The organism is Spirosoma pomorum (genome assembly GCF_054776615.1).
The window spans coordinates 173014-215565 of the sequence record NZ_BAAHBP010000023.1 but is presented as its reverse complement, the minus strand read 5'-3'; the positions used below and the strand labels follow the sequence as shown (position 1 = coordinate 215565).

Genomic DNA, 42552 nt, shown 5'->3' with positions numbered 1-42552 from the left:
TGCTGTATGTCTTGGTCGACACAAATATGCTCTGACTCTCAGCCTTTATGGATTTCAAAACACGCTCTTAGAATTGGATATTGAAGAGCCAACGTACGTGAAACATGATCATCAAAACCTCTTCTACCATAATGGTCATCCCTTGGGGCAGTAACTGGCCTCTGGGATATAAAGGTCAATACCGCTGCGAGCGCCATGGTAACTAGGTGACTGTTGTGTGTGGGATCAACCGTTGGATGTGTGACGGGTGCTACAATCCCAACATAAGCATCACCAAGATGTACTCTTACAGTAGGACCAATTCGGAATAGAGGAGTTTCTATAAGGGAATCAATCTCAAAGCTTAACATTATATAATTAGTAGCTCTGGGTAACTCGAAAATGTCTCCTATGTCTAAATTTTGAGGACGAAAAGCCTCTATAGCTTCTGCAAATAGAGTATGATCGGCCGACACAGCTCGGCCTGGGTTGAATCTTCTCTCCATGTTTCTTCTTTTGATCAATTATTGAACTACAAGATAAGAAAAGGTAGACTATTTATTTGACCTACTTCTCTGACCGGGTGAAGAACTATAATCAGGTTTATGGCTCGTCGCTAATTATAGGTCAAAGAAGTGGTCCCACAAATGCTCACGAACATAGATTGGAGATTTCGGAGGTACAGATCACTCGATTCCGTAGCAGTTGGACCGCGCCACGGCGGCCAGTGAGATCTGCTGCCAGACACTAAGCCAATTGTCTGTCAGAAAGGGAATTAAGATGATCATCATGGCGCGGCCAATTTCGTCCATAATGACATCTTCAGCCGATAATAGGCTATCCTTTCCTTCTTTCAAATGTTTATTAAGCTGACAGTGAAATGCGTCAGACTAGTCATATTGATTGACGGATGGTTATCGGACCGTACCTGATCCGACTAGTGCCTCGCTGGCCCCGTGGATACAACCGGAGCTGTAGCGTATTGTAGGCTACCAATAAATTTGGGAGGCCAGTAAGCGAAAAAAAGTAGAATTAATGCAACAGTTTGTATAATGTTTGGTGTCTGTGGCACCAGGAAGCCAAGTGTGGCTTTCGGCTGCATTTACCAAGCTGGGCACTTCTATTCGAATACGTTTACATGGATAAATTTATACGACTCCTCTGGGTTAACATGCTACTGGGTTGGGGTAGCAGCTGTAGCCACTTTACCGATAATCAACCTACCCCCGACCAGGGTCCTTCGACTATCAGCGTTCAGGCGCTGCTCCGGCAGTATCCGCAGTCCCAGGATGTGCTGTTCACTACCCTGGTGGACAACCAGTTATGGAAAGCAACCTTCAATCAGCAACGGCAGCACTATCAGGCCCTGGTTAATGCTGATCGACTGTTGACCGCTGATCAACTCGTGGAGGGCACGCTGGCCGACTCGCTGACCCGGTTACTAGCACCAACGGTCATGGCCGGCGGGACATTCAGCAATCCCTATGTTAGGCGATACACAGACTGGTTCACCAATAAGATCAGTAATGACCCGCCGGAAAATGTGTATGCCGACTATACCTGGCAGCAGCAACGCTATACAGTCGTTTGGACGCTGGCCCGACCCACTATTAGACAGCATTTTTACAACCTGGAGTTACGTCCTTATCAACTGGCTACTTATCAGTCGACAAGGCTAACTGATTTGCCTGCAGTGATCCAGCAACGATTGTCGGACCAGGGGCTCGTGTTCTCCAACGCAATTGTTCAACTGGACGCTTATGGGAATCGTCAGTATCAACTGGCGGTCCAGCAGCCTTCGGCTCCGTCCGACGAACAGTATTGGCAGCTAACCTACAATGACGAGGGACAACTACTGGTGGCGACCAACCAGGCGTCTGCTAACACCCTGTTTTATCAGCAACTAGATCAGCTGCCAACAGCGATTCAGGATTACCTCCGCCGGCCCGAACTAGCTGGCTTTGACCTGAGCCGGGGAGGTGGCTTTTACGGCTACACATGTCGCTATACCTATGGAACGCTAACAACCTACCGGGTCTGCCTGGTTAACGGGCTACAGGCCTGGCAGCTATTTTTTTCGGATACAGGTCAACTCATCAGCCGCTCGTTTCTGGTAGTAGGCAACTTCTGAGACAACCTCACTCGTTCATCCCTGACTCGTCTTCGTGCATGGCACTATTTGGCCGCTCCTCTTACCGGACACTCACCGAACTGGTGCGGGGCTGTCAGCAACAGCACCCGCGGGCGCAGCGGATCTTTTTTGAACGCTACCAGACCCGCATGCTGGGGGTCTGCGTACGTTACGCCCGCACGGTCGCCGAGGCCGAAGATATTTTTCAGGAAGCGTTCATCAAGGTGTTTGCCCATATTAATGAGTTGAAGAAAGCCGAATCGGCCGACAGTTGGGTAAAAGCCGTGGTGGTTCGAACAGCGGTCAACTACTATAACCGGGTTACCCAGCCCCAGAAACAAGTCACCAGCTATGATACCATGATTCATCAACCCGCTAGTGATGATCATTTGACCCTGCTGGCTGGTTATGATCAGGAAGCGATCCTCGGCCTGCTGGCCCGTTTGCCCGACGACTACCGGTTGGTGGTTAATCTGTACGTCATCGAAGGCTATACGCACGCCGAAATTGCGGCTTTACTGACAATTCCCGAAGCAACGGCTCGCTCCCGCTTCAGCCGGGCCCGGCACTTATTGCTTACTTTTATTGACCGACATGGCATCCAACGACATGAATTCCTGGGATGAAAACCCCGATGAATTGCTGCGTCGACGCTGGCAGCAAACGTTTGCTGACTTTGAGGTTCATCCTCAGGCCTCGGCGAAACAGCGCGTGCTCTACTCGCTTGAACGTACCCGCCGGCGCCGGCGGGTACGCTGGGTGGCGACGGCGGGCATATTACTCCTGCTGATCGCGGGCGTGGTCTACCAAATAGGCTGGAATGAGCCTACCCAACCAACTTACGTTCACAACCCGGCGGCTCGATCGGCTAACATCTCCCAGCCGCGCTTAGCGGACCGACCCCATTCGCGAATGGCCCCTGGTACGTCAGCAGCGGTACAAAACTCCTCGGCTAGTGCCCCAGCGCCGGACAGGCTAATCACCCGGCAGGCTCGCCCAGCGGATACCAATATCCGGCCATCAACGCTCACCCCGGAACGGCTTTCAAGCCAGCCCCATTCACCCGGCCCCGACTCACCCACGGCCCAATACCGATCCCACGCCCACCCGACGGAGGAAGCAGGCCCAAATTCTGCTCGTTCATCCCGTCGTCAGCCGGATTCATTCGTTGGTACAAACTTTTCCTACCCCTCGTCAAGCCCCGTCGATCCGAAGACCGATGGCGCTGCATCGAGCCCGGTGGGACGGTCGATCAGCAAAGACGAAAAGTCAATTGCCCTCCCTTCGGAACAGACGGAGTCGTCATCACCAGATAACCGTTTATTCAGTATCTGGAGCAAACTCAGCCCACGGGAGCTCGGTTATTTACCCACTTCGTTGAGCTTGGTATCATACCCGTTACCGGTGGTGAGTAGCCTACCCGTTCCGCTCCCCCCCCCTCAAACGGGGGGCGGTCGCAGGTCCTGGCGGCCCCAATGGTTTGTCGAAGCGATGCCGCTGAGTAGCTTTCAGTGGATGAGCGCCCCGCGGGCATCTGCCGCCCATCTCTCCCAGGTCAGCGCCCCGGCGGCCTTCTCCCCCACCACCTGGGGGTACCAGCTGAACGGTGGCATCCGTTTCCGACGTTGGCAGGCTTACCTGGCCACGGGTCAACTCCGGCGCTGGGCGTATTACACCGTTCGTGAGAACCAGTACCGAGTTGTCCCCACTGCGAGTAATCCCAATCAGCTGGTCAGACAGACGTACGCAGTGGCCGAAAATGTAGCGCTCCCGCTGGTTGGCATTGGTGTCAGCCAGTATCAGTCCTTCAGCCGGGATCGTTACGTAGCGGATGTAGGTGGTCAGATTTCCTACTTGCCCACGAGTGACCAGCCCCTGGCCGGTCTGCGGGCCGGCCTAGGTCGGCAAATAAGGCTACGGCACCAACTGGCGGCCCAGGTGGGCATAACTGTTGAATACGGCCTGAATCGTCTCCTCGACGAGCAGCAGCAACTCGTCATTCGTCCGCTGGTGGTGGGTTTTAGTATTCGAATTCAACCTCCGCTGGTCAGGTAGTTCCTTTGATTGATCGGTTCCGACGGGTAGTGCAGGCGCGTAACTAGCTAGCTGACTCCCGGCGAAACGGGCGACAATAAAAACAATCGTATTCATGCAACAGATTGGCTCACAATGGTGTCTACGGGCTAAGCCACGACTTGCCTGTCTCAACACCCGTTCATGGTCAGTCGGTGGGTGAGTGATTTACCAATTTCCGTTCAACGTTTAACCGCTTTTACGTATGTTTTCTTTCCGATCAATTAGTCCGCTACTCCTGTTGGCCCTCTTTGGCTGCCAGACTGAATCGCTCTCCCCCTTATCCCAGGAGGAATCCGCTGTGGTTCCACAGGCCAAGACCCTTACAAGCCCGGCAACGAACCTGCGGTTGACGCAGATGGTCGTCACGGGCGATAATGGTGGCCTGGGACCGTTTTGGGTAACCACCCGCTTTACCTACAAAAAGGATCGGCTGCTGCAGCGGGCCATTTATTCACCCAACTCGCCCAATCCCTCTCAGTTAACCCTTGATTACAACTACGACCAGCAGGATCGAGTCAGCTCTTACCTGGTGCAGTATGAGAAGCCCTATGACGACGGGAATACGGGTGAGCGTCATTCGTTTACTTACAAGGAGAACGGCTTCGAATACAAATCCGTGCGGATCAAAGCCGATGGTCAGCCCCTTGCCAGTCAGTCGAACAACCTGCTTGATATCTACCTGACTAACCAGGCCGGACAGGTTACGGAGTGGATCCAGGAAGGCATCATCCGCTATGGCCGCCCCACGCGAGCGCGGTACGTCTATACCTACGAGAATGGCAACATCGTCAAGGCTTCGTATCTGAACGGCGATGATAAAGAGGAATTTTCCATCAGCTACCAGTACGACGACAAAGTGAATCCCTTTTACGGCTGGATGTACGCTATCGATCCCGTGCTGCGCTACAGCCGTAACAACATCGTGCAATCCCAGGTCAGTCAGGCTCCTGTCCGAAAAAACGAGTACACCTACAACGAACAGGGCTTCCCCTTAACCAAAAAAGAGGATAGCAAAGGAGCGTTAATGACCTACACGTACGAGTCATTTTAATAAGTACATTCATTCGACCAATGAAACCGGTTCTCACTCTTAGCCCGGTTTCGTTGGTCAGTCATAGGACGTGTTGCAAAACAGCTGCCTCTTGCATACTAGGTTTTTTTCTTTTTAGCAATTCTGTGGTGATAGTAGCTTAACAGCGTTGATCGGCGAAGAAAAACTGATTTATAAATAAGCCTATTGTTGTGTCGTAAACCGCAACTGACCGCCCCGACGAACCAATAACATGAGTCCGTGATTCATCGGACTCCCTTAATCTTAGCCTGCTCCAACAGACTCACCAAATCTCGAAACGTTTGGTGAGTCCGGCCTCTCCGACCCGAAAACAAAGGCAGTGATCTCGCTAATCACAGCATCCTCCACCCACTATATCGGTCGCTATCACAGCCATTGGGATTGGGTTGTTTTTTATTACCCACGTACGACCACCCCGGCAGCCGCCCAGCATATCTCGTCGCCTTTAAGTTTCATTTTTAGGTCTCCACCAACGTATACGGGACTAACGATTTCACCATTTCTTAATTGGGTGCTGACTGTGTTTCGGTTAACACCTAAGATGCGGGCACTTCGGTCATCGCAAAAGCCTTTAACTGTACCCGTCATTTAATGGGAATGGTATGATACTTGTACCTCCACAGAAAATAGCTGCGTCACGCTGGAGAGAGAAGAATCATAGTTCTAACCTTCATCCTTCGTAAGCACAGTAGCCATTGATTGTCTTGATTAAGTTGGCGCGAGATCAACAAGCGACACTTTCTCAAGATTCAGGGCAGCTTAAGCACTGGAAAAAGTCATCTTTTCCTGGAGTTAAGAAGCTGGCTTAAAAACTAAAAATGGACGTTGAACGCTTGGGCAAAATGCGCTATTGATGTACGATCAAACCAAGTCATCGAAGCCATTAAGCTACTTATATGGCTCAAATCGTATACAAAACCATTTCATAAAAGACACACGTGCACACTTTTTATTTCGTTAAATAAAAGATTCAATAATTTTCTTTCGATTATCTTGCTTTTCATAAAACTTGTACTTAAGAATGAGTATCTATTGTCAATCAAAAAAACATGTCAATTCTTTATTCTATTTATCCTGTAGACTCCTCTTTTTCCTACTATGTACGCCGTCCTGTTACACGTTAGGACAAACCATTTATTACGTAGCGACGAACGGTAACGATGTCAACGATGGTCGATCCGTGGGATCTCCAATTCAGTCTATTGCCAAAGTCAATAGCTTATCGCTACAACCTGGCGATCAAATCTTGTTCCAGCGGGGCAACACGTTCCGGGGTAGCGTACAGCTGAATCGACCTGGAATTACAGTCGATGCCTATGGCAACGGCAACAAACCCATTCTGGCGGGCTCGGTCGTGGTTACGAACTGGACGAACCTTGGCAATAACGTTTGGCAGGCGTCCTGTCCTACCTGTAGCGATCAGCTAATGGGCTTGTACCGCGACAATACTCCGCTTCCTCTGGGCCGGTACCCCAATCTCGACGCAGCTAACAAAGGCTATCTGACGGTTCAATCGCACTCAGGTAGATCCCAACTTACCAGTCAGCAGTCGCTGCCGACAAACTGGACGGGTGGGGAAGCCGTTTTCCGGCCGGTACAGTGGATACTCAACCGGGCGAAAATAACGGGGCAGAGCGGCAACACCCTGAACCTGGATGGCTCCGGCACGTACGATGTCACCAACAACTGGGGCTATTTTATCCAGAACCACCCGGCAACCCTCGATCAACGGGGCGAGTGGTATTACGATCCGTCTAGTAAAACGATTCGATTGTTTGATAACCAGTCAAACCCGAATGAGCAGTTGATTGCGGCTACAGCATACGCTCAGGGGATCGCTATCAATAATGCACCCAACACAACCATTCGCAACCTACAGATCACCCAGTCGGCATCAACTGGTCTGCTGGTCACCAATAGCTCGAACCTGGTTATCAGCGGGAATGACATTACCCAGTCGGGCGAGGACGCGCTTGTCATTCAGGGCAACGGCAGTCAAGTGTTGATAGAGAATAATCTGATTGACAACGCCAATAACAATGGCGTGACAATCGGTGGATACCAGAACGTTACGTTCCGCAGAAATATCGTCCGTAATATTGGTCTTTTTCCAGGCCGGGGCAAGAGTGGCGACGGCAATTATGTTGGCTTTCAGTCGGCCACAACGGCGAATACGATGATTGAGAACAATGTGATCAGCAATATTGGCTACAACGCGCTCAACTTCTCCAGTAACACTACCGTTCAGCGCAACCAGATCAGCAATTTTTGCCTGACAAAAAGCGATGGTAGCGGGCTTTATATCTGGAATGGCAACCAGCAGGGCATGGGAAACATTCGGCTGGTGGCGAATTTTGTCATCAACGGCATCGGTGCGTCCGAGGGTTCACCCAGTGGTTCGTCCTCCGCAGCCAACGGTATTTACCTGGATGATTGCACGACAAATATTGAGGTGTCCAACAACACGGTCTATAACAACGCAGGCCTGGGTATCTACCTGCACGGCTCGTCTAATATCCGGCTGACGGACAACACGTCGTTCAATAATAGCGAGGGGCAACTAGCCATCATGAGCGCCAATAACTGTCAGCCCCGCAACAACAGTATTCAGAACAATGTATTCGTCACAAAGCAGGCAAACCAGTTTACCGTTAAGTACGAATCGAATCAAAATGACTTAGGCAGCTATGGCGACTTCAGCGGAAACGTATATGCCAGACCGTTTGAAGATAGCCGTACCGTCTGGGCTGTCATAAACAGAACGTCGGCTTCTCATTTTTCGCTGAGCCAGTGGAAAAGTCAGTACGGAAAGGACGCTAATTCCACGGGCAGCCCGGTTGCGTATTCATCGGGCAATCCAGACGACTACATCAAGTTTGCGGCTAATCCGACGGGGAACGCAGTTCAGGTAGCACTGGATGGGACATACCGGGATGCTCGGAATACGGTGTACACAGGTCAAGTGACAGTACCCGCTTATTCATCAGTGGTTCTGTTAAAAGATGTTGGTCAACCATCAGCTACCCTGCGCGACCCGGAAAATCCAGCGAACGTCGTAGCCGGTCTGGACTATGGCTATTATGAAGGCAACTGGACTAACCTACCCAATTTCTCCAGCCTTTCTGCGACTAAAACCGGTACCAGTAACGCTCCTACGCTGGAGGTGCGTAACCGCGACGACTACTTCGCTCTACGCTATACGGGCTACATCAGCGTGCCAACCGATGGTGTTTATACGTTTTACACTTCTTCCGACGATGGTAGTAAGCTGCTGATCGGGTCAACCGAAGTGGTCAATAATGATGGTGGTCATGCTGAGCAGGAACGCTCTGGCACCATCGGTTTGAAAGCGGGGGTACATGCGATTTCCGTTCTGTACTTCGAAAACAGCGGGGGGCAAACCCTGACTGTGAGTTATAGTGGCCCTACTGTTGGCAGGCAGGTTATCCCCGATGCGTCTTACCGCCGGGTGGCCACGGTTGCTACGCCAACTCCACCTTCACCAACGCCTTCGCCTTCACTGCGCAATCCCGAAAATCCCGCCAATGCGGTGGCAGGTCTGAATTACAGCTACTATGAAGGTAGCTGGGGCGCTTTGCCCGACTTTTCCGGGCTGTCTTCCGTTAAGACAGGTACGACGAATCTACCTAGCCTGGGGATACGTAATCGGGACGACAATTTCGGGATTGCGTACACGGGTTATATTACCGTACCAACGGACGGCATCTACACCTTCTATACTTCTTCGGATGACGGCAGCAAACTGCTGATCGGGTCAACTGAAGTAGTCAACAACGACGGGAGTCACCCAGAGCAGGAACGTTCAGGTAGCATAGGACTGAAAGCGGGCGTTCACGCCATGACCATTCTATACTTTCAGGGTGGTGGCGGCCGAACGCTCAGCGTAAGCTACAGTGGCGCTGACATTCCCAAGCAGACCATTCCGGAGTCAGTTTACCGACGGGTAGTAACTGACGGTACTAGTATGGGCACGGGTACGGGGCTACGGGGGGAGTATTTCAACAACAGGGATCTGAGTTCACCTGCTTTGGTAAGTCGTACCGATGCGACTGTAAGTTTTGACTGGGGAGAAGGCTCACCAGTCCCCGGCACAATTAACGTCGATAATTTTTCGGTTCGCTGGTCGGGTCAGGTGGAAGCACCCGTAACGGGCAACTATACATTCACTACCGTTTCCGATGATGGGGTTCGGCTCTGGGTCAACGGTAATCAGGTTATCAGCAACTGGACCGGCCATGCCTCAACCAGGGACAACAGTCCATCGATTACCCTGACGGCGGGTAAGAAATATGACATTAAACTGGAATATTACGAAGGACCGGGCGGTGCCGTCGCCCAATTGCAGTGGACATATCCAGGGCAGGGGCAGCAGGTCATTCCACAAAACCGGTTGTACCCGGCCAATGGTAGCGGTCGGTTAGCCGCTGCGGAGGTCAGTGAATTTCAGACCGTACAAGTGTATCCGGTTCCCGCCCGCGATGAGTTCTGGGTGCGATACTACGCTCAAACGGCGGGTGAAGTGAGCTTACAGCTAGTCAACCCGGCGGGGGTTCCTGTGCTTCAGCAGGTACATGCTACCGTTCTTGGTGAAAACCTGATCCGCGTACCAGTGAGTGAGTTGAGCCGGGGCATCTACATCGTTACGTTGGTGCAGGGTCAAAACCGGATTACCCGGAAGGTGTTGCTGACGGAATAGAGGTCCGTACGACTGAATTGATTAAGCAGGCAGGATTTCAGGCGTAGTTCCTCGCGAATTACTCTGAAAAACCTGCCTGCTTGATTAGTTTCAACGTGCGCCGTTCACCCGTTGCGTACCGGATATAAAGCAAGTACCGCGCATCAGGTAATGACTGACCAAACTGAACCGTCTGCCCCTGCGGAACCGTGTTCATTTGAAAGCGCTCACGGCCCAGCATATCAAACGCTTTCACTTCTATGACATCACTGTCTGCCCGGAAGGTAAATACTCTGGATGCCGGGTTGGGATACACTACGGACATCTGTCCTGCCGAACCAGCCGGCGGCTCGACTGTGGCCTGGGCTCCGGTCCCCGATTCGTCGGCTAAAAGCGCCCTGGCGGTAAACAGGATAACCGCCTGATCGTCCTCGCCATCTCCCAGGCCCGAATCAGGGATACTGTCAGGGTCGCCGTAGGTAGCTGCTGTGATCTGAGCCCGTACGGTATACTGCCCTATCTTTTCAGCCTTAAACCGAAAAACAATGGTTGTATCGGCAAGGAGCTGGTATACGGTCCCCGTTAGGACACTGTCACTAAACATGTTGAGCCCACTAACCAGCGAAAGACCATCTGGTAAGTGGCATTGCCACTCGACCAGACTGGGGAGCCGGCCGGGCTCGGTGGATCGGTTACGAATCGTCAGGGAAACCGACGTAACGGCTCCCAGTACGATACCTGTCTGAGCTGCCCGCCAGGAAAGTTCCAGATCAGCCGGTGGGAGCGTATCGCGCAGAATCACAGCGGCTCCGTACGGTTTAAGCAAAATCTGACGGCCGTAATACCGATTGTGTACATCGCGGTAGGCCTCACTCAACGTAACCGTACTGTCACGGATCGTAGGATTATACACGAGTCGAATGTAGTCGTCCGGATTAACAGGTTCAATGGTAGCTTCCCGCAGTTGAATATCGCTGAGCCAGACGGGTTGTTGGTCCTCACTAACCTGAAACGCCAATAACGCATCGAGCTCATCGTCGGTCACGGTGAGCGCAAATTCAATGCGTTTCTGATCCGGTTCAGCTATAAACTCATACCGGCGGGTCAGATCCCGGTAGGGCGCCTGCCGTTGCCGCATAAACACAGCGACTTTTTTAGGGGCGGGCGCGGCTACCGCAAAGCTCACCAAATAGCTTTTCGCTTTCTTGACCGGCCGAATCCCTTTATACGTCAACAGATAAGCATCAGCCTTTCCGGTGATAGTAGAAAAGCCGATCGTCAGGCGACCCGGTGTCGACGTATTATCACCGGCCCAGCTTACTTGTCCATTATTATACAGACTCCAGTTTTCCCAGCCTCCGGATTTTGTTGTTGATGCCGCATCGAGATAGTTGGTATTAAGCAAGCTTTTCACCCGGTAGTCCCTGAAGGTTAGCGGGCTTTTTTTGGACGTAAAATCGTGTTTAAACTGCGTTTGCCATTGTAGCAGGCTAATGTCGCTGCCAACGGTACGGTTGTACACCGCCCGGATGGAGAATTCATCGTGAAACGGCCGGGCGTAATAATTTTCGCTTAGCTGCCCAAAGCGAGCCAGGTCATCGGTTCCTGATTCAAAGCAGGCGACCAACTGCGTGGCGGTTTTGGCCACCAGTACATTCTGACTGATTACGTTGCCTCTCGGGATACAGGATACTCCGTAGTTATACAGACTAAGCTGCCCCGCACTGTTGTTGAGACAGGTGTTGCGCATAAGGCTTACGTTACTGACGGCGTGGAGGTAAATCCCAAAGCCCTCGCAATCAGAAACTGTATTGTCAGTTACTTCTGTGCCTTCGACGCAATCATCCAGAAAGATGCCGTGGGCCCCGCCGGGAATGGTAGACACTAAAGCGCCGGGAGTACCTATTCCATACCGGATGATATTCGCCTGGATATGCACATCGTTCATCGGCAGTCGCTTGCCGTTCCAAAGGTAAATTCCGCCCCCATCGCATTTAGTCATGCAGAAATTACTGATCATGTTCTGCCGAATGGTGGTGCTGTTCTGCACCGAAATTGCCGAATAGCCCACGCTGTCGATGACGTTGTTTTCAATCAGCAAACGTTGTACGTCAGCCGACTGAAAACCAGTGTACTGACCGTCGCCCCGTCTGCCCCGCCCCGGCAGGATTGCTGTCTGACGAATGGTATTCGCCCTGAAAATTACGTCCTGATAACCGGCGATGTTGACGCCGTTGTTATTGGTGCGCGCAATCGTATTCCGGTCGATCAGGATGTCACTCCCCTTACCCTCGATCAGTAACGCATCTTCGCCAGCATCTACAATGGCGTTGTTAGTTAACGTGAGGTTCGATACGTTCAGAGCGTGCAGATTAACGGTCCGGGCCTGGGCAATGCACAGGTCCTGCACGGTGACGTAAGCCGCATCCGCGATCCGGACGGCTTCGTCAACAGCCGTAGCGGTATACGATTGATCATTTGGATTTTCCTGATCGCTGTACAACTGCAGCACCTGCTTTACCGGATCGTAATACCACTCGCCGGGCAGGTCCAGCGTAGCCGGGTGATTTTGAATAAAGAAGCCCCAGCTATCCGTCAGAGAATACGTTGACGGATTATTAAGCATGATCGTATTAGCATACTGACTCGTAATCAGTGCCCGGTCGATGATCCAATATTGCGTGCGCACCACCAACTCCCCGCCCGTCCAGTTGGTTGTCAGGTCTTGTTTGCTGGTTATCTGATTGTTGCCGACGTGCGACAGAATCGTTAGCTGTCCACGATCCGGTGCTTCGGAATTTGGATACCGTCCCAGGGGTTGCGCACGATTGTTCTTGTACAGTCCGGGCACGTAGTCTCCACAATCCGGACAGGCTGCCTGCCATCGGTTTGTGCCGGTTTTAACCCAGTTACGAACTGGTACGGAGCCTGACAATACTGGTTTGGGACCGCTGCCGTAAGCCCCGTGCCGAACTGGTTTCTCGGCCGTACCGGACCGGTTGATCAGCAGACGTCCCCGAAAGGTATCTCCTCGGCGAAACAGCACAGCGTCACCGGGACGGACTAGCAACGTATTGACTTTTGCCAGACTCTGTAGCGGGCTGGCTTCCGACAGCCCATCATTGGTATCACTTCCTGTGCTGGCTACGTAATAGATCGTCTGCCCCTGGCAAACAATCTCAAAGGCCAATAACATAACCAGTAGGCCATACCCAACGACGTAGTTTTTGCCAGCACCCAAAGCGACTAACATGGCTATTCTTTACGTAAGGGTAAGGTAACAACATCCCACCAGTAGCGCCGAAACGTAGTGATGCAGTTCTGCCATTCGTGGTAAGTGTGCGGCTTCAGGATGTACGACGCCACACCGTACGAATACACTTTATCGATATCATCCTGCGTGGGCGAGGAGCTGAATATGATGACCGGCGGTTTGCGGTAAAACTGAGCCGACTGCATAAATTCCAGCAACGCCAACCCATCTTCCCGGCGGGGCAGGTACAAATCGGACAGTACCATCCGGGGCAACTTATCAAGGTCCTGGGCGTGGGTTGTCATGTACGTTCTCGCCTGCAACTCACAATTAACCCAGATGGGTTGTGTCTCCGGAAAACATTGCGCAAAGACCGCCCGGATGATAAGCCACTGATCTGCATTGTCTTCGACAATCAGAATTGGTATCTGACGGGCTTTCCGGCGTCGGGGCGTTGATTGTTTAAGCATTTACAGTATACGTTGAGCTGTAATTAATAGGTCGTGGTTTAGCTTGTTCACTGCCTGTTCTTAAGGCGTGTGTACGCTGGTAAACAGGATGATTGATGAGCGCAGGAACAGCCACCGACCAACGATTTTACCGATTAAGTCGGCGGAGCCAAAGGCCAATTGATTACTTATCAACCAGCCGGATTACGGGCCAATTAGAGCCAGCACCTCGGGAAGTGGTAGCTACTGGATCAATAGATAGTGCTTACTTACCGGTACTTGATGAATAGGTCAAGGCAATGTCTTACGCACACGATGGTTAAGCTCTCGTTCCAAATCACTTTCTTCGAAGGAGCTATTCTGACCTTTCCGAGCAGTTTCCTGAGCGACCGGATTGGGTAGCGTAGTCAAATCCGCCGGTCGACGCGCATCGGCAACGAGTGGGATAATCTGCGTCGCCTTTCTTTTTTTGTTGTCGCTGGCTTTCGGAGCTCGTTGATCCCCAGACGGCTTCAAACGCTTTTTGGCCACCTGCGATTTATTCCGTCGATCAGCGCCGTTCGATTCCGACTGCGTAGTCAGTTGCGACTGCGCAACCGAATAGATCGCGCCAGGGCGGGCAACTTGTTCAGTTGGAGTACCAATAGTGGCCTTGGGAGATTGCGAACCAGCGCCCCAGGGTAAAGTCGCGTAAATCAGGTAAGCCAGACCAGCGGCTACCAACAGCAGCAAACCAGCCATTAGTTTTTTCGCCCTCCACTGATTCGCATGATTGGATCGGGCCCGGATTGTTGCCGCCCGTAACGGACGCCTGGACAGCAGCAATGCCGAACTCTGGCCGGTTAAAGCAATTGTCAGCGACTCGTCAGCGGTGCGAATCGTTAACTGCCCTTCGTGCTTCCCCCGCTTGTTTGCCACGTATCGAATGTGTACGTACGAGTACAAGGAAGCTGGTGTAACCACCAGATTAGCGACGAATCTCGGATGACTATCGACAGCCAACGTAAAATACTCTGGTGCACTAACAGAAAGACTGATTGGTGTATCTGCACGAGTGTGTGCAATGGTTATAACCTGAAAAGCGGGCTTGCCTGCCGATGTATAGGCAAATACCACCGCTGGATGACTAATCGTCAGGGAGGGCGTCTGGTCCGGACTAAAGGTAGTTTGGATAGATTGACGATCAGACATTGGCGTACAAGTGTTTTTTTTAATTACGATTGGGCAAAAACTGGTTACTACTATTATCCTCGGTTACTTATAAGCTTGTAACAGACAACCTTCTATCACTCTTAAACAAGATCATATGCTACATGGACGAAATAGTAAGTATGCGGCTATGCACTTGCCTGAACCCGTAGGCATCGCTCGATAAAACCGGAATGCATCGAGCATCGTATATATATTCTTTATTACATATAATCTATATGGCTAGTATTCAATTAACGGGATATCCAACCCCAGTGCCTGTCGATTCGATCTTATGGTTAGAAGGAGAAGCGAACTACACGCGCGTGCACTTTGTGAATAGTCCTGCAGTTATTGTGACTCAGCCTTTGCAGTGGTTTGAGCAGTTTCCAGAACTCGTCCGGGTACACCGCTCTGCCATTGTCAACCCCGCCTACATCCGGGAATTCGTACAGAAGCGCGGTCGGTCGGGGCTGATTCGGTTAGTCGATGATCGGGAAATACCCATTGCCCGTACTCGTCTTGACCTGATCGCTGCCCGGTTAATGCCGGTGCTGTTACCCAGAAATTACCCAACTGATTAGTGCAGTACCCGTTTAAATCGAACCGCCAGGAATCAACTTTTACCAGCCCGCATACAATCATCTGGTGTAACAAAGGTACACACTTGCTCTACAGAGAAACTAGTTAATTTCTAATCAGGAAGTAAGCGGAAATATTATAATAAATACTAGAATTGTTTTAATTTTTGTTACTAATAATAGAATTGTATATCTTATATAGTTGTATACAATCTATTAAGAATCGTTAAAATCTATTTAGCAGAAATAACAGAGCTGGTGGTGCGCCCGCTCTAGTTTGGCCTCCGGCGAAACTCTATCTAATTTTATTGGGTAGAAGTCGTGAAAATCAGGCTATAGAGTCCCTAATTACTCTCGCCAGGGCCCTGCATTCAGGTACGAATCTGTTGCAAAATTTCGGTCAAGAACAACGACTCTTTTTGTAAGAAAGCTCGCCCTTCTTTCTCTCTTTCGGACCTGTCATAACCTCGTTGACTTGCTTCCGCCAGTACTCAGCGTATCTAAAAAAACTCATCAAGAATGAATGCACCTGTTTTATTATTTGCTTACAAACGGCCGGTCGAACTTATGGCTACGGTCCGCGCTCTGCAGGCAAATCATCTGGCCCCAGAAAGTGATCTGTACATTTTTGTCGACGCCCCAAAAAGGCCGCAGGACCAACATAAAGTTGATCAGGTGCATCAGATTTTGAATGAGGTTTCTGGCTTCAGACATATTTACCGCGATTATGCCACCACGAATATTGGCTGTGCCGATTCCATCATTCGGGGCATCTCTCAGGTGATGGCCAGCCACCCGTCAGCCATTATTGTCGAAGATGACCTTGTCACGGCGCCTAATTTCCTGGATTTCATGAACCAGTGCCTGCGTCATTACGCGTCGAATCCACGTATCTATTCGATTGCGGGGTATACGCTGCCCTTCGCCCAACCGGTCAATTACCCGACGCATACGTACATGATTCCACGCCACAGCCCCTGGGGCTGGGCTACCTGGGCTGACCGCTGGCAGTCGATCGATTGGACCCTGGCCGACTACGCGGATTTCGAAAAGGACAAATGGGAGCAAAAAGAATTCATGCGGGGCGGCTCCGACCTACTGGGCATGTTGCGCGCTCAAATGGAAGGACGGTCCGACGCCTGGGATATTCGGTTTTGTTACAACCGCTTCAAGGCGGATGGCCTGACGGTCTACCCTACCGTGTCGAAAGTGGAAAATATTGGCTTCGGTCATGATGCCACTCATACCGACATCTTCAATCGGTATAAAACCAGGTTGGATGAAGGCAGTCAGCGTACATTCGATCTAGACAGCGCTGCGCGCCCAACGCCTTATTATCACCAGCATACTCTACAACATTACAGCGTTCCGGTTCGCATCTACAACCGGTTGAAAACCCTGACGGGGATGCGCTGACGCGTCAATCAATCCGGTACTCGATTAACTCACGACGCTCCAGTCGTAGAGGTAGTTTATTTTTTCTCAACGTTATGAAGCAATCAATTGTATTCAGATTTATTATCTGCGCCCTGCTACTGATAGGGGTTGCCTACTGTAAACCATCGGATCCCGAACCGGATCATATTGTGCAACGGGAAGATACGCTGACTATCAGCCAGGTACGAACACTAAGCACGACGCCCATTCCCAGTCGAATTTACGTAACCGACGCCGGTAGCGCGGGATTGTTCACCTTGAACGAAGCTGACCTGAGCAGCGAGGACAATATGGGCATTACGCTGGTAACGGCCAGAGGCCACCGGTACAAACGAAGTTTTTCCGGTCCGGCCAGTGTAGCCTGGTTCGGGATCAAACCGTCTGACGCCGACATTGGGCCCATGCTCGAAAAGGCCATTCTGGCTACTGATGATCTATCCATTCCCGACGGAACGTACACACAGCTAACCCCCGTTCATTTAAAGAGTAATCTCAGCCTTCGGGGCAATCCGGGCAGCGTGTTCATTACGTTGCCCAAATCTTATATTTCCTTGGTCAATCCGGAAAACCCTTCGGTTGACCTCAACAACATTCTGATCGACGGTCTGTCCTGGAACGTAACCTCGCAGGAGTCGGGCAACTACGGCGCCATCTACATAGACGGGCCGAACGTACGCGATCTGACGGTTCAGAACTGCACAAGCACGGATGCCGTCGCGAAAGACAGCACCAACTGGATGACCCTGAAAATTCAGAAGGGCAAAACGGCGACCAACATCGTGGTACGTAATAATACCGTCCAGGCTAAACGCATGGGCTGCGAGATTTTCAACCACGACAATTACGGGATTTACGCCGGCAAGAATATCAACGTCAGCGGCAATACCTTTCACGACTGTCACTTTGGACTTTCGCTATCGGGTCCGCTGGACCAGCTCACAATCGACAACAACTACGTAAAAAACTGTAGTTTGTTCGGGATAGAAATTGCCGGGGCGGCTCATAACGTAACCATTACCAACAATAAATTTGAGGGCGTATTCGACAAATTTCTCGAAGGTTCGAACGATGGAAACGGCAATGGCACAATCGTCGGGGGTATGATCGTGACGGGCAACGAAACCGTTGGCTTATGTCAGGGTGGTATTCAGATTTATAACGGCGGAGCGATGCAATTCAGTAAGAACAAATTTAGGATGACCGGCATGCTGGAGCTCACGCACTCAACGGTGGGTGGCCTGTTCACCAATAACTACATAGAGAGTTCTTTCAACAAAGCCATTATATGCGACAACGTATCGAACAATACGTTTAGCAACAATACCATTTCAAACAAACCCAGCTCGATCAACCAGGCGACTTTTATGTCCTACGGCACCAAGGCGACGAACAACGTACTGACGAACAACGTAATCATTCAGGGAACCGGGGGAAAACCCTACGATGGCATACAAGGCGGCAGTTACCGAGCGTCCACGAATTACGACGAAGCGGGTAATTTGATTCCTTAGAACGAGTGTATGGAGTAGCGTGAGATTCATTCAGAAGTCAATAACTGAAACGGCCGGTGGGGTTTTCCTTGCCGGCTATTTTGTTTGTCAACTCCCGGCTACATAGCTACTACTTTGTGGCGTAACGCGGCTGTATTTTCCAGACGGAGCAGTTCATATGCCTAACAAAATAGGTCCAACAGGTTGTAAATGTCTAAGTCGGCGCTACTTCGAATAGTTTTATTTAACCTCGCTTATTTACCATATACATATAACCCTTTACCAATACTAGTTAACAAATAACTCATTTACCTATCTAAATCACCAGTAATAAGCAAGTTAAGCGATAATAACTTAATCCATAGGTATCTTTTCCCAATACGCTATTCTGAAACGAAGGCTGTAAATTTATAGTAGTTAAGGTCGAGAAGACGGCAATTCTCACGGGCCTTTGTTACTAATCTGATTCCGAGAATTCTTCGCAAAAAACGGTCCGCAAATTCGGACGATCTGATAAGCATCGATAAGCTGATCAAACTGCGTTACGTTGCCCCGAAGAGCACGGGTAAAAGACGCAGATGAAGGGTTTCCTACGCTCAGTCCAACTGGAATATTAACGTTCAAGTGTACCAATCCCCGAAATTGATCGGGCCACACCTACTCAACATCATCAAACAGAAGCATGACCAATCGTTCTACCCATGCGTACGCACCTTATCAGGTCGTTGACGCGAACCAGTCCACCCGTCACTTTTTGCTTCCTTACACACGCCACTGGCCGTGGTATATACTATCGATCTGCCTGGCCCTGGCGGGCGCTTACGCCTACCTGCTTTACAAGCAACCCGTGTACCGGGTTCAGGCTAGTTTATTACTACAGGACGAAAAACACGGAAATGTACAGGCCAACCCACTCCAGGAACTTGAGGTCTATTCGCCCAAGAAAGTGGTCGAGAATGAACTTGAGGTGCTGAAATCCTCCGCGCTGATGGAGGAAGTGGTTAACAGCCTGCACCTGGATACCCGGTACTACCGAAATACGCGGTTTGGGAAACGGGAGATCTATACTGACTCCCCGGTCTGGGTGCTGGTAGAAGCAGGGAAGCCTTTGCTGTACAAGGACTTGATGACCCTGTCGTTCCCTACACCTCAGTCGGTTCGAATCGATAACGGACCAGCTTTACCGCTCAACCAGCGCGTGACGACTCCCTACGGACAATTGCGCATCCTGACAAGACGGCCCGTGAGCCCAAAGACACCGCCGGTACTGATTCAGGCGATGTCGCCGGTTGCGGCCGCGGGCAGGTACGCCAGTAGCCTGAAGGTAGAACCAACAAGCAAAACCTCGACTGTGGTGCGCCTGACGCTTGAAGACGCCGTACCAGAAAAAGGGGAAGCGATTCTAAATACATTGATTAAGGCCTACAACCAGGCGACGATAACGGATAAAAATCGGGTAGCCGCCAATACGCTCCAGTTCGTCGAAAAGCGGCTGCGGATCGTAGCGGGTGAGCTAGCTGGCGCTGAACGGACCGTCGAGCAGTACAAATCGAATCAGGGTATTACCGATCTGAGTGCGCAGGCGCAGTCGTACCTGCAAACATCGCAGCAGAACGATACCCAGCTTAGCCAGGTAACCATTCAATTGGCCGTCCTGGATGACCTGCAGGCCTTTATCACCACCCAGGCCGACAAGCGGGGTAGTACGCCAGCCACCGTTGGCTTGAACGATCCGACTCTACTGGGTGAAATCAACAAGTTGTCGGAGCTAGAACTAAAGCGGGACGGCCTCATGCAAACAGCTTCGGAGGAAAGCCCGCTGGTGCAGGCCACGGACAATCAGATAAAAACAACAAAGAACAACATCCAGCACAACATTCGTACGATGAAGGCGATGCTAACCAGCTCGCGTGATCAGTATGCCGCCAACAATGAGTTGCTCGAACGTAACGTGCGTACGCTGCCCAAACAAGAACGAGCACTGATGGATATCACCCGCCAGCAGAGCATTAAAAACAACCTGTATACGTACCTGCTCCAAAAGCGCGAAGAGATGGCCGTTACGTTTGCGGCTTCCGTAGCCGATAGCCGCACACTCGACGCAGCCAAGAGCAGCGATGATCCCGTGAAGCCCGTCGGCGTGGTGATGTATGCGCTCTTCGGCCTGGTTGGCCTATTAGTACCGACCGGTGCTATCGCGGGCTGGAACGTACTGAACACGCGGGTAAGCCGCCGACTCGATGTCGAAAACCTGACGCAGGTTCCCATTCTGGGCGAAGTCATGAACAAGCGGCACCGCGACGTACTGGTTGTGGCTCCTCATCAACAGTCGGTTATTGGTGAGCAGATCCGGACGATTCGGACCAACCTGCAAACCTGGAACGACGATACAGAACTCCGGCAGGTACTGCTCTTTACGTCCAGTATGAGCGGTGAAGGAAAATCGTTCGTTTCGCTGAACCTGGGTGCCAGTCTGGCTATGATGGGTCAACCGACAGTGATTGTGGAAATGGACATGCGCAGACCACGACTGCACCAGTTGTTCAAACTCGAAAACACCGTAGGACTCAGTTCCTACCTGAACGGTGAAGCCACCCTGGAGGAAATCATCAAACCGGTTCCGGGGCATCCAAACTACTACATCATTCCCAGCGGTCCGCTTCCCCCCGATCCATCGGAGTTGCTGGGGCAGCCCGCCGTGAAGCAGTTGATCACCTCGTTGCGTAATCAGTTCCAGTACGTTCTGCTCGATGCGCCCCCGGTTGGGATTGTTACGGATGCCAAACTGATTGCTCGTTACGTCGATACTACCCTGTTCGTGATCCGGCACGGCGTCACGCGTAAGCACAGTCTGAAACAACTCGAATTGCTGTATCAGGAACAGCGTTTCCAGAACCTGCGCATCGTGCTGAATGCCGTAGACGGTCGGGAAGCCTATCACTATAGCAATCACATCAAGAACGGTTACTCCTACCGATAAATAATTGATTTCTACCCCTTTTCACCCGGCCGTTAAGCCGGTTCAAGCAACGCTCGTGCGTGCAAACAACAACGGATATGCAGGCATCTACTGACGAAAAAACGCTGTATTTCCATCTGAACTACAGTGATACCGGTAAGACTAAAACCCAGACGAACAGACTGCGACTAACGGAATTTAAAAAACGGTCTTTTGACATTCTGATTGCCGGCATTATAACGGTGACGATTCTCATTTGGCTTATTCCTCTACTTTCTCTATTGATCAAATTGAATTCTTCAGGACCGGCCATATTCGTTCAGCTGCGGACCGGTCGCAACGGCCATATATTCCCGTGTTTGAAATTCAGGACTATGGTTTATAACCGTCAGGCAACGTTTCAGCAAGCCACCCGCCATGACCTTCGCATCACCCGGCTCGGGCGGTTTCTGCGCCGAACGAATCTGGATGAAATGCCGCAGTTCCTGAACGTACTGATCGGGCACATGAGTGTCGTTGGTCCGCGGCCGCACCCGCTCGCACTAGATGATTTGCACTGGGACTCGCTGCCCGGTTACCGGCACCGTTACGTTGTGCGGCCTGGCATTACGGGGTTAGCCCAGTCCCGGGGCGCGCGTGGAGAAACCGACGAGCCTTATAAAATGCGGATACGCGTGCGCTACGATCAACTCTACATCCAGCGGCAATCGACCCGGCTTGACGCCAAGATCTGCTGGTGGACGGTTCGGGCGGCCCTGCGCGGCAACAAGAACGCCTGGTAATCTGACACATCTTCTAAAACCAACTGACCACTATGGCCAAAATACTACAAGTTGATCTATACGATGCCGGTCTACGTACGGCCGTTAAGGAAACAATATGGGAGTGTGTGGCTTCGTCCAAGCAAAACAAATGCATCAGTGCAACCGGCGCTCATGGGCTGGTAACGGCCGTTAAAGAGCCGGAGTTTAAATCCGTACTTGACTCCTTCTACTGGAATTTGCCCGATGGTATGCCCGGCGTCTGGATTGGGAAGCTGAAAGGCGCCAAACGGATGACCCGCTGCTACGGTCCCGACTTCTTCCGGGATATATTCCAGAAGAGCAAAGACCTGAACATCAACCATTTTTTGTGCGGTGGCCAGGAAGGTGTCGCCAATGAACTGAAAGAAGCCGTTGCCCGCCAATTCGGCAATCACCGAGTGGTAGGTACTTTTTGCCCCCCCTTCCGGGAAATGACGGACGAGGAGCTGAAAGCTTTGGCCGAAACCATTAACCAGACCAATACCAATGTCGTCTGGATTGGGCTCAGCACGCCTAAACAGGAGCGGTTTGCCCGTCGGCTGGCGCAGTGGACCAACGTGCATTTCATCGTTACGGTGGGGGCCGCCTTTGACTTCCACACCGGCCGGGTGGTACAGGCTCCCGGCTGGATGCAGCAGCTGTCGCTGGAGTGGGCTTTCCGGTTAATGACCGAGCCAAAGCGCCTGTACAGACGCTACCTGGAGATAGTCCCAATGTTCATTTTTCTCAATCTGAAAGAAATTTTCTTACCTGTTAAATAACACATATTATGAAAAAAGCGCTCGTCTGTGGTGCTGGTGGCTTCATTGGTGGTCACCTAGTCAATCGGCTTAAATCGGAAGGATACTGGGTCCGGGGAGTCGACATCAAAGTCAATGAATATGACAACAATAACGCCGATGAGTTCATCACCGGTGATCTACGCGACCCCGAGGTGGCGAATGAGGTAATTACGGACGACCTGGACGAAATCTACCAGCTGGCGGCCGATATGGGGGGCGCGGGCTTCGTGTTTACCGGCACGAATGACGCAGCTATCATGCACAACTCGGTGCTCTGCAACCTGAACGTGCTGGAAGCCGCCAAGAACAAGGGTGTCCGACGAATCTTCTATTCGTCGTCGGCCTGCATGTACCCCGAATATAACCAGATGGACCCCAACAACCCTAAATGTTCGGAAGAATCGGCGTATCCGGCCGCTCCTGATAGCGAATACGGCTGGGAAAAACTTTTCTCGGAGCGGCTGTTTCTGGCCTACCAGAAGAATCACGGTATCGAAGCCCGGATTGCCCGGTTCCACAATATTTTCGGACCGCAGGGTACCTGGGACGGAGGACGTGAGAAAGCACCGGCGGCCGTTTGCCGGAAAGTAGCCATGGCCGAAGACGGAGACGCTATCGAGATCTGGGGCGACGGCAAGCAAACGCGGTCGTTCCTGATTGTTGACGAGTGCATCGACGGTATCCGGCGGCTGATGAACTCCGATTGCTCGGAGCCGGTCAACCTTGGTTCGGAAGAAATGATTTCGCTGAACGACTTCGCTAAAATGGTGATCAACATTTCTGGCAAAAATCTGACGATCAACAATATCTCTGGCCCGCTGGGAGTGCGCGGACGTAATTCCGACAACCAGTTGATCCAGGAAAAACTGGGCTGGGCACCGTCGATTCCCTTACGTAACGGCGTTGAAAAAACCTACGTCTGGATTACGGAGCAGGTCCAGAAAAGCGTGCTCGAACCGGTAGCGGCCTGATGGAACGTGTTACGGCTTCGCTCGACCAGCTCGACCGCGAGCTGACAGCCCACGATCAGGGATTCAAGCAGGTGTTTTTGCGAAACGGTGATACGCCCACCGCAATCACGCAGGTGGCGTACGGTACCTTTTCTCAGACAGACTACTGTGAACTGCATGCGCACGCTACTATGGAAGAATGTTTTTTCTTCATGAAAGGCACGGGCACTTACGTAGTCGCGGAACAGCACATCCGACTGGAACCGGGCGTTTTCGTCCGGATTCCGGCGGGGGTGCTCCACCGCCTGGAAGCCACCGGCCCTGAGCCACTGGAATACGTTTATTTCGGCGTGGCGACCGACTAATCGTCATCAGTACGTACCAATCCATGAGTCAAGCATGCTAACCAATCCGACGACAAGCACAAAAACAACCGACATCGGTGTAGCTGAGCTGTCAGGTCTACCCGTTGAGGGTGACCTGGCCCCGGCTTCCCATGCGGTTGCGCCCCGGCAGCCGGGTCTGTCGAAGCCGGTGCTTAAGCGGTTGGCGATCAACGTGGCTTCGTTATTCAGCGTTCAGGTAGCTAACATGCTGCTGCCACTGCTTACCGTACCCTATGTGGTGCGGATTATCGGCCCGGAGCGTCTGGGACTACTCAATTTCTCGCAGGCGTATGTCGCATATTTTACGTTGCTGATCAACTACGGGTTTGACATGGCCGCCGTCCGGACCATTGCCGCCAACCGAACGGATAAAGCCCTGGTTGATCGGCTGTTTAGTCAGGTAATCGTCGGCAAGGCCCTACTCTGGAGCCTATCTACGATTCTCTTTGCGGGAATTACGTGGAGCGTCCCCGATTTTCGGGCTCACTGGCTGCTGCACACCTGTACGTACCTCAGTTGCCTCGGCACAGTTTTGTTTCCGGTGTGGCTCTACCAGGCGATGGAAGACCTGGGCCGGGTGGCCCTGTTCAACCTGGTGGTGAAAGTCCTGTTCTCGCTATCCATCTTTCTGTTGATTCGGCAGGCCGACGATTATTTCTACCAGAATCTGTCGGTCAGTGTGGCGCAGGTGGTAGTAAGCGTCGTTGCTTTCCGGGTGGCGATAAAGCGGTTCGGGCTTACGTTTACCTGGCCGACCTCTAACGAGTTGATCCAGCGATTCCGCGCCGACAGTACGCTGTTCTTCTCGTCGGCCATGATTACGCTCTACGCAGGCTCGACCCTGTTTCTGGTGGGCCTGCTCAGTAATGCTTACGACGTTGGGATTTTCTCGGCGGGTACGCGACTCGAAGGAATTGCACGGTCATTCGTTACGCTGGGGCTGAATCAGGCATTTTTCCCGGTTGTCGCCAGTGCGTTCGGGCAGGGGCAGGATGAAGGATTACGGATGGTTCGGACCACTTTTTTTCCGCTGGTTGCGCTGATGCTGCTGATCTCGGTAGGCTTATGGCTTATCGCTCCGTTGTTCATCACCCTGTTTTACGGCGACAAATTCGGCGACGCCATCCTCGTGCTGCGCATCGTTTCGACGCTGCCTATTCTGATCGGGGTGAGCAATCTGCTGGGCTTTCACACGCTGCTCAACCTGCGCATGGACAAAGCCTTTTTCCGCATCACGGCCTTCGGGTCGGTGGTTGGTCTGCTGCTGAACACCTTGTTCATTCAGCGGCAGGGCTACCTGGGTGCGGCCTGGGCCTGGGTCGTCTCCGAAGCATTTATTGTGCTGGTTATGTACGGTTACCTACGCTACCGGGGGATACAGATCGTGCAGTGGAACTATCTACAGACCGCTATTCAGTTCAGTAAAGCCCGTATATCCGCTCTGCTGCCTTAAAAAACAACTTATGAAAACAGTAGCCGCCGTGGTGGTGACCTATAATCGGTTCGCCGATTTACAAAAATGCCTAACCAGTCTGCACCAGCAGACCCGGCCATTAGATGCTATCATCGTTATTAACAATGGCAGCACTGATGGCACGGCCGAGTGGCTGGACGAACAGCCGGGGTTACAGGTGGTGAATCAGCCAAACCTCGGTGGAGCGGGGGGATTCGCCACGGGCATCGACACAGCCTACAAAGCCGGCTATGACTGGCTCTGGTGCATGGATGACGACTGCCTGGCCGCCCCCGACGCGCTGGAAACCTTGCTAGCCTCACCCAATATCGGTCCCTGCATCAAGAACAGCGTTTCGGTCAGCAACAAAGACCACAGCGAACTGGCATTCTTCGTCGACCGGCCGAACCGCAGCTACCGAAAAGTGGCCGACATGGCTCCCTACGATCTGGTGTACGGCGTCGCCTTCTTTTTCAACGGCACCCTGATTAGTTCAGACGTTGTGAAGAACGTGGGGTTGCCCGACAAAAAACTATTTATCTGGGGTGACGAAGTCGAATACATGACTCGCGTTCAGAAGATGGGCTACCCGGTCGTTACGGTACCCCGATCCATTTTCTACCACCCGCCTTCCTTCGACCGGGACGGTATTCCCTGGCCGGGCGCCTGGAAGCAATATTACGCCGTTCGGAATCAGCGCCGGGTGTTTCAGAATATCCACGGGAATAAGTACGGCCTGCTGATCTTCATGAAATGGTCGGCGCGGGCCACAATGAGCCAGGCGGTTAGCCAGCACAACAACCGGCTGTACAACTTCCTGCTGTTCGGCGAAGCAGCTCTGGATAGCCTCTTTAACAACTTTCGCAAAAAACCCGGCGGCATTCTGACGGTGAAATTATATCACCTACTGAACAAGTAGCCAACTCTTTCTAAACAACCTCAACGTATGAAAATACTGCTTACATCAGTCGTTGCCCAAAGTTCGCGGACGGGCGTCACGGCCCATTACAACCGCTTACTGGCTCAACTGGCGGACGAGGGGGAGTCGGTGGAGCTGATTACGCCAGCTGATACCCCCCGCCTGCTAAAAAAGTGTCTGGGGGCGCTCCGGCGCGTAGCTGCCCGGTTCGGTCCTAACGGCCGGGTCTTATTCTGGGAACTGGAAAACTTCGTGAGCATCTGGGCCATCGTTCGCCAGCGCGGAGCCGGCACGTTTGACCTGATCCACGCCCAGGATGCTACGTCGGGTGCTGCGGCCGCTTTCGCGACCCGCTCGAACAATACCCCCGTGGCGGTAACCTGCCATTTCAACGATGACCCACTCAAAGAATACCGTGCCAACTACGCGATTGGTCCCTGGACCGACCGACAACTGACCCGCTGGTATCAGTTTCTATTTCGACAAGCCGACGCCTTCATTACCGTTTCGGACTATACGAAGCGAATGGCTGCCTGGCTGATTCCCAAACAGGTGCCCTGCGCGGTTATTCAGAACGGCGTCGAATTCCCGGTTCCTTTACCACCCCGCCGGAAACAGGGCTCTCTGATTATCGCCAATATCGGCACGCTGGAAGACCGTAAAAATCAGCGGATGCTGATCGAAGCGGCCGACGAACTGCGGAGCCGGGGTTTTGTCAATTTCCAGGTCTGGCTGTTGGGTGAAGGCGAAAAACGAGCGGAATGGCAGACACTGGTTCGGGAACGTAAATTAGAAGCTTACGTAACCTTTATGGGTTACCGACCCGACGTCATGACGATTATGCCGAAAGTGTCGCTTTACGTGCATACCGCCCTCAATGAGTCCTGGGGGTATACCATCACTGAAGCCATCGCTACTGGAACCCCCGTCCTGGCGCTCGCAACGGGCGGTATTCCCGAGCAGTTCGATACCCACCAGCCCGGACTGTTACCGGCGGACACAACCGCGACTGGGCTAGCCGATACCGTTCTCCGCTATCAGTTTGCCAACGCCCGACGCCATCTTGCCTATCAACAGCGGATATACGCGCAGAGCCGTTTTCGGCTGGACATCATGGTCGATAAGCACCGGGCTTTTTACCGGGACGTATTGAACCAGCAGGAAGTTGCTTACCAGCCAACTCCGGAAGCGGTTTACCTCGCTCCTTCCAGTCCGCAGGTCTGACCCACCATTTACCCCATTTAATCGTCTACCCCCGACCCAAAGGCCGCTAGTTGTACGATTCGTTACCGATCAATTCTGATTTTTCCTGCGTATATACATGAATGTTCTCTGGCTCGCCCCTACCGGTCAATCGTCGAAAGCTAAGCATCCGGTCCCCTGGATTACGTCGCTGGGCAGGCACCTGCTGGCAACCGGCAACGTAAACCTAAAAGTCGTTAGCTACAACCCATTTATCGAGCAGGATGAGGATATAATACTGGACGGCATCGACTACACGATCCTGAAAGTACCCGACGATAAGCGGGATCTCTTACGCGGGTATACGGGCCGGATCAACCGGGTGCAACAGCACCTGCGTGATGTAGCCGGTCAGTACGACCTGATGCATATTCACGGGGCTGAGCAGCAGTACCACGTCATGGGTAGTGCGGTCAGCTTACCCAAAGTATTATCAGCGCAGGGCTTCGTGACGGAATACTACCGCCACCTACCCAGACGTCCCGACTACCGGCATTTGTCGTGGCTGGTAGCAGGATACTACGAAAAGCGCTATCTGTCTCGCGTCAAACATTTCATCTGCCGCACGCACTGGGATAAGTCCATTGTGCGTCAATTACACCCAAAGGCTATCATTCACCACAACTGGGAAATGATTCGGCCGGAGTTCTACACGCCCATCGCCCCATCGACCGATCGCCAGGCCAATGCCGTGCTGTTCGTGGGGGGCACTAACTACATTAAGGGAATACGGGAAGCACTCCAGACCGTCGATCAGCTACGTAAAACCCTGCCCGTGCGGCTAATCGTTACCGGACCCGGTAGCCAGAATGATTTACTCCGGCTGGCGGATTCGCTGTCGCTGCGGAACATTCAGCCCGACGATATGGAGCACCGGGGCATGCTGTCGGCCGAGCAACTCTGGCAAACCTACCACGAAGCGTTCTGCCTGTTGCACCCGTCCTACATCGACAACAGCCCCAACAGCGTCTGCGAAGCCCAGCTGGCCGGATTGCCGGTAGTAGCCTCGGACGTAGGGGGCGTGTCGTCGCTGATTGAGCACAATGAAACCGGACTGCTGACCTCGTTGCGGGTAGCCGAACTGGTGCGGGCAGTTGACTCCTTGTGGTGGGATGCTGATCTGGGACGCTCACTGACCGAGCACGCCCGGCAGGTAGCGCTGGAGCGGTTTGATCCGCAACAGATCATTAGCACCACCGAGACGATTTACCGCGACGTACTAGCCAATCCGTAGCCGAAACAAACCACACCATGCAACGCTGGATCCATCGATTTCTGTTGTTCGTTCTCCTGTTCGGGGTCAGTGCGCTGACCTACGGGGGCAATTCGCTGAATCCTTTTCTGGATAAAGTTGTCAATGTATCGGCACTGCTGGGAATACCAGCGCTGATCATCGGCTATCCGAGCTACCCGCGTTTTTACAAAGTGATGGCCTGGCCGCTGCTGCTGGGTGTCATTCTGCTGGTTCTGGAATCGAAATACGAATATGGGCAGTACGTCTATTCCTTTTTCGTCATTAAGCGATTCATCTATTGCGGCTTAGCACTAAGTGCATTTTACGTAGCAGACCGGGCTGAACCGTTCCGGTTTGCGCTCATTCCTTACCTGATTCTGGCCTTTTTCTTTATCAACCAGATTTTGCTGGGGCAGATTTTCAGCTACGCCCTAACCTCCGAGACCCGGTCGACCACCGCGCCCGAAGCGCTGTATCTAGTCATTCCGTTTTTGTATTTTCTGGTCCTTTACCTGAAAGAGCACCGGCTGATCCACCTGCTGGCCAGCCTGTTTACGTTCGCCTTTATTGTTTTTCTGCTGCACCGGACGGTTATCTCGACAGCGGTCGTGGCTGCGGGTATGGTGATCGGAATCGCCGGTATGGGTCGGCTGACGACCACGACGACCGGTCTGCCCATTGGACGAACGCTGACGCTGTTTATCGTCCTGCTGACACTGATGGCACCACTAGCCGGTCTGTTGCCGGAAAGCAAGCTGAATTCATTTATGGAAAGTATCGGCGGAATTCTGGCGCCGGAGGAAGATAATACGGGTAGCTGGCGTGTCGAACAGTCCACTTACTACCTGAGTCAGGTTCCCGAGCGCCCCCTGCTTGGCTGGCGATACGATGGGTACGATCGGGGTGAAATCATGGAAAATGAAGACTTCCCGCAACGAGGAACCATCATTCACTCTCAGTACGTCGACATGCTATTCAACTACGGCGCGGTTGGTCTGGCGCTCAATCTGCTGCTGATCCTCGGTACGCTGGTGGTTATGTACAGCCGGAATTCAACGTTCGGCACCGAGCAGCTGGTTTTGTTCGGTTTCGCCGTCGGCGGACTGATTTATGCCGTTTCCTACCAGCTGCCCGTTGGCTTCTGGGGATTCCTGGGGCTGGGTATGTACTATGGCCTGAAGCGCCCATCGGACACGGAATCAGACAATTACTTACACGATCAAGCGCAGCCTGACGCGTTCTCACCGTCGGCTACCTTGACTGAACATCCTATACGATTATGATTTACATTGTTATTCCTGTACATAACCGACGGGAGTTTACCAGGGGATGCCTGGTCTCTCTGGCCGCTCAGACGTACCGTGATTATCGGATCGTTGTGGTCGACGACGGGTCGACCGACGGAACCGACATAATGATTAAGGAAGAATTTCCGGAGGTCGTCGTATTACGGGGTGACGGTAATCTGTGGTGGACGGAAGCGACGAACTGGGGAGTGCGCTATGCGCTGGAACAGCAGGACTGGCGGGTAGCCAACTTCGTGCTTACGCTTAACAACGATACGCTCGTCAGGCCGGACTACCTGCAAACGATGCTGGATGCGTATCAGCAGCACAAACCCTGCCTGATCGGTTCTACCTGCGTCGACAGTGAACAGCCCGACAAACTGGAGTACGTGGGTACGGCCTTTGAGCTGTACACAGCTGGCGGTCGGCGCATGGCCGAAGATTATGACTACAGTTACCCGGAACTAGTTCGCCGGGCTAGATTCGTGGAGTCGCAGTCATTGCCCGGACGGGGCACGCTGATCCCGACGGATGTGTTCGATAAGATCGGCCTGTACGATTCCAAACATTACATCCATTACCTGTCTGATATCGAATTTTCGGTGCGCGCCCGGAAAGCCGGGTATCGCCTGATCGTCAACGTGGCCAGCCTGGTCTATGAATACGTCAATTCTACCAGTTCGCTGATTACCCATCAGGCCGGCTGGAAGGAGTTCTGGCAGGGCTTTACGTCGATCAAGTCTCCGACCAACCTCAAAATTCGCTACCGATTCGCGATTACCCACTCCCGGACGAAGCAGTTCTATTTTGTCTGTGACGTATCGCGCATCTGCGCGGGCTTTTTACTCCGAAAAATGCGCTCGGTTAAACCGGTCTAATCCATGAAAAACGTGTTGTTATCGGCTTATGCCTGCCTACCCAACCACGGCTCCGAAGAGGGAAACGGCTGGAATTACGCGACGTTACTCAGCGAGAGTGGCTTTATCATCCACTGCCTGACAACGCGCCAAAATCGCACGGCCATTGAACCGGCGCTGTCCGATAACGCTTTTCCCAACCTGACCATGCATTACGTAGGCATGCCGGCATGGGCCGACCGGTATTATCACCAGGGGCTAATTGGTATGTACCTTCACTACATCTACTGGCAGTGGCGCGCCTATCAGTTAGGGCGTCAGCTTGATCAGCGATACACGTTCGATCTGGTTCACCATGTCACCTACGGCAGTATTCAGCTGGGCAGCTTCCTCTACAAACTGGGCAAACCGTTTATTTTCGGGCCAGTCGGGGGAGGGCAGCGCGCGCCTAAAGCCTTCCGACGCTACTTCGGGTCCTACTGGACGCGCGAATGGATGCGCGAATGGGTCAGCACGATCTTGCAGTACTGCAATCCCGGCTTTTCGCGGGCGGTACGACTGGCCGACCGGGTGGTCGTCACGAACGCGGATACGTTTCGACTGGCCCGGCAGTTACGTCCTCTTCGGCCCATCGACCGGATGCTCGATGCGGGCCTGAGCCGGTCGTTTCTGCCCCCCCGGGCTATCGAACGCCAGCCGGGTGACACGCTCAATCTATTGTGGGTTGGGCGGTTGATGCCCCGTAAAGCGCTGGAACTAACCATTCACGCCTTTAGCAAAGTCAACCCGACATTACCCATCAACCTGACCATCGTTGGAGGAAAAGGCGAAATGGTCGAGCAGGTGTCGGCCTACATCGAGCAGTACGGAGTAGCCAGCCGGGTTAACTGGGTGGGACAAGTCTCTTACGCTGAGATGAACCAGTACTACCAACAGGCAGACGTATTTTTCTTCACGAGCCTACGCGATTCGTGTCCTATGCAACTGCTGGAAGCGATGGCTTATTCACTGCCCGTCGTTACGCTCGACCTGCACGGGCAGGCCGAACTAGTAGCTGACAGAACCGGACTAAAAGTCGCCGTTGGGACGCCGGAGCAGGTGACGACCGACCTGGCCCGTGCCATCGAACAGCTGTATGATAATCCAGATGAACGGCTGGAAATGGGTCGGGCGGCTTACGCATTCGCCCAGTCGCAGGCGTGGGATGTCAAGATCAATCAGGTCATCAATCACATTTACCCAAGCGTGCTGGGCTATTCGCCCATCAGTGCAACGGAACCTACCCTGGCCGGCGCCCAACAGACGTAACGAGTCAACAGGACGCTCCCCTAAAACCTGAAGCAGTATGGCAACGATGAATTATCTGGTCAGTACGATCCGGAAGACGCTGAAGAACCAGGCTCCGCTGCTAGCCCGACCGTTCGGGCTGGATATGCTCAGCAGAACGCAAACGGAAGCCTATCTCCGACCGTCGCTGATTGCCCGTAGCCAGAGCAGCGCCATCCAGTTGCCCGCTACGCGTGATTATGGGGCTGACAACCGACTTATTTTCGACGAAACAGCGGTAACCTCAGCGGCTACGCACGTCTGGGCCTGCCAGAACGCAAATCAGCGCATGCATCAGTTGCGAAACGGAAGCGTACGTAGTGGTGCCAAAGTACTGGACACCGATTTTGGTACATCGACATTGTTCAGTGATTTGTTCGCAACCAAAAAACGAACGGTCCGGGAAACCCAGCTCCTGATTGCTCCCTGGAGTCATTACTGGGGCGGTTATTATGATTATCTGCTATTTGTAGTGGCAAAGCTGTGCCGGATCAAGAACGCGTTACCCGAAGCCGATTTTGCGAAGGCCGTAGTGGCGTATCCGTTACTAAACACATCGTTCGAGCAGGAATTGCTCGCTCAGCTAGGCATCCGCCCCGACAACATTATCGACAGTCGAACCCACGCCCTGCAGTTCGACACCTGCTTCCTGGGTGACAACGACCCCGGTTGGTTTTATCCGAATCGAACGGACGTACTCGCTTTACAGCGGCAGGTAATGGCCAATACACCGCTACCGACGGACACGCCGAAACGTCTGTACATCAGCCGGGCTGGCCGCCGACGGGTACGTAATGAAGCGGCCCTGATCCGGTTACTGGAAACGTATGGTTTCACTCCGATTGAGGACAAACCGCGAAGCCTGGCCGAGCAGGTAGCCCTGTACAGCAATGCTTCGCATATCGTCGGTCCGCATGGCGCTTCGTTCGCCAATATACTCTGGTGTCAGCCGGGTACTCAGCTGCTCGAATTATTTGCGCCGAATTACGCGCCGGATTACTTCCGCTACCTGGCCCACCTGCTCGGCCTGCACTATACGGCCCATTGTGCCGGACCGGTTGGCACCTACGATCACGCCTACGTCAACGCGGACCTTTCTGTCGCGCTAGGCCCGCTCGAACGGCGGCTGGATCAGTTGGTTGGCGTTCGTGACATTTCGCATTAATGAACGGGCGACCTAAAAATAAATACACCTACTTAACTATATCCCAGATTGACAACAGCCTTGCATTTCGCTGTCAGTCTAAACCAATCAACGTTATGAAAAAAGTACTTATATCCGCTTATTCCTGCGTTCCGGACATGGGTTCGGAAGAAGGAAACGGCTGGTATTATTCGTCACTGGTCAGCCAGCAGGGCTATCAGGTGTGGTGCCTGACCCGCGACCTGGGAAAATCCAGGATCGAACAGAAACTGCGGACGGTCCCGCATCCGAATCTCAACTTCGTTTACGTCACCCTTCCCCGCTGGGCCGAAAAAGCGTTTCACTGGGGACTTGTCGGTATGTACTTCCATTACATTTACTGGCAGTGGACAGCCTGGCGTATGGCCAAGCAGTTGGACCAGCAGCACCCGTTCGATCTGGTTCATCATGTCAGTTACACTAGTCTTCAGCTGGGCAGTTTTATGTACAAGCTCGGCCGACCATTCATTTACGGACCCGTTGGGGGCGGTCAGGAAACCCCCGCTTCGATGCGCCGATATTTCGGTCCCTACTGGTGGAAAGAGCAGTTGCGGTCGGTAGTGAGCCAGTTGCTGACCCGTTTCAATCCTGGCTGCTACCGATCCGTTCAGTCGGCCAATTACCTGCTGGTCCGCAATGAAGATACCCGCCGGTTGGCGAATACCATGGGCCGCGTGGAGCGCATTGAGAAAGAAATCGGTGGAGTTGGCGAAAAATTCATTCCTTCGGAGCCAATTCATCGTCCCGTTCACAAGACGTTGGAGCTGGTCTGGGTTGGGCGGCTGATGCCCCGCAAAGGCCTCGAGCTCTCTCTGCACGGATTAAGTAAAGTAGACAGTCGTTTACCGGTTCACCTGACTATCGTGGGCGACGGCGAAATGGGGCAGTACATCCCTGACTACCTCAAAACCTACCAACTGGGCGACCGGGTTACCTGGGTCGGCAAAGTAAGTTTCGATCAGATTGATCGGTACTACCGGCAGGCAGACGCGTTTTACTTCACCAGCCTGCGCGATACCCAGCCAGCTCAGGTACTGGAAGCGATGGCCTATTCGCTACCCGTCGTAACGCTTGACTTGCACGGACAGGCCGATCTGGTTAGTCCGGCGACTGGCATTCGGGTGCCCGTCACAGACTCTGAAACGGTAGCTAGTGAACTGGCCCGCGCTATCGAGTGGCTGTATCATAACCCGGAACAGCGAACGGAAATGGGCCAGAACGCGTACGACTTTGCCCGTCAGAAGAACTGGTCGGCGAAAGTGAAGCACGTCATTCGGAAATACTACAATCCGCTGATTGAGCAGGGTGTCAGTTTGTCCCTCGTTCTGAGCCAGTTACCAGAATACTAAATCGCCGACCCTATACGGCAGTACCTAACTCCGACCGCGTCGAAGTCTTACCCCATAACCGGGTCTTATCCAACTAAATTCTCGTGCATGACATCTACAAAACAACACGTAGGTTGGCTTGGCTTTTTGATTGTCATTCTGCTGTCAGTCAGTCTCGTTACGTCCCTGTTTTTCAAGGCACAATGGCTCTGGATGGATGAGGTGCTCAGCTACCTGCTCATTTCAGATCCGTCGGTTACGCACATGAATGAGGCCGTCGTGAGCGGAATGGACGCCAATCCTCCGCTGTTTGCGAACATATACTGGTTTCTCTTCCATACGATCAGTTCGAATCCGCTGTTTTTACGAAGTATTTCGGTGCTCCTGTTCGCAGTCACTATTGCTTTATTGTACGGGTACACTACCAGGCTAACCGGAACGCCCGTGATGAATTTCGTACTCATCACAGCCATTGTTGCCCTGACCTACCTGAACCTGCTTCTCTCAACGCAAATCCGCGCTTATTCGCTGTTTTTGCTCATCAGCCTCGGGTATTTCGTCGCAGCGCATCGCCTGATCACTACGCCTACGCAGGTAAAGTGGTTGGTTTCGTTTAGTTCGCTGGGGCTACTGCTAACGTTTACGCATAATTTTGGGCTGTTCTATCTGACGGCATCAGGCATCTTTTTCGCCTTCCTGTTGCTCTGGTCGCGACAACGAGACTACCTGTTCGTGCTGGCGGCTCACGGTTTCGCCGGGCTGATTTGGCTGCTGGGCTGGTATACCAAGTTTGTTATCCAGACCGACGCCGGCAAACCCCACTCCTGGATTCCGCAACCCACGTTCGTCTCGTTTTTTCACACCGTTGGTGAACTGATTCCATCCCTGTCATCGGCGCTAGAAAATCGCTTCTGGCTACTGCCCGTCCTACGGTTTACGTTCGTGCTGGCTCTATTTGTTTATCTGGCGCTTCCTCGACTACGAGCTGGCTTCCAGGCGGCTCTAACCGACAAAGCCTTTACGTTCTACCTGCTGGCGGGTTTCATCTACGTACTGACGATCGGCATCGCGCTGGTCGTTACCCTCGTTCATACCTCCGTGTTCATCAGTCGCTATCTGTGGCCAAGTCACCTGCTGCTGATTTACCAGTTGGTCTATGCCTGGTACGCGCTGGGCAAACAATGGACCTTCCGGTTCCGGCCCTGGACTCCGCGCCTACTGGCGATGTATGGCCTCCTACTGGCCGGGTTCGTTTTTTACCAGAACCGGAAGGTTGTCATTTTCCCGAGCGGGGTGCTGAGTTATCTGCCTCAGTTAGACAAGCGGTACCCGGTCTTCGTAGAAACGGCGGATTACTTCCTGCCCATTTGGTTTCACAACAAAGACAGCCGCGTGCATTATCTGCTGGACTGGAATACCGCCGTTCGGGAAGGCAACAACCTCAACGCAACGGTAGCGCATAAGATCCTCAAATCAGTTCGGGACAACTATCAGGTGACCAGCATACTACCCGTACAAAATTTCACTCAAACGGCAGTACCGCACTTTTACGTCGTCGATGAAAGCAGCCAGTATCAGATCGAACATTTCATTCGCACTGGTCAGGTACGCGTCATTCGTGAATTACCGATCCACATCAAAGGACACCGGCTGCTGGAATGCACGCTTCAATCTTAATCATTCAGCTCCCAACGATTGCCCCAGAGTACCTACAACAATCTAATGAATAACTTATGAACACATTCAGAAATGCGCTACCGGTACTGCTCCTGCTGGTAAGCCTATCGGTCCTGCTCAACGCCTGTAAAAAAGGAACCGACGAACCCGAACCAACACCCAGCATAACGGCCATTACCAGCATTGACCCAGCCACGGCCCCGGTTAACAGCACGATTGCGGTCAACGGCACCAATTTTAGTTCGGACCCTGGCAGCAATACCATTACCATTGGTGGAGTACCAGCCACAATCGTATCGGCAACCGATACGCGTCTAGTCGTTGTGGTACCGGCTGGCGCGACTAACGGTCCTATCTCGGTAACGGCTGGTGGCCAAACAGCCCAGAGCATAACGGCATTTACCGTAGCCATTACGCCCATCAAACCCGTCAGAGAAGTGATTGGAACAACATTCGCCAACCAGCGCTGGCGAAAAGATACGGTTTACATACTGCGGGGGCTGGTCTATATTCCAGCCGATTTTACGCTGACGATCGAGCCTGGTACGGTTATCAAAGGGGCTGGTCCCGAACGCGATCCTACCGGAACGAACCACGCGGGGGCACTGATCGTTGAGCGCCGGGGAAAAATTATCGCCCAGGGCACGGCTACGCAACCCATTATTTTTACGTCGGCGAAAGCCGCTGGTCAACGTACCTACGGCGACTGGGGCGGCTTGGTTCTAATTGGCAAATCACCAATTAACCAGCCCGGCCTGACTCCTAACCCGAACGGAATTCGGGGCACGGTGGAAACCTACGGCGAACCGTTCGACAACTCCGGCACCCTCCAATACGTGCGCATCGAATACGCGGGTGCCGTGCAGCCTACCACGCCCGCTACCCGCTTAAACGGCCTGTCCTTGTACGGCGTAGGATCGAATACAATCATTGATCACGTTCAGGTCTCCTACAGCGGCAGCGATGCCTTTTCGTGGTTTGGTGGCTCAGCCAACCTCAAATACGTGGTCGCCCACCGCAGTTTTGACGACGACTGGAGTGTAGACTGGGGGTATACGGGGAACGTACAGTTTGGTGTGGCGCTCCGCGACCAAGACGTAGCCGACCCGTCGGGTTCGAATGGTTTTGAGGTGGAGAATTTCACCTCGACGACCGCTACTGATGTATCGCCCGTCGTTCAGGTCAACGGGCTGCCCCAGACGGCACCCGTCTTTACGAATATCAGTAACTTTGCTTCGACCAGCGCTCCCACGACAGCTACCCGCCCCGGCGGTACTGGTGTTTACACAGCTGGCATTTATCTGCGTAGAAACAGTGCCATCAGCATTTATAATTCAATCATTTATGGCTACCCCGAGGGCCTCCATATCGAGTCGGCAACGGGCTCAGCGCTGAACGGCGGGACAATTGATTTGCGAGGAATAGTATTGGCCAACGTACTGACGCCCGTGGTGGGTGCCGGCGTCATCACCTCCGATGTGTTGTCGAGCTACTTCGCCACGGCCGGGCGCAGCAACCAGCTTATATCCTCGTCGGACATCCCTTCACTGCTGCTAAACGGGGCAAACTTTACGCTAACTACCCCGAATTTACTCCCTCAGGCTTCTTCGCCCCTGCTGGCCGGAGCTGTGACAGGAGATAAAGTTGGTAACGCATTCTTTACGTCTGTATCGTATCGGGGGGCGTTTGGTGCCAACAACTGGCTGGCCAGCTGGACGAATTTCAACCCGCAAAATACGGACTACGATCGGTAATAGTCACCCAGAGCTGCGCCATCAATCTCATCACTTTTCCCATTAGTGAACGTTAACGGTTAAGTACGGAAATTGCTAGGTTTGGCTTGATCGTCTCCATGTACACGTCTACAATACGTCAGACCTATAGACTACTGAAATAGATTGACATTGAGCGTTTAAAATCACATCAAACATAGTTCTATTGCAAAATAGTCAACAGCCTGACCATTAATGGTCAGGCTGTTTTTGTTCAGAGAACCTGCCTTGGTGGGGTTGAGAGAGCGATAGTTTACCTAATGCTGCCGCCTGTTGGGAGTGAGCAATGGCTTGTTGAACGTACGGTCTACAGGAACGTACGGTCTACAGGTATGAACTTAGAGCAGATTATTGTAGTAGTCTCTGCCGGTAAGGGCTTATCTGTCTTTAGCGGCAGAGAAAAACTGATCGATGAAATGGTTGATTGTCGTATTGAGAACCATCACTGATTCAGAGAAGTAAATGGTCCGGCAGGTAAGTTGTTTCAGGCGCATTCGAAGCGTGAGATGATTACGTACGCTAGTACAAAAAAACTTAATCAGCTCGACGATTGCCTCATTTGTTGGACAAACTAGCTTTATAAGCAAACGTTACGTAAAAATTGAACCCGGAATAAAGAAAGCCCCCTGCTGTCGGGGGGCTTTCTTTATTCCGGGTTTTTAGTTTAGGATCTGGTCGTTCACCTCGTATCGCCAGATACTGTTCTGAACTACCCTTGATTGACAGTAATTACGACCAAAACCATTACCCAAAAGTGACAATTCGGCAAACACACTATTAGCGACCGTATAATGAATAGATTATTATGAAACGCCAATGACCTCAATCCGTCGAAAATATTTTTTTAAATATAGCGCTGGTTTTTCTATGAAGTGCCACGAAAGGGCGGCCAGAAGAAGGGTAATACTAAAACTCGCCAGGAACATTACCCAAACGCTAATGGACGGATATAAGGCCACTAAAGATTGTTGAACAGGAAAGCTGTATATATATAACCCGTATGAATAATCAGGCCAACTATTAAATTTCAATATAAATCCTTTTGGAACGTATGCTAGATAAAAAATAATATAGCCAATCAGCAGAATGTAGGCAATAAATAGCCAAGGAGTTCCTAGAGCTAGCACAACCAATACCACTAAACAAACAACAAAAATCCTAGTCGATAATATAATTTCACTTTTGTACGTATAAAAAACAGACCCTATGAAAAACATCGATCCAAGCCGAAAATGTGTATTTATGTGATTAAGATCATTATACTTTAAAAATTTGAATAGCATTATTGATACTAATCCTAACGAAATAAGTGTACTTGTTACCGTAAAAAACTTCAGAAATGAAATACGTTTACTATAAAGTCCTACTAAACCTATTGCTGCTATCGATGCGTACATTTTTACTTCATACGGTAGCGTCCAGAGTGAGCCATTGACGTACGTTTGAAAGAAGTTTCTTTCAAACACACCCGGAAGTCCTCCTTCGGCCCCAAAAAACATAAACAAGTTTTTAAAAAAGAAGCGCCCTGTCTGTTGATCTAGAAAGTAACTTTGCCAAGTTCTTTCCGTAAATATTGGACCGATAATAAAAACGCAAAACAGCAGATTAATAAATAACGCCGGAAAAATTCTCAGTATACGTGACCAGCAAAAAAAGACGATATCATATCTACTGATCAAACTCCCGGTAACCAGAAAGCCACTTGTAACAAAAAATATATCTACCGCTACATTTCCGCAATCATAGCCAAAATGAGTAATTATTTTTTCACGACCAGTCAATGGGTAGCAATGACTAAAGATAACCATCAATGCTGCAAAAAATCGAATTAAATTAAAATTATTATATCTACCTGTAGCGAATTGAGACAACCTCTCTAACTTCATTTTCTTGATAAACTGACAAATAAATAGTTAAACTAACAACACTATTTGTAACCATATCAGCACAAATAGATTACAAGCGAGCACTAAAAATAAGCTGAGTATTTTTACTAACAAGTTAAGTACTTATACTGTTTTTTATTTTAATTACCCAACAAAAGTAAATATTATTTTAGCTAATTAACCTAATCACATGACATCCTATAAAAAGTATATTCCTAATGAGTCAATATTTACAAAATATTTATCTGTGCTTCGAATGTACTAAATTGAGTCTATTTGTAAAGAATTTTGTCACAATTGTGATAATCAACGTTTCTCTATTTATCAAGTACCATGCACCCACAAAAAGCTTCCAGTTAGCGGAAGTTTTTTGTGGGCGTCTGGACTCACAGATACACCTTTATAGGATAGACTTAATGAAGCGCTGTTTCACCAATAGGTTGCTTTACTCTCAGAGTACATCCATAGCATCGTTGATGTCGTCCTGGCGCAATTCAGCCAAAAGGCCTTCTTTATTAAGAAACAGAACTGCCCCAAAGCCGCGCTAATCTTGCCTCCTGATGGCTCCAGAGGCTTTTCGTTATTAATCTGTTTAATAAAATCCTACAGACGTATTCGTTGGAAGGGGGATATTTAGCAGGCATTTACTATTCAATTTCATAGGTATCAGAACCTCGACAGCTGCTACTGAACTGAGCAAGGAAGCAAATATCAATTTGAAAAGAAGCTAAGATGCCCACCGTAGCGATGGTCGATTTCGTCTGGAATGAAAACACGATCGTTGCTGAGCCCATTGGGCGGTGTAACTGAAATCTCGGTCAGTCTATAATTGGGACTAATTTGTCTCCTGGTAGGTTTCATACCCAAACCGCCCCTAGATTTGTGTACGAAACTTACCTCTTGTATTTACTAAAGCACCATGCGTTACCGATTACTGGCCGCGATTTTGCTGTTGGCCTGCACGTTTGAGTCCGTTCGGGCGCAACACGCACTTCCTTTTGATCCGGCAAGCGCTAAATCGCAACTCGCCCTACCACCAACCAAGGTAATGATCCTGGGCGTTTGGCATCTGGATGCCGCTTCGAAGAATTTTCAACTCTCTTGGCTTGAGCCTATTTTGTGTCGCTTGCGCGCCTATAAGCCCGACGTAATCCTGACTGAGGCCTTACCGGGTGAACAAGTTATGGGACTAGACGCCTACGCAGCTTACCACGGGGATGCGGGTAAATACGCTGGCCCGACCCTTGAGATGGCTAAAGCTGCTCAGACGGAGATGAAACTCACGGCAGCTCAAGCCCTGGTCCAAGCCGATAGCATAATCAAAACGGGCCTCTCGTCACCCTCTCAGCGACGCCATCTGGCAGCGTTATTTGTTGCCGCTGCTGAACCGTTTTCCGCTACTGTCCAATGGATGCGCTTATCTGCCGACGATCGAATTGCCCAGGACGGAATTTCCCCTTCACTAGCCAAGCGGCTTAACCGCTTTATTGGGCTTCGCAGCGAGTTAACGTCATTGGCGGCACGCTTGGCAGCCGACGTGGGGTTGGAGCGTGTCTACGGCGCAGGCGATCATGCCAGTGATGTGGCACTGCCAGACGATGCCGATATGCGGGCGGCTGTTGCTGCCGAACCGGGCCTGGTCGACTTGTTTAATCATAAAACACCTGAATTCCGTCTTGTTGCTGAAGATACCATGAAGCTTGGTTCGGCGGAGCAAGTCATGCCCATGTTTAAATGGAAAAACTCAGCTCGTTTTGCCTCTTTGGATGCGGATGCGCAGTGGTTCTCGATGCTTCGAAGCAATAAGATGGGCCGCGTGGGACGGCAGCGGGTAGCAGCCTGGGAATCCCAAAACCTCCAAATGGCCGTCGCCATTCGTCAAGCGACGGCCCCCATTGCCGGGGGAAGAGCGCTGTTGATTGTTGGCGCAGCGCACAAGCCCTTCCTAGAAGCCTACTTGCGTAGCTTCACTGACATTGAATTGGTTTCCGTTCCTGAATTTCTGGAATCGAAGCCTGACACTTGTCCGCAGTAAATACCGCAGAACGTTTACGCAGTGAGCATCTAGAGGCATTAAACGGAAAGCCCGGTCCCCTTACGGTAGACCGGGCTTTCCTAGTGTATATGAAGTCAGTTCTATTTCCGCTCGACTAGCTG

General features: G+C 51.8%; 32 protein-coding genes (1 of these 32 only partly in view). 25 read left to right on the top strand and 7 right to left on the bottom strand.

Going from position 1 to position 42552, the window contains the following annotated elements; translation table 11 throughout:
- Positions 1–665 precede the first annotated feature (665 nt).
- Entirely contained in the window at positions 666–836 is a 171-nt protein-coding gene (locus tag ACYVAD_RS13550) for a hypothetical protein (RefSeq protein WP_461140035.1), read from the bottom strand.
- A 281-nt stretch (positions 837–1117) separates the two neighbouring features.
- On the opposite strand from ACYVAD_RS13550, the gene ACYVAD_RS13545 reads away from it, so the two are divergent.
- The 5 genes from ACYVAD_RS13545 to ACYVAD_RS13525 all read left to right on the top strand — a co-directional run bounded on the left by ACYVAD_RS13545 (position 1118) and on the right by ACYVAD_RS13525 (position 9975).
- On the top strand, positions 1118–2110 hold the full coding sequence (locus ACYVAD_RS13545; protein ID WP_461140034.1) for a hypothetical protein: 993 nt from the start codon (positions 1118–1120) through the stop codon (positions 2108–2110).
- A 38-nt stretch (positions 2111–2148) separates the two neighbouring features.
- A complete protein-coding gene (locus ACYVAD_RS13540; RefSeq protein WP_461140033.1) occupies positions 2149–2736 on the top strand; it encodes an RNA polymerase sigma factor in 588 nt (195 codons plus the stop codon).
- Entirely contained in the window at positions 2705–4165 is a 1461-nt protein-coding gene (locus tag ACYVAD_RS13535; RefSeq protein WP_461140032.1) for a hypothetical protein, read from the top strand. The genes ACYVAD_RS13540 and ACYVAD_RS13535 overlap by 32 nt, the downstream gene beginning before the upstream one ends.
- Positions 4166–4388: 223 nt before the next feature.
- Entirely contained in the window at positions 4389–5237 is an 849-nt protein-coding gene (locus ACYVAD_RS13530) for a hypothetical protein (RefSeq protein ID WP_461140031.1), read from the top strand.
- Between the two features lie 1201 nt (positions 5238–6438).
- Positions 6439–9975, top strand: a complete 3537-nt coding sequence (locus tag ACYVAD_RS13525) for a PA14 domain-containing protein (RefSeq protein ID WP_461140030.1) — start codon at positions 6439–6441, stop codon at positions 9973–9975.
- Between the two features lie 58 nt (positions 9976–10033).
- Here the strand turns inward: ACYVAD_RS13525 and ACYVAD_RS13520 are convergent, their stop codons facing one another.
- The 3 genes from ACYVAD_RS13520 to ACYVAD_RS13510 all read right to left on the bottom strand — a co-directional run bounded on the left by ACYVAD_RS13520 (position 10034) and on the right by ACYVAD_RS13510 (position 14847).
- A complete protein-coding gene (locus ACYVAD_RS13520; RefSeq protein WP_461140029.1) occupies positions 10034–13207 on the bottom strand; it encodes a right-handed parallel beta-helix repeat-containing protein in 3174 nt (1057 codons plus the stop codon).
- A gap of 2 nt (positions 13208–13209) precedes the next feature.
- Positions 13210–13677: a response regulator gene (locus ACYVAD_RS13515; protein ID WP_461140028.1), complete on the bottom strand. Its 468-nt coding sequence runs from the start codon at positions 13675–13677 to the stop codon at positions 13210–13212.
- Between the two features lie 270 nt (positions 13678–13947).
- Entirely contained in the window at positions 13948–14847 is a 900-nt protein-coding gene (locus tag ACYVAD_RS13510) for a hypothetical protein (protein WP_461140027.1), read from the bottom strand.
- A 236-nt stretch (positions 14848–15083) separates the two neighbouring features.
- Here ACYVAD_RS13510 and ACYVAD_RS13505 point away from each other — a divergent pair, with 236 nt between their 5' ends.
- The 19 genes from ACYVAD_RS13505 (at position 15084) to ACYVAD_RS13415 (ending at position 38491) form a co-directional block, all read left to right on the top strand.
- A complete protein-coding gene (locus ACYVAD_RS13505) occupies positions 15084–15428 on the top strand; it encodes a LytTR family DNA-binding domain-containing protein (RefSeq protein ID WP_461140026.1) in 345 nt (114 codons plus the stop codon).
- 516 nt (positions 15429–15944) lie between these two features.
- Positions 15945–16841: a glycosyltransferase gene (locus ACYVAD_RS13500; RefSeq protein ID WP_461140025.1), complete on the top strand. Its 897-nt coding sequence runs from the start codon at positions 15945–15947 to the stop codon at positions 16839–16841.
- Between the two features lie 74 nt (positions 16842–16915).
- Positions 16916–18373 (top strand): right-handed parallel beta-helix repeat-containing protein, encoded by a 1458-nt coding sequence (locus ACYVAD_RS13495; protein ID WP_461140024.1) that lies wholly within the window; start codon positions 16916–16918, stop codon positions 18371–18373.
- 661 nt (positions 18374–19034) lie between these two features.
- Positions 19035–21332: a GumC family protein gene (locus ACYVAD_RS13490; RefSeq protein ID WP_461140023.1), complete on the top strand. Its 2298-nt coding sequence runs from the start codon at positions 19035–19037 to the stop codon at positions 21330–21332.
- A 77-nt stretch (positions 21333–21409) separates the two neighbouring features.
- Positions 21410–22093 (top strand): sugar transferase, encoded by a 684-nt coding sequence (locus ACYVAD_RS13485; protein ID WP_461140022.1) that lies wholly within the window; start codon positions 21410–21412, stop codon positions 22091–22093.
- 32 nt (positions 22094–22125) lie between these two features.
- Positions 22126–22875 (top strand): WecB/TagA/CpsF family glycosyltransferase, encoded by a 750-nt coding sequence (locus ACYVAD_RS13480; RefSeq protein ID WP_461140021.1) that lies wholly within the window; start codon positions 22126–22128, stop codon positions 22873–22875.
- A gap of 8 nt (positions 22876–22883) precedes the next feature.
- The gene (locus ACYVAD_RS13475) at positions 22884–23867 is read left to right on the top strand and encodes an NAD-dependent epimerase/dehydratase family protein (protein WP_461140020.1); all 984 of its coding nucleotides are present in this window, start codon (positions 22884–22886) and stop codon (positions 23865–23867) included.
- Positions 23867–24211 carry a cupin domain-containing protein gene (locus ACYVAD_RS13470; RefSeq protein WP_461140019.1) on the top strand — a complete coding sequence of 115 codons (345 nt, stop codon included), beginning with the start codon at positions 23867–23869 and terminating at the stop codon, positions 24209–24211. The genes ACYVAD_RS13475 and ACYVAD_RS13470 overlap by 1 nt, the downstream gene beginning before the upstream one ends.
- Before the next feature lie 34 nt (positions 24212–24245).
- Complete coding sequence (locus ACYVAD_RS13465; protein ID WP_461140018.1) at positions 24246–25685, top strand: flippase; 1440 nt, start codon at positions 24246–24248, stop codon at positions 25683–25685.
- Between the two features lie 10 nt (positions 25686–25695).
- Positions 25696–26604 (top strand): glycosyltransferase family 2 protein, encoded by a 909-nt coding sequence (locus tag ACYVAD_RS13460; RefSeq protein WP_461140017.1) that lies wholly within the window; start codon positions 25696–25698, stop codon positions 26602–26604.
- 27 nt (positions 26605–26631) lie between these two features.
- Positions 26632–27828, top strand: coding sequence for a glycosyltransferase family 4 protein (locus ACYVAD_RS13455; RefSeq protein WP_461140016.1), 1197 nt, complete (start codon positions 26632–26634; stop codon positions 27826–27828).
- Between the two features lie 97 nt (positions 27829–27925).
- Complete coding sequence (locus ACYVAD_RS13450; protein ID WP_461140015.1) at positions 27926–29080, top strand: glycosyltransferase family 4 protein; 1155 nt, start codon at positions 27926–27928, stop codon at positions 29078–29080.
- Positions 29081–29097: 17 nt separating this feature from the next.
- Positions 29098–30363: an O-antigen ligase family protein gene (locus ACYVAD_RS13445; protein WP_461140014.1), complete on the top strand. Its 1266-nt coding sequence runs from the start codon at positions 29098–29100 to the stop codon at positions 30361–30363.
- Positions 30360–31244 (top strand): glycosyltransferase family 2 protein, encoded by an 885-nt coding sequence (locus tag ACYVAD_RS13440; RefSeq protein WP_461140013.1) that lies wholly within the window; start codon positions 30360–30362, stop codon positions 31242–31244. Before ACYVAD_RS13445 ends, ACYVAD_RS13440 begins: the two co-directional genes overlap by 4 nt.
- A gap of 3 nt (positions 31245–31247) precedes the next feature.
- Positions 31248–32531 carry a glycosyltransferase family 4 protein gene (locus tag ACYVAD_RS13435; RefSeq protein ID WP_461140012.1) on the top strand — a complete coding sequence of 428 codons (1284 nt, stop codon included), beginning with the start codon at positions 31248–31250 and terminating at the stop codon, positions 32529–32531.
- Between the two features lie 37 nt (positions 32532–32568).
- A complete protein-coding gene (locus ACYVAD_RS13430; RefSeq protein WP_461140011.1) occupies positions 32569–33714 on the top strand; it encodes a glycosyltransferase family 61 protein in 1146 nt (381 codons plus the stop codon).
- A 95-nt stretch (positions 33715–33809) separates the two neighbouring features.
- Positions 33810–35081, top strand: coding sequence for a glycosyltransferase family 4 protein (locus tag ACYVAD_RS13425; protein ID WP_461140010.1), 1272 nt, complete (start codon positions 33810–33812; stop codon positions 35079–35081).
- A gap of 87 nt (positions 35082–35168) precedes the next feature.
- Positions 35169–36737, top strand: a complete 1569-nt coding sequence (locus ACYVAD_RS13420; protein WP_461140009.1) for a hypothetical protein — start codon at positions 35169–35171, stop codon at positions 36735–36737.
- Between the two features lie 56 nt (positions 36738–36793).
- Positions 36794–38491 (top strand): IPT/TIG domain-containing protein, encoded by a 1698-nt coding sequence (locus tag ACYVAD_RS13415; RefSeq protein ID WP_461140008.1) that lies wholly within the window; start codon positions 36794–36796, stop codon positions 38489–38491.
- Between the two features lie 395 nt (positions 38492–38886).
- On the opposite strand, the gene ACYVAD_RS13410 is transcribed toward ACYVAD_RS13415, so the two are convergent.
- Positions 38887–39096: an IS1 family transposase gene (locus ACYVAD_RS13410; protein WP_461140007.1), complete on the bottom strand. Its 210-nt coding sequence runs from the start codon at positions 39094–39096 to the stop codon at positions 38887–38889.
- Between the two features lie 216 nt (positions 39097–39312).
- The gene (locus ACYVAD_RS13405; protein WP_461140006.1) at positions 39313–40395 is read right to left on the bottom strand and encodes an acyltransferase family protein; all 1083 of its coding nucleotides are present in this window, start codon (positions 40393–40395) and stop codon (positions 39313–39315) included.
- Between the two features lie 919 nt (positions 40396–41314).
- Between ACYVAD_RS13405 and ACYVAD_RS13400 the strand changes: the two genes are divergently transcribed.
- The gene (locus ACYVAD_RS13400) at positions 41315–42430 is read left to right on the top strand and encodes a DUF5694 domain-containing protein (RefSeq protein WP_461140005.1); all 1116 of its coding nucleotides are present in this window, start codon (positions 41315–41317) and stop codon (positions 42428–42430) included.
- Positions 42431–42531: 101 nt separating this feature from the next.
- Here ACYVAD_RS13400 and ACYVAD_RS13395 read toward each other — a convergent pair whose 3' ends face one another.
- On the bottom strand, positions 42532–42552 hold the end of the coding sequence (locus ACYVAD_RS13395; protein ID WP_461140004.1) for a hypothetical protein. 1461 nt of this gene lie beyond the right edge of the window; 21 of the gene's 1482 nt are visible here — the last part of the coding sequence; its start codon lies off the right edge, out of view; the stop codon is at positions 42532–42534.

Bases quoted from the DNA above. Each gene is read 5' to 3' on its own strand.
- ACYVAD_RS13545 (WP_461140034.1), top strand. From the start codon at position 1,118: ATGGATAAATTTATACGACTCCTCTGGGTTAACATGCTACTGGGTTGG.
- ACYVAD_RS13540 (WP_461140033.1), top strand. From the start codon at position 2,149: ATGGCACTATTTGGCCGCTCCTCTTACCGGACACTCACCGAACTGGTG.
- ACYVAD_RS13535 (WP_461140032.1), top strand. From the start codon at position 2,705: ATGGCATCCAACGACATGAATTCCTGGGATGAAAACCCCGATGAATTG.
- ACYVAD_RS13530 (WP_461140031.1), top strand. From the start codon at position 4,389: ATGTTTTCTTTCCGATCAATTAGTCCGCTACTCCTGTTGGCCCTCTTT.
- ACYVAD_RS13520 (WP_461140029.1), bottom strand. From the start codon at position 13,207: ATGTTAGTCGCTTTGGGTGCTGGCAAAAACTACGTCGTTGGGTATGGC.
- ACYVAD_RS13515 (WP_461140028.1), bottom strand. From the start codon at position 13,677: ATGCTTAAACAATCAACGCCCCGACGCCGGAAAGCCCGTCAGATACCA.
- ACYVAD_RS13510 (WP_461140027.1), bottom strand. From the start codon at position 14,847: ATGTCTGATCGTCAATCTATCCAAACTACCTTTAGTCCGGACCAGACG.
- ACYVAD_RS13505 (WP_461140026.1), top strand. From the start codon at position 15,084: ATGGCTAGTATTCAATTAACGGGATATCCAACCCCAGTGCCTGTCGAT.
- ACYVAD_RS13500 (WP_461140025.1), top strand. From the start codon at position 15,945: ATGAATGCACCTGTTTTATTATTTGCTTACAAACGGCCGGTCGAACTT.
- ACYVAD_RS13495 (WP_461140024.1), top strand. From the start codon at position 16,916: ATGAAGCAATCAATTGTATTCAGATTTATTATCTGCGCCCTGCTACTG.
- ACYVAD_RS13490 (WP_461140023.1), top strand. From the start codon at position 19,035: ATGACCAATCGTTCTACCCATGCGTACGCACCTTATCAGGTCGTTGAC.
- ACYVAD_RS13485 (WP_461140022.1), top strand. From the start codon at position 21,410: ATGCAGGCATCTACTGACGAAAAAACGCTGTATTTCCATCTGAACTAC.
- ACYVAD_RS13480 (WP_461140021.1), top strand. From the start codon at position 22,126: ATGGCCAAAATACTACAAGTTGATCTATACGATGCCGGTCTACGTACG.
- ACYVAD_RS13475 (WP_461140020.1), top strand. From the start codon at position 22,884: ATGAAAAAAGCGCTCGTCTGTGGTGCTGGTGGCTTCATTGGTGGTCAC.
- ACYVAD_RS13470 (WP_461140019.1), top strand. From the start codon at position 23,867: ATGGAACGTGTTACGGCTTCGCTCGACCAGCTCGACCGCGAGCTGACA.
- ACYVAD_RS13465 (WP_461140018.1), top strand. From the start codon at position 24,246: ATGCTAACCAATCCGACGACAAGCACAAAAACAACCGACATCGGTGTA.
- ACYVAD_RS13460 (WP_461140017.1), top strand. From the start codon at position 25,696: ATGAAAACAGTAGCCGCCGTGGTGGTGACCTATAATCGGTTCGCCGAT.
- ACYVAD_RS13455 (WP_461140016.1), top strand. From the start codon at position 26,632: ATGAAAATACTGCTTACATCAGTCGTTGCCCAAAGTTCGCGGACGGGC.
- ACYVAD_RS13450 (WP_461140015.1), top strand. From the start codon at position 27,926: ATGAATGTTCTCTGGCTCGCCCCTACCGGTCAATCGTCGAAAGCTAAG.
- ACYVAD_RS13445 (WP_461140014.1), top strand. From the start codon at position 29,098: ATGCAACGCTGGATCCATCGATTTCTGTTGTTCGTTCTCCTGTTCGGG.
- ACYVAD_RS13440 (WP_461140013.1), top strand. From the start codon at position 30,360: ATGATTTACATTGTTATTCCTGTACATAACCGACGGGAGTTTACCAGG.
- ACYVAD_RS13435 (WP_461140012.1), top strand. From the start codon at position 31,248: ATGAAAAACGTGTTGTTATCGGCTTATGCCTGCCTACCCAACCACGGC.
- ACYVAD_RS13430 (WP_461140011.1), top strand. From the start codon at position 32,569: ATGGCAACGATGAATTATCTGGTCAGTACGATCCGGAAGACGCTGAAG.
- ACYVAD_RS13425 (WP_461140010.1), top strand. From the start codon at position 33,810: ATGAAAAAAGTACTTATATCCGCTTATTCCTGCGTTCCGGACATGGGT.
- ACYVAD_RS13420 (WP_461140009.1), top strand. From the start codon at position 35,169: ATGACATCTACAAAACAACACGTAGGTTGGCTTGGCTTTTTGATTGTC.
- ACYVAD_RS13415 (WP_461140008.1), top strand. From the start codon at position 36,794: ATGAACACATTCAGAAATGCGCTACCGGTACTGCTCCTGCTGGTAAGC.
- ACYVAD_RS13405 (WP_461140006.1), bottom strand. From the start codon at position 40,395: ATGAAGTTAGAGAGGTTGTCTCAATTCGCTACAGGTAGATATAATAAT.
- ACYVAD_RS13400 (WP_461140005.1), top strand. From the start codon at position 41,315: ATGCGTTACCGATTACTGGCCGCGATTTTGCTGTTGGCCTGCACGTTT.